Source organism: Streptomyces sp. NPDC030893 (assembly GCF_055571535.1).
The window spans coordinates 187,574-245,244 of sequence record NZ_JBVIFC010000001.1; the positions used below are offsets into that span (position 1 = coordinate 187,574).

Below are 57,671 nucleotides of genomic sequence, written 5' to 3' on the forward strand. Positions count from 1 at the left end.
TGTGGCTGGGCGGGGGGTGGTGTGCAGCCCGGCGTTGGCGGGGTGCCGTCGCGCCCACCCGTGCCGCCCTGCGGCACGACTGCCCGCGGTTGCGGCGGCGCGGGTGCCCGGGGTTGCGGCGGTGCGGGTGCCCGGGGTTGTGGCGGTGCGGGTGCCCGGGGTTGTGGCTGGGCGGGGGGTGGTGTGCAGCCCGGCGTTGGCGGGGTGCCGTCGCGCCCACCCGTGCCGCCCTGCGGCACGACTGCCCGCGGTTGCGGCGGTGCGGGTGCCCGGGGTTGCGGCGGTGCGGGTGCTCGGGGCTGCGTGGCTGGGTCACACCGCGTGGGGGAGGGACGCGTGGCGGTCGAGGAAGGTGGAGACTTCCGTGGCGTGGCGGTGGGGGAGGAGGACTCGGGAGGTGCCGGCGAGCATCGTGCGGACGCGGGAGGACTGCACCTCGTTCAGCAGGTCCAGGACCCGCATGCCCGCCGCCGCTGCCTCGTCCGGGCGCCCGCCGCGGGCCAGGTCGTCCGCCAGTTCCGCCGTGTACAGCGCGATGTTGCGGGTGAAGTGCGGGTCCTGGAGGTCCGCGGCCCTCCGCGCGTGGCGTGCCGCGCGCGGCCAGTCGCCCAGGGTCGACCAGCACTGGGCCTCCAGCCCCTCCAGCTCGGCCTCCCCGTAGAAGCTCATCCACTCCGGGTCCGCCTCCGACGAGCCGCGCTCGAAGTACGCCCCGGCCCGGGCCAGCGCCTGCTCGCACCCCGTGCGGTCGGCGAGCCCCGCCCAGCCGCCCGCTTCGCGCAGGGCGAGCAGCGACATCAGCCGGGGCGACCCCAGCGACCGTGCCACCCGCTGCGCCGCCTGCGCCGCCCGTACCGCCTCACGGGGTCGGCCCGCGTCCCGCGCGAGGAACGCCGTATTGCAGAAGGCGTGCGCCTCAAGCCCCGGATCGCCGGTCACCCGCGCGGTCGCCAGCGCCTCCGCGTAGTGCGAGCGGGCGTCGTCGTAGCGGCCCGAGTCGTGCGCCAGCCAGCCCACCGAGATGGCCAGTTCGCCGGCGCCCGAGTACAGCCGGTCCGCCGTCCGCTGCCGGGTCGTCCCGGCGTCCAGCAGCGCGTACGCGGCCCGCAGCGGTGCCGCCGCGCGGCGGTAGAGCCCGTCCGCCCCGTGCCGGTCGTCCAGCAGCCGGATCCGGCGGACGGCTTCCTCCAGCGCGCCCGCGTCGCTCGACCCCGCGCGGCGCACGGCGCGCTGCGCCGCCGAGGCGTCGGAGGCGAACCCGTAGGGGCTCAGCGAGGCGGCGGCCACCGTGGCGCCCCCTCCCGTCATGAATGCGCGACGCAGCACGTCGCTCTCCTCGTGGTCGTGCGGGTCGTACGTGTCGTACCGGTTCTGCGTCTCATACGGCTCGTACGCCCCGCTGTTCTCACTCGTGGCGTTCGCCGGGTTCTCGGTCCGGCCGTCGGGCAGGTCCCCGGCGGCCCGGGCCCGGCGCCCGCGGACCGACGAGCGGGGCGCGAAGCCCAGGTCGGTCAGCGTGCGGCCGGGGAACATGTGCAGGAACACCCGCTCGTAGGCGTAGTTGGGGCAGCGGATCTCTCCCGCCTCCACCCTGTGCACATACCGCGCGTCACAGCTGACCCGCTCGCCGATCTCGCGGGCGGCCCGCCGTACCGCCGCGGCGAACTCGGCCGGCGAACGCGCTCCGCGCAGTTGCCGGAAGACCGGGTTCGGCCGCGGTGGCCGATCGGGAGTGGACGAGGGCACCGTTGACGACGCCATGGCCGGGTCCTCTCTGCGAACCGTCGAACCATGCCGGAATCGGGCGGCTTGTCCGTGTGCCACCCTGTTTCCGGCGGGCATGAACGTACCTGCTGTGACGAAGCCGCCACGCGGAGTTTGGCCACAAAACGGATATGCCATCCGTGATCTGCCATGAACTGCCATCCTTTGCGGCGCACTTTCGCCGTAGCCGTTGACGGCCCGGCTCGTTGGGCTCTGTGGACCGGGAGCCCCCCGACTCCCGACCCGCTTGTCCGAGCAGGGATGTGTGGTGGAGGCCGGGATGATGATGACCAGCCGGAGCGGCGACGATCCGTTAGAACTGCCGAGTACGGACTGCGACGTGGTCACGGTGCCGGCCCGGCAGGGCCTGGAGGCGGTCGACATCCTGCGGCGCGGATCCGTCGACGCGATGGGCCCGGTGCTGCACGACGACGGCGGTGCCACGCTCGGCTTCCTGGTGCCGCCGGGGACGGCCGCCGCCTGGGACGTACCGGGCAGCGTCTGCACGGAGACCGAGGGCCGCGGACTGCGGCTGACTCCCGAGCCGCCGGTGGAGGGCTCCGACTGGCTGCTGCCGCCCGGCGACGCGGACCTGGCGACGGACCCCGCCGTGCTGCGGGAGGCGCTGGGCGAGGCGCAGCGGATGATCGAGGCGGCCGACAGCTGCTCCTGAGCACTTGGGCCGGCCCTCTCCCCCCGCACCCGCCGGCCGCGGCGCCTGGGACAATGAGGCAATGGGCAGGGCCAGGAGCGGAGGACGCGGGCAGGGTGACGGTGCGCAGGCCGTCGCCGAGGACGTCGACGGCGGACTCGCCCAGCTCCTCCCCGACCGGGACCGGCCCAGGGCCTGGACGCTGCTGATCGACGGGGCCCCGCAGTCGCATGTCGACCTGGACGACCCGTCGTACCTCTCCTTCGAGTACCAGCGCCGGTTCGGCCATGTCGCCGATCTCGTCGCGCCGCCCGGCAAACCCCTGCACGCCGTGCACCTCGGCGGCGGCGCGTTCACCCTCGCCCGGTACGTCGCGGCCACCCGCCCCCGCTCCACCCAGCAGGTCGTCGAACGCGACGCGGCGCTGGTGCGACTGGTCCGCCGGGAACTGCCGCTGGACGCCAGGGCCCGGATCCGGGTGCGTGCGGTGGACGCCCGCGAAGGGCTCGCGAAGGTGCCGGACGGCTGGGCCGGCCTCGTCGTCGCCGATGTCTTCAGCGGGACCCGGACCCCCGCCCACCTGACCTCCACCGAGTTCCTCGACGACGTCCGCAGGGCCCTCGCCCCCGGCGGGGTCTACACCGCCAACCTCGCCGACGGTCCGCCGCTCGCGCATCTGCGCGGCCAGATCGCCACCGCGGCCGCCCGGTTCGCCGAACTCGCGCTGATCGCGGACGCCGCCGTACTGCGCGGCAAACGGTTCGGCAACGCCGTCCTGGTCGCCGCCGACGCGCCCCTGCCGGTCGCCGAACTGACCCGCCGGGCCGCCTCCGACCCGCACCCGGGCCGGGTCCTGCACGGCAGGGAACTCCTGGACTTCACCGGCGGAGCCGTCCCCGTGACGGACCTCGCCGCCGTCGCGTCACCGGCGCCGCCCGCGTCCGTCTTCCGCTGAGCCGCCGGGCGCTCAGCCCAGTACGCGCCCCCGGCTCAGTACGGGTCCCGGCTCAGTACGAGCCGATCTCCACCCGTGGCGGGCCGTCGTGCCAGGTGCAGAACACCGACACCCGGTCCTCGCCCGAGGTGAACTCCACCCGGATCCACGACTCCGTCTTCCACACCTGCATCGACCAGCCGGCCCCCGGAGTCGCCGACACCAGCGACGCCGACGTCTCACCGAGGTCGAAGACCGCCCGGCCACCCTTGGTGTCATAGCCCTTGACCTCACCGGTCCCGGCCGCGGGAGGCGGGGCCGGGGGCGTCGCGGGCGCGGCGGTCCCGGACGGCTCCGACGCCGAATCCGGCTTGGGGTCCGGGGACGACGTGCCCGGCTTCTCCGACGGCCCGCGCGACTCCCCGGCGTCCCTCGACGGCTCCGCCGACGGCCGCCGGGTCGACGACGACACCACCTGCGACTCCCCGTCGTCACCGCCGTCCCCGTCGGCCGCCGCGATGGGCAGGGCACGGGGCGGGTCGTAGACGGTGCCCTCCATCACGGTGCTGACACCCCACCACGACAGCGTGACCGCCGCGCCCGTGGCGAGCAGCCAGGCCAGTACGTGTACGAGTCCTCTGCGCATGGTCGGCCCATGCTGCCCCACCACCCCCACGGGTGTCGCGCCCGCGGGGGTCTTCCGGAGTTGTCCACAGGCTCCACGGGCCTCGTACGGCATGGCGTACGGTGCCGCCCATGGCAAGTGTTCTCGTGGTCGAGGACGACCCGTTCGTCCGCTCGGCGCTGATCCGGCAGCTCACCGACGCCTCGCACACCGTGCGCAGCGTGGGCACGGCGCTGGAGGCGCTGCGCGAGGTCGCCCATTTCCGCTTCGACGTGGTCGTCCTGGACCTCGGACTGCCCGATCTCGACGGCTCCGAGGCCCTGAAGATGCTGCGCGGCATCACGGACGTCCCCGTGATCGTCGCCACCGCCAGGGACGACGAGACGGAGGTCGTACGGCTGTTGAACGCCGGCGCGGACGACTACCTGACCAAGCCCTTCTCCGTGGAGCACCTCTCCGCGCGGATGGCGGCCGTCCTGCGCCGCGCCCGCTCCGGCGGCGGCGAGGCGGCGCCCTCGCCGGTGATCCGGGTCGGCGGCCTCACCGTCGACCCGCTGCGCCGCCAGGCCGAACTGGACGGCGTACGCCTCGACCTGACGCGCCGCGAGTTCGACCTGCTCGCCTTCCTCGCCGGCCGGCCCGGTGTGGTCGTCGCCCGCAAGGAACTGCTCGCGGAGGTGTGGCAGCAGTCCTACGGCGACGACCAGACCATCGACGTCCATCTGTCCTGGCTGCGCCGCAAACTGGGGGAGACGGCCGCCCGGCCCCGCTATCTGCACACCCTGCGGGGCGTCGGCGTGAAGCTGGAGCCGCCCGCCGCGCACACGCCCGGAGCGGAGCCGCCACGATGAGGTGGGCCCTGGTGAAGGTGTCGCTGGCGGTGACCGCGATGGTCGTGGTCGCCTTCGCGGTACCGCTCGGCCTGGTCGTCCGGGAGATGGCCCGCGACCGCGCCTTCGCGGGCGCCGAACGGGAGGCGGCGGCCGTCGCCCCCGCCCTGTCCATCACCACCGACCGCGACCAGCTCGAACGCGTCGTCGCGTCCACCGGCTCCGACACCGACATGGCCGTGCACATCCCGGCCGGGGACGGGAGCGAGGCCCTCGAGATGGGCCGGCGGCGGGCCGCCCCCGAGGACATCGCGGCGGTGCGGAAACTGGGCCGCGCCTCCACCACCACCGTGACCGGCGGTTCGACGCTGCTCCAGCCGGTCGCGCTCAGCACCGGCGAGATCGCCGTGGTCGAGGTGTTCGTCCCCGAGTCCGAGGTCACCAACGGCGTGGGCACGGCCTGGGCGGTACTCGCCGGGGTCGGCGTCGCGCTGATCCTCGGCTCGGTCGCGGTGGCCGACCGGCTGGGCGTACGGATGGTGCGCCCCGCCCAGCGGCTGGTGGAGGGGGCGCACGAACTGGGGGAGGGCAAGCTGGGCGCCCGGGTCCGGGAGGAGGGGCCGACCGAACTGCGGCTGGCGGCGGTGGCGTTCAACTCCATGGCCGACCAGGTCGTCCAGCTCCTCGCCAACGAGCGGGAACTCGCCGCCGACCTGTCCCACCGGCTGCGTACGCCGCTGACCGTGCTGCGGCTCAACGCCGCGTCCCTCGGCGACGGACCGGCCGCCGAGCAGACCCGGGCCGCGGTCGAGCAGCTGGAGCGCGAGGTGGACACCATCATCCGCACCGCCCGCGACGCCAAACCGCAGACCGCCGCCGCGGGACCCGGCGCCGGGTGCGACGCGGCCGAAGTGATCCGCGAGCGGATGGAGTTCTGGTCGGCGCTCGCCGAGGACGAGGGCCGCAAATGGCGGATGGCCGGGGCCGACCGCCCGGTGCGCATACCCGTGGCCCGCGCCGACCTGGCCGCCGCCCTCGACGCGCTGCTCGGCAACGTCTTCCGGCACACCGCCGAGGGCACCGCCTTCGCGGTCGACGTGCACAACGGCGAGGACGCGGTGATCGTGCTGGTCTCCGACGCGGGCCCCGGCATATCCGACCCCGAGGCGGCGATGGCCCGCGGCCGGGGCTCGGGCAGCGACGGCTCCACCGGACTCGGCCTGGACATCGTGCGCCGGCTCGCGGAGGGCACCGGCGGGGACGTGCGGATCGGCTCGTCGGTGCTCGGCGGGACCGAGGTGCGCATCTGGATCCAGCTCGACGGACGCGAGCGGGCGCCCCGGCGGCGCGGGCACCGGGGAGCCGTGCGGCGGCGCAGACCGGGCCGCCCGGGCGCCACCTTTAACCGCCCCCGATCCCTCCCTTAAGCGCACCCTAAGACCACCGACCGCCTCCCGGAACGGGAACTTTGTCCGATTCCGGCTCGCTAGCGTGCTGCCGCACCCCCCACGAACGGCAACGAAGGCAGGCACGCGATGAGCACGCACCGGCGCAGGATCAGCGGCAGGAACAAGGCGATCGGCGCGGTGGTCGCCACGGCCGTGGCCGGCGGCGGCGCGTTCCTGTTCACCAGCACCGCCCAGGCGGCCGGTGTCGGCGCGGCGTACACGAGGACGAGCGAGTGGTCGACCGGCTACTCCGCCCAGTACGTGGTGACCAACAACAGCGGCGAGCGCGACCAGGACTGGAAGCTGGAGTTCGACCTGCCCGCCGGCACCGAGCTCGGCTCGCTGTGGAACGCCGAGTCCAGCGTGAGCGGCCGGCACGTCACCGTACGGCCCGCCAAGTGGGACACCGACGGCCTGGCCGCCGGTGAGTCCGTCACCGTCGGCTTCGTCGCCAAGGGCACCGGCGACCCCACCGGCTGCCTCGTCGACGGCGCCACCTGCGGCACGGACACCGCGCCCGTGCCCGAGCCCAGCGGCCGCCCCACCGACGCCCCGACCCCCACCCAGCAGCCGACCCCCACCCAGCAGCCGACCCCCACCGAGGAGCCGACGCCGACCGAGGAGCCGACCGCCGAACCCACCGAGAGCACCGGCACCGGCACCACCGCGGGCTTCGCGCCCTACGTCGACACCTCCCTCTTCCCCGCCTACGACCTCGTCGCGAGCGCCGAGGCGACCGGCGTGAAGAACTACAACCTCGCCTTCATCACCGACGGCGGCGGCTGCACCCCCAAGTGGGGCGGTGTGAGCGACCTCGGCAGCAACGCCGTGGCCGCACAGATCGGCGCGCTGCGCGCCATGGGCGGCGACGTCCGCGTCTCCTTCGGCGGCGCGGCCGGCTCCGAACTCGGCACCACCTGCGCCTCCGCGGACGCGCTCGCCGCCGCCTACACCGAGGTCGTCGACACCTACCGGCTCACCAAGGTCGACTTCGACGTCGAAGGCAGCGCCCTGCCCAACACGGCCGCCAACACCCGCCGCGCCCAGGCCATCGCCGAGCTCCAGCGGGCCAACCCGGACCTGGACGTCTCCTTCACCCTCCCGGTCATGCCCGAAGGGCTCACCCAGGACGGCGTCAGCCTGCTCGCCGACGCCAGGAAGAACGGCGTACGGATCGACGCCGTCAACATCATGGCGATGGACTACGGACCCGCGTACAGCGACGACATGGGCACCTACGCCGAACAGGCCGCCACCGCCACCCAGGCCCAGATCAAGGGCATCCTCGGGCTGAGCGACAGCGAGGCCTGGAAGACGGTCGCCGTCACCCCGATGATCGGCGTCAACGACGTCGTCACCGAGATCTTCAAGGTCGACGACGCCACCCAGCTGGTGAACTTCGCCAAGTCCAAGGGCCTGGGCTGGCTGTCGATGTGGTCCGGCACCCGCGACCAGCAGTGCCCCGGCGGCACCAAGCCGGCCGCCGACGCCACGTGCAGCTCGATCCTCCAGGACAAGTTCGCCTTCTCGAAGGCGTTCGCCGCCTACAACTGACCCGCCCGCAGCGAGCCTTCCCCGGACAACGGGGACCCACGTGCCCCGGCCGGCCCCACCCCCACCCGGCCGGGGCACCCACGCGTCCGGTGGCAGCCGGACACACGAACGGGACCTGAACTCCCCCGGGCGGCCCCGCACACGCGAACGGGCCGCGGCCCCCCGTGCGACCCCGCGCACGCGAACGGGGCGCGGTGCTCCCCTAGGGCACCGCGCCCCGCTCCGCCCCCGTTCCCCGCGTTCCCCCGTCCTCCGGACCCGGAGCAGGTCAGGTGCCCGGGTCCGGAGTGGTTCAGAGGGCCTCGGGCTCCGGGAGTTCACCCGACTCGGCTGCCCGCGCGTACCACAGGGCGCTGGACTTGGGGGTGCGCTGCTGGGTGACGTAGTCGACGTACACCGCGCCGAAGCGCTTGTCGTAGCCGTACGCCCACTCGAAGTTGTCCAGCAGCGACCACAGGTAGTACCCGCGCACGTCCGCGCCGTCCGCGATGGCCCGGCGCACCGCCGACAGGTGCCCGTGCAGGTAGGCGACCCGCTCCGGGTCGTGCACCGTGCCGTCGGCGGCCGGCTTGTCGTCGTAGGCCGCGCCGTTCTCGGTGACGTACAGCGGCAGCCCGGGCGCCTCGCGGTGGTAGCGCATGATCAGCTCGTGCAGGCCGGTCGGGTCGACGGACCAGCCCATCTCGGTCTGCTCGCCCGGCGACTGGTGGAAGGCGACGTCGTCCGCGGCGGGCCACGGCGAGTGCTCGCTCGCGCCGTGCCCGTCGGCCCGCGGGCCCTTGGCGTCCGGGTCGGCCGCCGACACCAGGGTGGGCGTGTAGTAGTTGAGGCCGAGGGCGTCGATCGGCTGGTGGATCAGGTCCAGGTCGCCGTCCTCGATGCACGACCAGTCGGTGAGCGACGAGGTCGCCTCCAGCAGCGTCTCCGGGTAGGCGCCGTGCAGGATCGGGCCGTGGAAGATGCCGCCGGACAGGTCGTCGATCTTGCGGGCCGCCACCTGGTCGGCCGGGTCGCCGGGCGAAAGGGGGCGCACCACCGAGGTGTTGAGGCTGAGCGAGATCTGGTTGCGGGCCGGCATCACCGAGCGCAGCGCCTTGGTGCCCAGGCCGTGCGCCAGGTTCAGGTGGTGCGCGGCCTTCAGCGCGGCCACCGGGTCCGTGCGGCCGGGCGCGTGCACCCCGGAGGCGTAGCCCAGGAAGGCGCTGCACCACGGCTCGTTGAGCGTGATCCAGTGCTCCACGCGGTCGCCGAGCGCCTCGCCCATGATCTGCGCGTACTCCGCGAAGCGGTACGCGGTGTCGCGCTCCGGCCAGCCGCCCGCGTCCTCCAGCTCCTGCGGCAGGTCCCAGTGGTAGAGGGTGACGGCCGGCTTGATGCCCTTGGCCAGCAGCTCGTCGACCAGCCGGCGGTAGAAGTCCAGACCGCGCTGCACGGCCGGGCCGCGGCCGGTGGGCTGCACCCGCGGCCAGGAGACGGAGAAGCGGTAGGCGCGCAGGTTCAGGTCCGCCATCAGGGCCACGTCATCGCGGTAGCGGTGGTAGTGGTCGACAGCGATGTCACCGGTGTCGCCGCCGACGGTCTTGCCCGGCGTGTGGCTGAAGGTGTCCCAGATGGAAGGGGTACGTCCGTCCTCCCGTACCGCCCCCTCGATCTGGTACGCGGAGGTCGCGGCGCCCCAGAGGAAGGCGGGAGGAAAGGTCACCGGGGTCGCCGGCGTTGCGGAGTCAGACATGGAAGCGCTCCCATAGGAGGTCGTGGAAGACCGACGAGTACGAAAAGACAAAGGGGAGTGAGAAGGGGCCGAGGCGGCGGTGACCCGGCCCCCGGGGGTACGGGGACGAGCGGCGTCAGCCCTTGACGGCGCCCTGCATGATGCCGCCCACGATCTGCTTGCCGAAGATCGCGAAGACCAGCAGCAGGGGCAGCGTACCCAGCAGCGCACCCGCCATGATCAAGGACTGGTCCGGGGTGAAACCGCGGCCCAGGCCCGCGACCGCGACCTGCACGGTGGGATTGCCGGTCTGGGTCAGCACCAGGAACGGCCACAGGAAGTCGTTCCAGGCCTGCACGAACATCAGCATGCCGAGCACGGCCATGGCCGGCCGCGCGGCCGGGAACACCACGTGCCAGATCACGCGCCAGCTGCCCGCGCCGTCCACCCTGGCCGCCTCGATCACCTCGTCCGGCAGCGCCTGGAGCAGGTACTGCCGCATGAAGAACACGCCGAACGCGCTCACCAGTGACGGGAAGATGACCGCCTGGAGCTGGTCGGTCCAGTCGAGCTTGGCGACCATCATGTACAGCGGGATGATGCTGAGCTGCGGCGGGATCATCATCGTGCCGATGACGATCAGCATCAGCGCGTTGCGGCCCTTGAAGCGCAGCTTGGCGAAGGCGAACCCGGCGACCGTCGACAGCACGACGATGGTCACCGCGGAGGTGCCCGCCACGATCGTGGTGTTGAGGAACGCCTCACCGAGGTTGGCCTCGGTCCAGGCGGTCTCCAGGTTCTTGAACAGGTTGGAACCGAACCAGAACGGCGGCGGGGTCTGCGCCAGGCGCTGGTTGTCCCGGGACGCGGCGATCGCCGTCCAGATCAGCGGGAACAGCGACACGAGCGTGAACACGATCAGGATCGCGTACGCGATCGGACCGCCGTGCAGCGTGCCGCCCGCCCGCGCGGACTTGGGCAGACGCGGACGCTTCTGCTTCTGCTTCTGGACGGGTGTGGTCTCGGGGGGCGTCACAGTCGTCGTCACGGCCACAACTCCTTAACTGCTGGCGCGCAGCCGGCGCGAGATGACGTGGTTGATGATGCCGATGACGATCAGGATCGCGAACATCGTCCAGGCGATCGCCGAGGCGCGGCCCAGGTGCTGGTTCACCCAGCCCTGCTCGTACAGGTACAGGCCGAGCGTCTGGAACTGGTGCTCGGCGCCGCCGGACGCCCCCTTGTTGGGGTCGAACAGCAGGGGCTCACCGAAGAGCTGGCTGGCACCGATCGTCGAGACGACCACCGTGAACAGGATCGTCGGGCGCAGCGACGGCAGCGTGACGTGGAGGAACTGCTTCCAGCGGCTGGCGCCGTCCAGCGCCGCCGACTCGTACAGGTCCTGCGGGATCGCCTGCATCGCGGCCAGGTAGATCAGCGCGTTGTAGCCGGTCCAGCGCCAGATGACGATGCTCGAGACGGCGAACTGTCCCGGCCACTTGTCGTCCTGCCAGGCGATCGGGTCGACCCCGACGAAGTCCAGCGCCCAGTTGATCATGCCGTAGTCACGCCCGTAGAGCAGCACGAACACCAGGGTGGCGGCGGCGATCGAGGTGGCGTACGGGGCGAGCATCGCGACCCGGTAGAAGGTCGAGGCGCGCAGCTTGTAGTTGAGGATGTGGGCGATGCCCATCGCCATCATCAGCTGCGGGACCGTCGAGATGAGCCCGATGGTCAGGGTGTTCTGCGCCGCGTTCCAGAAGAAGTCGTCGTCGAAGATCCGGGTGTAGTTCTTCAGCCCGACCCAGTCCATGTCGGTCGGGGCGGTCAGCTCCACCTGGTGCAGCGAGGCCCAGCCGGTCCAGACCAGCGGGAACAGGCCGAAGGCGGCGAACAGCAGGAAGAACGGCGAGACGAACGCGTACGGGCTCCAGCGCGCGTCGCGCTGCCAGCGGCGGGACAGCTTCGCCCGGCGCCTGGCTTCCTTGTCCGTGGCGGAGCCGCCGGGCGGACGGCCCGGGGCCGCGCCCCCCTTGACGGGGGACGCGGCGGTGTCGGAGCGGGTGGCCATGCGGGTCACTTGTCCAGGTTGTTGTCGATGGTCTTGGTGGCCGTCTCCCAGGCTTCCTCGGCGGACTTGCCCTTCGTCACCAGGATGACGCCGTTGTCCGTCAGGCCCTGCTGGATGATCTGGTCCTTGGCACCGATGACCTGGACCGGGATCTGCTTGGCGGCCGCGGAGAAGATCTGGCCGATCGGCGCGTCACCGGTCATCTCGTTCTTGCCGCTCTGCACCTCGGGCATGTCGTACGCGGCCGGGGTGCTCGGGACACCGCCCTGCACGGCGAACAGCTTGGCCTGCTGCTCCGGCGCGGTCAGCCAGGCGACCAGCTTCTGCGCCTCCTTCACGTTCTTGCCGCTCTTGGGCACGCCCAGGAAGGATCCGCCCCAGTTGCCGGACTTGGGAGCCGCGGCCACGTCCCACTTGCCGGCGGCGTCCGGCTGGGACTTCTCCTTGATGGTGCCGAGCATCCACGGCGGGCAGGCGACGGTGGCGAACTTGCTGTTCGCGATCGTCTGGTCCCAGGCCGGCTGGAACTGGGTCTGGGACTGGACCAGGCCCTTCTCGGCGGCCTCGGCGGTCAGGTCGAAGGCGGCCTTGACGGCGGGGTTGGTCTTGTAGATGACCTCGCCGGAGGCGTCGTAGAACCTCTCCTTCTCACTGGAGAGGATGGCGTTGATCAGACCGCCGGGGGAGTCCATGAAGAAGGTGTCCTTGCCGGCACCCTTCTTGTACTTCTCGCCGGCCTCGATGAACTTCTTCCAGTCGCCGGCCCACAGCTTGCCGACCTCCTCGCGGTCGGTGGGCATACCGGCCTTCTCGAAGAGGTCCTTGCGGTAGCAGATGGCCATCGGGCCGATGTCGGTGCCCAGGCCGATGGTCTGGCCGTCCTTGGTGGTGGCCTGCTTCCACTTCCAGTCCAGCCAGGTCTCGGGCTTGACCCCCTCGGTCTTGGACATGTCCGTGAACTTGTCGGCCTGGGTGGCGACGACCTCGGCGATGTTGCCGACTTCGATGGCCTGGATGTCCATCAGACCGCTGTTGGTGGTCAGGTGGTTCAGGAGAGCGGGGTAGTAGTTCTCGTTCCGCTCGATCACGTTCTCTTCGATGTTGATGTCGGGGTTGAGCTTCTCGTACTCGTCGTAGAGACCGGCCTGCTTGAAGCCCATGGTGCCGAAGAGACCCAGGGTGATCGTGGTCTTGCCCTCGCCGCCGCCCGACGAGGAATCGGAGTCGTCTCCGCCGTCGTCGGCACAGCCGGCCAGCAGCCCGGTGCCCAGCGACACCACGGCCGCAATGGCCAGTGCCTTGCGGGCGATGGGCTTCCCCCCGCCCGACCGCTGACGGGAGAGGGGGAGGGTACGTGCTCGCATTGCGTCCTCCTGGTTGCCCTGACGTGCCGACCCCCCGGCCAACGGCTCTGGCGAACCCTGTTTTTGCGCATGGCGGCTCGGGCGGGGAACGTGCGGGTTGTGTATGTGTCAGGTAGTGTGGGAGCGCTCCCACAAGTGATGTGTTGAAGAGTCGCGGGTCCGGGCGGGGGTGTCAAGGGAACAGACGCGGCAAAGTGCGTTCAGTTATCTGCCTGTTAACTTGACGCCGGGAGGCCGCCGGCGGAACCGCACCGTCCGTACGATGCCCTCGCCGCGGCCGTCACCGCCACTGCCGGGGCTGTTACATTCCAGGCCGGCGTGACACACGAAGGAAGGCGGAGCCGATGGCAAGCCACGGAGCGCGGGGCCGAAGCGGCGGCCGGCCCACCCTCGAAGAGGTGGCCGCGCGCGCCGGGGTGGGCCGGGGCACGGTGTCCCGGGTCATCAACGGCTCGCCCCGGGTGAGCGACGCCACGCGCGCGGTCGTGGAAGCGGCGGTCGCCGAGCTCGGCTACGTCCCGAACACGGCGGCCCGCGCGCTGGCCGCCAACCGCACGGACGCCATCGCGCTGGTCGTGCCCGAGCCGGAGACCCGCTTCTTCGCCGAGCCGTACTTCTCCGACATGCTGCGGGGCGTCGGCGCGGCGCTCTCGGACACCGAGATGCAGCTGCTGCTGATCTTCGCGGGCAGCGACCGGAAGCGGCAGCGGCTCGCCCAGTACCTGGCCGCCCACCGGGTGGACGGCGTGCTGCTGGTCTCGGTGCACGCCGACGACCCGCTGCCCGACATGCTGTCCCAGCTGGAGATCCCGGCGGTGATCAGCGGCCCCCGCTCGGCCGCGGAGACGCTCGCCTCGGTGGACTCCGACAACTACGGCGGCGCCCGGCAGGCCGTCGAGCACCTCATCGGCCGGGGGCGGCGCACCATCGCGCACATCACCGGCCGCCTCGACGTGTACGGCGCCGAGCGGCGCGTCGACGGCTACCGCGACGCCCTGCGCGACGCGGGCCACGAGGTGGACGACCTGCTGGTCGAGCCGGGTGACTTCTCCGAGGACGGCGGCCGGCGCGCGATGGCGGCCCTGCTGGAACGGCGCCCCGACCTGGACGCCGTCTTCGCGGCTTCGGACGTCACCGCGGCCGGTGCCCGGCAGGCGCTGCGCGAGGCGGGCCGCCGCATCCCCGACGACGTGGCGCTGGTCGGCTACGACGACTCCGCCATCGCCCGGCACATGGATCCGCCGCTGACCAGTGTGCGCCAGCCGATCGAGGAGATGGGCCGCGCGATGATCGACCTCCTGCTGACCGAGGTCGCCGACCGCCGCCCGTCCGTGTCCCGGGGCCTGGAGCGCCGCCAGATGGTGCTGGCGACGGAACTGGTGGGCCGCGCCTCGTCGTGACCCCCCGCGCGGGGCGCGGAGTCACGCGCGCCGTACGGGGCTCCGGTCCCGCGCACGGCTCCGGAACGAGATCAGCCGGTGACCTCCGTACGAGGTCACCGGCTGACTGGTGAGGGTGAGTGACGGGACTTGAACCCGCGACATCCTGGACCACAACCAGGTGCTCTACCAGCTGAGCTACACCCACCATGGCCTTGTCGGTCGAGGTCAGTGCCTTCTCCGACCGGCCGAGAAAAAGTGTACAGGGTCCGAAGGGGTGCTCGCGCCCACCTTTCCCCGGGCCCCTCCCGGGACCCCTCCCCGCCCTACTGAGCAGGCAGGACGTGCTTGGCGGCGATCTTCTTCGCGGTGTCCGAGTCGGGGCCCGGCTGCGGTACGAAGACGGCCTCGCGGTAGTAGCGCAGCTCCGCGATGGACTCGCGGATGTCGGCGAGGGCGCGGTGGTTGCCGTTCTTCTCGGGGCTGTTGAAGTACGCCCTCGGGTACCAGCGGCGGGCCAGCTCCTTGATGCTGGAGACGTCCACGATGCGGTAGTGCAGGTAGTCCTCCAGGGTCGGCATGTCCCGCAGCAGGAAACCGCGGTCGGTGCCGACCGAGTTGCCGCACAGGGGCGCCTTGCCGGGCTCCTTGACGTGCTCCCTCACATAGTCGAGGACCTGCCGCTCGGCCTCCTCCAGCGTCGTGCCGTCCGCCAGCTCGGCGAGCAGGCCGGACGCGGTGTGCATCTCCCGCACCACCTCCGGCATCGTCTCCAGGGCCCGCTCCGGCGGGCGGACGACGATGTCCACGCCCTCGCCGAGCACGTTCAGCTCGGAGTCGGTGACGAGGGCGGCCACTTCGATGAGTGCGTCGTCCGACAGCGAGAGGCCGGTCATCTCGCAGTCGATCCACACCATGCGATCGTTCATATGCCTAACCTTACGGGGCGTGGCGGTGTGGGGGAGCGGGTGGTGAAGCGCGAGTTTCTGTCATGTCCCGGTGCGGATGCGGGCGTCATGGGGGCTGCCGCCGGAACGCGGACGGGCCGGGAGCCACGGCCCCCGGCCCGTCGTTCGCCGCTGTCGGCTCACGGTGCGCTGCGCTGCCCCGGTACGCCGGATGCCGAGGCGGTCAGGGACGGGCCCAGGGCGCCGGCCGCCGCCGTGCGGCGGGACTGGTGCGGCAGGGGGCTGTCCTGGTGCGGGCCGGGCGGCAGCGGGTGCCCGGTGTGGCCCGGCTGCTGGCCGGCCGGGACGGTGCCCTGGCCGTGCGCGGCGGCCTCACTGTCCTGGTTCCGGTCGGCCTGGGGGCGCCGCGCGCGGTACGCGGCCCGGTAGGCCGCCGGGGACGAGCCCAGCTGGCGCCGGAAGTGGCCGCGCAGGGCGACCGGCGAGCGGAAGCCGCAGCGGCCGGCCACCTCGTCCACCGAGTAGTCCGACGTCTCCAGCAGCCGCTGCGCCTGGAGCACCCGCTGGGTGATCAGCCACTGCAGCGGCGCGCTGCCGGTCAGCGAGCGGAAGCGGCGGTCGAACGTGCGACGGCTCATGTACGCGCGTGCCGCCAGGGTCTCCACGTCGAACTGTTCGTGGAGGTGTTCCAGCGCCCAGGCGACGACCTCGGCGAGCGGGTCGGCGCCGATCTCCTCCGGTAAAGACCGGTCGAGGTAGCGCTCCTGACCGCCGCTGCGGCGCGGCGGGACCACCAGGCGGCGGGCGAGCGCGCCGGCCGCCTCGTTGCCGTGGTCCGTGCGCACGATGTGCAGGCACAGGTCGATGCCGGCCGCGGTGCCCGCGGACGTCAGCACGTCGCCGTCGTCCACGAAGAGCTCCCGCGGATCGACGTGCACCGACGGATAGCGTTTCGCCAGCGTCGGCGCGTACATCCAGTGGGTGGTCGCGGGCCGGCCGTCCAGCAGGCCCGCCGCCGCGAGGACGAAGGCGCCGGTGCACAGCCCGACGATGCGGGCGCCCTCCTCATGGGCCCGGCGCAGCGCGTCGAGCGAGTCCTCCGGTGGCGGTGAGGTGATGGAACGCCAGGCCGGCACCACGACGGTGCCCGCCCGGGATATCGCCTCCAGGCCATGCGGTGCGGTGAGTTCCAGGCCCCCTGTGGTCCGCAGCGGGCCGTCCTCGCCTCCGCACACCAGCAGTCGGTAGCGCGGCACGCCGGCGTCCTGGCGGTCAACCCCGAACACCGACAGCGGTATGGAACTCTCGAAGATGGGGCCGCCGCTGAACAGCAGCACCGCGACGATCTCCTTGCGGCGTCGCCCGGAGAGTTTCCGGGCCGCGGTTTCCGGCGCGGCAGTGGAGTCGTGGCTCATACTGCTAAGCCCCCCTCGGTGGTCGCGGCGCCCTGATCCTTTCGGGTCTGTCGCTCCAACACGTTTCCCCTCGGTCCTGCACGAGTCCCCCGCCGTACGACAGTCAAGATCGAATCTACTGCGTCCAGTTGCGCCCCGGTGGCCGGTTCGCCATCCGGCAGATTGTCGACTTGACAACTTGGCGTGAAGCATTCGATCACGAAGGGTTGCACTCGCGGGGCGTGCAGGGAAGTGCGCCTTGTCGCGGTGGCCAATCCCCGTAGGGTGCGCGGGGCTCGCGGGAGGCTTTTTACGCAGGTCGAACGGGGGTTGGGGGGTGGTCGCGGCAGGGGATGCGCACCGCCCGGAAGTTGGCTGAAAAGATACGTTCGCGAGCGCGGAAACCGGTCAGCCGACCGGTGTGTCCCCGCCATCCCGCGGCCGTCCCCCGCGCACCACGGTTCCGGCCCGGCGCCGTCCGCCCCGCCCGGATTCCGCTTCCCCGGCCGACGGCCGTGCGGCGACCCGCCGGGAGCGGCGCATCAGCAGCCGGCAGGCGCCCGTGACGGCCGCCAGGCCGGACGCCACACCGGTCGCCCCCGCCAGGGAGAAGCCTCACCACAGCAGGACCACCGGCACGAGCAGGCAGCTGAACGCCGCCCAGCGGACCACGTCGCCCGCCGGGCCCCGGGAGGGCGGCGTCGTACGGTCCCGCTCGGGGGTGGGGCCCGGTCCGGACATGAGGTGCTCCCTGTGGCGTGGCTCACCGGGTTCAACGCGGGGCCGGCCCGCCGGTCACCGCGGATGCCGCCCGGACGACCCGGAAGGCCCCACCCTCGCGGCCGGACGAACCCCGCGCAAACCAGCTGTACAGGGCAGCAACCGTTGCGTCACGGGCGGCCCCTCGTGCATGCTCCGGAGAACCCGCCTGCCGGAACGCGCGGGGTCTGGGCCAAGGAGGCGTGCCGCCGTACCCTTGGGGGTATGGGGTTGGGAAGACCATTCCCGGACACAGCTCCGCCGCACAGTGTTCGTCCCCCGAAGAAGGATCACAACTCCGAGACAGCCATGGCCGGTCACGAATTCTTCGAACCCGCGGACCGCAAGCGGTCGCTCGCCGATCCCACGGCGGCCGAACCCCTGGCGGCGGAGGAATCACGCCATCCCTGCGACCCCGCCTTCCGGCACGGAGTGGTCGTCGGCTTCGACGGCTCCACCTCCAGCGAACGGGCCCTCGCGTACGCCATCGGCATGGCGCGGCGCTTCGGCTCGGGCCTGATCATCGTCCATGTCGCCAACCGGCTGCCCACGACGGTCTGGGCGGGCTGCGAGCCGCCGGTCTTTGTGGACGTCCCGGACCACCGGACGGAGGTGCTGGGGCTGGAGCTCGCCTGTGCGGACTATCTGGCCGAGGTGCCGTGGATCCTGGTCGAGCGGGGTGGGGACATCTGCCATGAACTCGAAGAGGTGGGGCGGGAGTACGAAGCCGATGCGATCGTTGTGGGTTCCACCCACGGGCTCGTGGGGCGGCTGTTCGGTTCCGTTGCCGGGAGGCTGGCGAAGCGGGCGCAGCGGCCGGTTGTCGTTATTCCGTGAGTGGGGACGGGCCCCCGCGTGTTGTGTGGCAACACGCGGGGGCCCGTCCCGTGATTCGGCCCGTGCAGGCGCGTGAGGGCTGGTCGCGCCCACGTGGCGGAGCCGCACATCGACAGAGCCCCGCGCCCCTGAGGGGCGCTCCCTACTCGACCGTTACCGACTTGGCGAGGTTTCGCGGCTTGTCGATGTCCCGGCCGAGGGCCAGGGCCGTGTGGTAGGCGAGGAGTTGGAGGGGGATGCCCATCAGGATGGGGTCCAGTTCGTCCTCGTTCTTGGGGACGAGGATCGTGTGGTCGGCCTTCTCCTGGTGCTGGTGGGCGACGGCGAGGATCTGGCCGCTGCGGGCCTTGATCTCCTCCATGGCGGCGCGGTTCTTCTCCAGCAGGTCGTCGTCCGGGACGATCGCGACCGTGGGCAGCGCCGGCTCGATCAGGGCCAGCGGGCCGTGCTTCAGCTCGGAGGCCGGGTAGGCCTCGGCGTGGATGTAGGAGACCTCCTTGAGCTTCAGGGAGGCCTCGCGGGCCACCGGATAGCCCCGCACGCGGCCGATGAAGAGCATCGAGCGGGCCTCGGCGTACTCCAGGGCCAGCTTCCTGATCTCCTCCTCCTGCTCCATGATCTCGGCGATCTGGCCGGGGAGCCGGCGCAGGCCCTCGATGATCCGCTTGCCGTCGGTCACCGACAGGTCACGGGTGCGGCCGAGGTGCAGGGCGAGCAGGGCGAAGGCGACCGTGGTGTTGGTGAAGCACTTGGTGGACACCACGCACACCTCGGGCCCGGCGTGCACGTAGACGCCGCCGTCGGCCTCTCGGGCGATCGCGGAGCCGACGACGTTCACCACGCCCAGCACCCGCGCGCCCTTGCGCTTCAGCTCCTGCACGGCCGCCAGCACGTCGTACGTCTCACCGGACTGCGAGACCGCCACGTACAGGGTGTCGGGGTCCACGACCGCGTTGCGGTAGCGGAACTCCGAGGCCGGCTCGGCGTCGGCGGGGATGCGGGCCAGCTCCTCGATCATCTGCGCGCCGATCATGCCGGCGTGGTACGAGGTGCCGCAGCCGAGGATCTTCACGCGGCGGATCCGGCGCGCCTCGCGGGCGTCGAGGTTGAGGCCGCCGAGGCGCACGGTGGAGAAGCGGTCGTCGATCCGGCCGCGCAGCACGCGGTCCACGGCCTCGGCCTGCTCGTGGATCTCCTTGTGCATGTACGTGTCGTGGCCGCCCATGTCGTAGGAGGCCGCCTCCCACTCCACGGTGGTCGGCTCGGCGGTCGTACGGGTGCCCTCGGTGGTGTAGGTGCGGAAGTCGTCGGCCTTGAGGGTGGCCATCTCGCCGTCGTCGAGGGTGACGATCTGGCGGGTGTGGGCGACCAGGGCGGCTATGTCGGAGGCGACGAACATCTCCTTCTCGCCGATGCCCAGGACGACCGGGGAGCCGTTGCGGGCCACCACGATGCGGTCGGGGAAGTCGGCGTGCAGCACGGCGATGCCGTAGGTGCCCTCGATGAGGCGCACGGTCTCGCGGACCTTGTCCTCGAGCTTCTCGGCCGACGAGCGGGCGATGAGGTGGACGAGGACCTCGGTGTCCGTCTCGGAGAGGAACTCGACGCCGTCCGCCTCCAGCTTGCGGCGCAGGTCACCGGCGTTGTCGATGATGCCGTTGTGGACGACGGCGACCTTGCCCTCGGCGTCCAGGTGCGGGTGGGCGTTCACGTCGGAGGGGGCGCCGTGGGTGGCCCAGCGGGTGTGGGCGATGCCGGTGGTGCCCTTGAAGCGCGCCGGGACCTTGGCCTCGAGGTCGCGCACCCGGCCCTTGGCCTTGACCATCTTCAGGCCGGCCGTCTTCGGCGAGGTGACGGCGATGCCCGCCGAGTCGTAGCCGCGGTACTCCAGGCGCTGCAGGCCCTCGAGCAGCAGGGGAGCGACCTCACGCCTGCCGATGTATCCGACGATTCCGCACATATACGTAGGTTCCTAGCCGTAGACGATGCGGCGGAGCTGCCGGAGCGAGAGCTCGGGCGGTGCCACCGCTCGGTATCTGAGGTCCGCCTCGATCCGTTCGAAGATCGTCGCGTTCACCAGGCCCTGGGCCTGGAGTTCGCGGTGGCGGCGACGGACGTACTCCTCGGTCGTCTCGTCGAAGTAGGCGAGCACGTCCTGGACCACACGCAGCGCCTCGCCCCGGCTGAGGGGCGTGGACCGCGTCAGATGATCAACGAGTTCGTCGTGCACCCGATGATCCTGAGGTACCGACGGCCGAATCGCAAGAATCGTGCCCGATATCGGGCAGGCGGGAGGGGGTGGACGCTACATGCGCTTCAGGATGGCCTGTTTGGCGAGGGTGAACTCCTCGTCGGTGAGCACTCCCGAGCGGTGCAGTTCGCCCAGCTCCCGCAGTCTGCGCAGCAGGGCGTCGTGACCGTCCTCGGCGGGCACCGCGGGGGAGGGGGCCGGCTGCCGGTCGGCCCCGGGCTCCGGCGGGCCGGGGTCGGCGGGTGCGGCCGGGTGCGGCAGGCGGGCCTGGACGGCGGCGGCGACCAGCGCCATCAGCGGGTCCTTCTTGAAGCCCCACAGCTCCACCGAGTTGGGGTCGTACTTGGCCGGGGCCTCGGTGGCGGCGTTGCGCACGTGGAAGCGCAGGTGGCCGTTCTCCAGTCCGGCCGCGGGCTGCCACTCCACGGCGGTCAGGTCCGCCACCGTCAGGGTGCGGGTGCCGGCGGCGGCCTTGGCGTCCTCCGTCTTCCAGTTCCACTCCAGCCGGACGCGCTCGCCGTCGAAGCTCACCGTGCCGTCCCCGGCGGAGACGGACAGCGGCACGGACGGGCCGGGCAGCAGGTACTCGGTGACCGGGTCGGAGGGGACCTGCTCCAGGAGCAGGGCGGTGCGGACCTCCTCCGTGAAGTACTCGGCGACGCCGTAGCGGTCGGACTCCACGATCAGCTGGTAGGGGTCGTGCGGCTCGGTGAGCCGGCCCCCGGCCGCCTGGAGCAGCGGGTCCGCTCCCTCGCGCAGCCGCAGCCTGAGCCGGCCCGACTTCTTGCCCTGCTCGAACGATATTCCCGCCAACGCCCGCAGGGGCAGTTCCAGTTCACCCACGGTCCTGCGCAACAGGCCGACGTTCTTGTCCCGGCCGGGAGTCAGTCGCAGGGCCTCCCCGTCGAAGGTCCACGTACCGTCCTTCTGGATGATTTCCGCCATGGGGTGATTGTTTCACCGGACCGCGGGACTCGGGGCACGGAAAGCGGCGGGCGCCCCGGAGGACCGTACTCCGGGGCGCCCGCGCGTCCGTGGGTCAGAACTCCGCGAGGGGGTTCTTCAGGGTGCCGATCAGCTGGAGGGCGCCGGACGGGTCCGACAGGTCGACCATCTGCCTGTTGTTGCGCAGCTGGAGGCGGTTGAGGCAGGACAGGGCGAACTCGGGGGCGAACATGTCGTACCGGGCGAACTTGTCGGCCAGTTCGGGCACCGACGCCTGGTACTCCCGGGTGACCTCCGCGACCGTGCGCCAGAAGCCGTCCTCGTCCAGGACGCCCTCCTCGGCCAGGTTCGCGGCGAGGAAGCGGAAGAAGCAGTCGAAGACGTCCGTGAAGATCGACAGGAGCTTGGTGTCCTCCGGGACGTCCACCCGGATGCGGGTGACCTCCGGCGGCAGCACCGCGTCCGGGTCCATCACCGCTATCTCTTCGGCGATGTCCTTGTAGACCGCCCGCCGCACCACCCCGTCCGCCAGGACGAGGATCACGTTCTCGCCGTGCGGCATGTACACCAGGTCGTAGGCGTAGAAGCTGTGCAGCAGCGGCACGTAGTACGCCCGCAGGTAGTGGCGCAGCCACTCGGCCGGGGTGAGCCCCGAGCGGGCGATCAGCGCGGCCGCGACGGAGTTCCCCTCGTGGTCGACGTGGACCAGCGAGGCCATCGTGGCGAGCGACTCGCCGTCCTTCAGGGACGGCACCGGGCTCTCCCGCCAGAGCGCGGCCAGCATCTTGCGGTACGGCGAGTAGCGGTCCGTGGCCCGCTCGTACTCCAGGTGCCGGTAGCCCACGGCGGCCCGCTCGCGGATGATCGACAGTCCCGTGGCCCGCAGCACCGGGTCGCTGTCGATGAGCTGCGCCAGCCAGTCGTTGATCGCCGGGGTCGCCTCCATGTAGGCGGCGGACAGCCCGCGCATGAAGCCCATGTTGAGGACGGACAGGGCCGTCTTCACGTAGTGCTTCTCCGGGTGCGAGGTGTTGAAGAACGTACGGATCGACTGCTGGGCCAGGTACTCGTCGTCGCCCTCGCCCAGGCAGACCAGGTGCCGGCGGGCGACCTCGGCGGCGAAGGTGACGGACAGCTTGTTCCACCACTGCCAGGGGTGGACGGGTATCAGGAAGTAGTCGGCGGGGTCGAGCCCCTGCTCGCGCAGGATGCCGTGGAAACCGTCGACGGTCTCCCCGCCCAGTTCCTGCCGGACGAACGACTCGTACTCGATGCCGACGCCCGCCGTGAACGCGGCCCGTGAGCGGTGCGCGGCCAGCCACACCAGCCGCACGGGCTGCGCGGTCTCCGGCGCGTACGCGCGGTACTCGTGGATGCCGAAGCCGAGCCGCCCGTTGTTGGCGACGAAGCAGGGGTGGCCCTCGGTCATGCCGGTCTCGACGGCCTGGAAGCCGGCGTCGATCAGCTCACCGGCCGGGACCCGCGGCTTGGTCAGCTTGTAGCAGGTGCCGGAGAGGGTGGAGGAGATCTCCTCCAGGTACACCGGCAGGATCTCGTCGCTCAGGGCCAGGGACTTCTGCAGCTCGATGAAGAAGTCCAGGGCGGCGAGTTCGAGTTCGGCGTCGCCGCGGTGACGGGTGATCGAGTCGGCGTCGACCTGCCAGTGGTCCAGGGCGCGCAGTGTCGCCGTGAACGTGTACCGGGTCAGACCGTCGTCGCTGCGGACGGTGTAGCGGCCGTCGCCGGCCGCCTCCGGCGTGATGAGCCGCTCGTGGGCGAACTCGGCGAGTGCCTTGCGGATCAGCAGGCGGTTGGCCCGCGCCCAGCGGTGGGGGGACAGATGCGCCACGGCGTCGGACAGGGTCATGCGGATACTCCTCGGACGGCGGCCTCGAACTGCGCGCGCGTGCAGAAGCTCAGCAGCGCGCGCTTCTCCGGCTTGTCGATCTCACGTTCGGGCACGAAGCCCACGGCCTCGTTCAGGGCGTGCACGGCCTTGTTGTCCACGTCCGGCTCGACGACGACCCGCCGGGTGGCGGGGTCGGCGAACAGCTCCGCCATCACGGCGGTGATGACCGCCCGGGTGAAGCCGTGGATCGGGCGGTCGGTGGGGGCGACCAGGAAGTGCATGCCGACATCGCCGGGCTCGGGGTCGTACAGGCCGGTGAGTTCCACGTGGCGGGGGTCGTACCGTTCCATCAGGAACGCCGGTTCGCCGTCGTGCAGGCCCAGGTGGGCGTGGTGGTGCTCGTGGGCGGCGATGCGCATGTACTCGCGCTCGACGTCCTGGAGTCTCGCGTCCTGCATCATCCAGAACGCCGCCTTGGGGTCGGTGACCCAGCGGTGCAGCAGTTCGGCGTCCTTCAGCGGGTCCAGGGGACGGACGGTGAACGTACCGATGCCGGCACCGCCCGTGCTGCTGGTGCTGCCCGTGCTGCCCGTGCTGCCCGTGCTGCTCGTACTGCTCATACGGCGAACTCCTGGAACGCGATGGACTTCTCGACCGGGTAGTACTCGGTGCCGAGCAGCTCACGGATGATGGACGCGTTCCGGTACGGGCCCATGCCCAGGTCGGGGCTGGTGATGCTGTGCGTGTGGACGCCCGCGTTCTGCAGGAAGACGCCCCGGCCGGTGACGTCGATGGCGTAGTTGCGGGCGACGTCGAAGCGGCCGTGGCCGTCGAAGCGGATCCGGTCGCGCACCGGGTCGAGGAAGGCCGGCGGCTCGTAGTGGTAGCCGGTGGCCAGCACCAGGCCCTCGGTGCGGATCTCGAAGTCCTTGCCCTGCTCGTCCTGGTGGAACCCGAGGGTGTAGGCGCCGCCCTCGTGACGGGCGGTGGTGAGGGAGGAGTTGGTGAGCAGCCGGGTGGGGACCGGACGGTCGCCGCTCTCGACGTTCTTCTGGTACAGCAGGTCGAAGATCGCGTCGATCAGATCCGAGTTGATGCCCTTGAACAGGCCCTTCTGCTGCTTCTCCAGCCGGTAGCGGGTCTCCTCGGGCAGCGCGCGGAAGTAGTCGATGTAGTCCGGGGACGTCATCTCCAGGGTCAGCTTGGTGTACTCCAGCGGGAAGAACCGCGGGGAGCGGGTGACCCAGTTGAGCTCGTAGCCGTGGACGTCGATCTCGGACAGCAGTTCGTAGTAGATCTCGGCGGCGCTCTGCCCGCTGCCGACGACCGTGACGGACTTCTTCGCCTGCAGCTCCGCCTTGCGCCGCATGTACGCGGACGTGTGGAACAGGCCGCCGTCCAGGCCGCGGCACGGCTCCGGGACGAAGGGCACGGTGCCGGTGCCGAGGACGAGGTGCCGGGCGCGGTACGTCGTGCCCGCCTCCGTGGCCACCGCGTACAGCCCGGCGCTCTCGTCGTACGTCACCTCGGTGACCGTGGTGCCGAAGCGGATGCTGCTCAGCTTGGCGGCGGCCCAGCGGCAGTAGTCGTCGTACTCGACGCGCAGCGGGTAGAAGTTCTCGCGTATGTAGAACGAGTACAGCCGGCCCTTCTCCTTCAGGTAGTTGAGGAAGGAGTACGGGGACGTCGGGTCGGCGAGGGTGACCAGGTCCGACATGAACGGCGTCTGGAGGTGGGCGCCGTCGAGGAACATCCCGGCGTGCCACTCGAAGTCCGGCTTGGACTCCAGGAAGACGCCGTTCAGTTCGGCTATCGGCTCGGTGAGGCAGGCGAGGCCGAGGTTGAAGGGGCCCAGCCCGATGCCCACGAAGTCGTAGGTGGTTTCCGGGGCTTCAGGAAGCGCGGTCAAGGGACTCTCCCAGGTACTGCTCGGCGTGGCCGGCGATCAGGTCGAGGACGGCGGAGATGTCGGCCGTCGTGGTCTCGGGGTTGAGCAGGGTGAACTTCAGGTAGTGGCGTCCCGCCACCTTGGTGCCCGCGACCACCGCGTCACCGGAGGCGAACAGGGCTTTGCGGGCGTAGAGGTTGGCGCGGTCGATCTCGGCGGGGTCGGTGACGGCCGCCGGGATCCAGCGGAAGACGAGGGTGGACAGGCTCGGCTCGACCACGACGTCGAAGCGGGGGTCGGCGGCCAGCAGCTGCCAGCCCTCCGCGGCCAAGTCGCACACCTCGTCGAAGAGGCGGCCGATGCCGTCGGCGCCCATCACGCGCAGCGTCATCCACAGCTTGAGCGCGTCGAAGCGGCGGGTGGTCTGCAGGGACTTGTCCACCTGGTTGGGGATGCGCTCGGTCACCATGCGGCGCGGGTTGAGGTACTCGGCGTGGTAGGTGGCGTGCCGCAGGGTGGCGGTGTCGCGGACCAGCACGGCCGACGAACTGACCGGCTGGAAGAAGGACTTGTGGTAGTCGACGGTGACGGAGTCGGCGCGCTCGATGCCGTCGATGCGGTGGCGGTACTTCAGCGAGGCGAGCAGTCCGCAGCCGTAGGCTGCGTCCACGTGCATCCAGGCGCCGTACCGCTCGCACAGTTCGGCGATCTCGGGCAGCGGGTCGATGGAGCCGAAGTCGGTGGTGCCGGCGGTGGCGACGACGGCCATGGGGACCAGGCCCGCCCCGGTGCAGCGCTCCAGTTCGCGGGCGAGGGCGACGGTCTGCAGCCGCTTGTCGTGGTCGACGGGAATCGCCACCACGGCGTCCGGTCCGAGGCCGAGGAGTTTCGCGGACTTCTTCACGCTGAAGTGGCTGACCTCGGAGGCGAAGATGCGCAGCTTCGCCAGGTCGTCGGTCTTGGCCTCCTCACGCGCCAGCAGCAGCGCCTGGAGGTTGGACTGGGTGCCGCCGGAGGTGAACACCCCGTCGGCGGCCGGTCCGAGGCCGATGCGGCGGGTCGTCCAGTCGACGATCTTGCGCTCGATGAGGGTGCCGCCGGCCGACTGGTCCCAGGTGTCCAGGGAGGAGTTGACGGCGGAGAGCACCGCCTCGCCGAGCACGGCCGGGATGACGACCGGGCAGTTGAGGTGGGCGAGGTAGCGGGGGTGGTGGAAGTAGATGGCGTCCCGGAGGTAGACGTCCTCCAGTTCGTCGAGCACCGCGGCGGTGTCGTGCAGCGGCTGGTCGAGGTCGATCGCGTCGATGCGCGGAGCGAGGTCGTCGACGGTGATTCCGGTGAACGGCCGGTCGGTGGTGGCGAGTTTCGCGGCCACCCGCTCGACTCCTGCGGTCACGGAGCGGCGGTAGTGCTCCGCGGTGGTGTCGTTGAGCAGGTGCGAACGCATGTGGGGGTCCTCCGGTGGGGACGGTCCGGGGCAGGGGTGCGGGGCCAGTGCCTTACTTAGGTTAGCCTAACCTAAGTAAGGCGATTCCATTCCTTGCTCGACCGTGACTGTGATCACTCCCAAAGGGGACTGATCGGGCGTCAACTCCCTTTCTGTTCAGCCTTGTTCGCGCAACTGTTCTTCCGTCAGGCCGCGCCGCCAGTAGCCGACGAACGTCACCCGCCGGCGGTCGACACCGCGCTCCCCGACGAAGTGCCGCCGCACCTGCTTCATGCAGCCGGCCTCGCCGGCGATCCACACGTACGGCCGCTCGGCAGGCGGCAGCTCGGCGGTGCGCAGGCCGTCCAGGGCCATCGGACCGGCCCCTTCGGCCGGGGCCGCCGTGCCGTCCCGGACGAACCAGGTGATCTCCGCGTCGGCGTCGGTCGGCAGGTCCAGGACGTCCCCGGAGTGCGGCACCTCCAGCCACACCCGGGTCCGCATGCCGGCGGGAAGGGTCTCCAGGACGGCCGCGACGGCGGGCAGGGCGGTCTCGTCGGCCCACAGGAGCATCAGGTCGGTGTCCTCGGTCGGACGGAAGCGGATCGCGCGGTTGTCGGCGATCGCGGGTCCGAGCAGCAGCACCCGGTCGCCGGCGGCGGCACGGGCGGCCCAGCGGGAGGCCGGGCCCGCCTCGTCGGACGCCTTGGCCTCCTCCGTGATGCCGTGCAGCACGAAGTCGATGTCGATCTCCGTGGTGCGCCCCCCGGCGTCCGCGCGCAGCGCCCGCAGCGTGTACGAGCGCATCACCGCCCGTACGTCGTCCGGCAGTTCGCGCCACCCCTGCCACCAGTCCTCGCCCATGTCGAGCGGGACGACGGGTGCGTCCTGCCCCGGGTGCGGCAGGAACAGCGACAGGGACTGGTCGCGTCCGTCGGAACGGAAGTCGCGCAGCTCCGGGCCGGTGAACGTGACCCGCACCAGGGACGGGCCGAGCCGCCTCGTCGCTGCGACCTGGAGGGAGAAGAAGCGGAACGGGGCGGCTACGGCAGTGGTCACCTATGGCTCCCGGGGAGGAGGATTCTGTCGGGGACGGTCAGCTGACCTTCTTGGCCTTCTCGATGGCCTCGGCGAGGCCGTCCACGATCGGCACGCACTTGTCGTAGGAGAGGATCGGCTCGGCGGAACGCGCGATGACCTGACCGGCCTTGACCGCGGGCAGCTGCTTCCACGTCGCCTCGGTGATGTCGGCGGGCTGGATGGCCGAGGTGCGGTCGTCCATCATGATGATGTCGGCCTTGTACTTGTCGACGTTCTCCCAGCTCAGGCCCTCGAACCAGCCGCCGCCCTGGGCCTTGGCCTCCTCCGGCGGCTCGATGAAGTCCACACCGAGGGCCTTGAAGTACTCCAGGTCGATGGAGAGGTTGGTGCCGGAGACGTAGAACAGCTCCGGGCTCGCCGAACCGGCCATGACCTTGATGCCGGGGTTGGCCTTGACGGCCTTGCGCAGCCGCTCCGAGGCATCCTCGAAGCGCTTCTTGGCGTCGGTGGCCTTGGCCGCCTTCATGTCGCCGCCCAGGGACTCGGCGAGCTCCCACATCCGCTGGAGGGGGGCGGTCAGCTGACGGTCGTAGACGGAGATGCCGACGCTCGGGGCGAGCTTGGCGATCTTGTCCTTGGACGCCTCGGGGACGTACCAGAGGGTGCCGGCGTCGTCGAACATCGTGGAGATCAGGACGTCGGGCGCGAGCGTCGCGTACTTCTCGACGTTGAACTGGTCCCACACGTTGCCGAGGACGGTCACCTTGCTGATGTCCATGTCGCCGGCCTGGACGTCGGCCTTGCCGTCCTTGGTCTCCGTCGGACCGAAGACGCCCTTGACCTCGACGCCGTAGTCGTACAGCGCGGCGGCCACGCCGGTGAACGCGACGATGTTCGCCGGGACCTTGTCGAGCTTCACCGTGGTGCCGCGGTCGTCCTTGAACGACCACGCACCGGACTCGGCGTCGCCGGAACCCTTCCCGTCCGAGCCGCCGTCCTCGTCCCCGCAGGCGGTGAGGAGCGCGCCGAGTCCGAGGGCACCGCCGGCGGCGAGCAGCCCCCGACGGGAGAAGCGGGCGGTTCTGGCGTTCGACATGGGAGGGTCGCTTTCGTGCGTACGGAGCCTGCCTCGGCTGGAATCAGGCTTAGGTTAGCCTAACCTCACGGTCTGTCCAGAGGGTGCTCGGAATGCATCCCCGTACGCGCGGGCGAAATGCCGGTCCTGCACCGTGATTCGGGTCACGTGAGCGGACCGGCGGCCCGCGTCGCCGTCGACGCGGGCCGGTTCGCGGGGTTACGGGCGATTCAGCCCGCCAGGCCCAACTCCCGCGCGATCAGCATGCGCTGCACCTCGCTCGTGCCCTCACCGATCTCCAGGATCTTGGAGTCCCGCCACATCCGGGCCACCGGATACTCGTTCATGAACCCGTAACCGCCGTGGATCTGGGTGGCGTCACGGGCGTTGTCCACGGCGACCGTGGACGAGTACAGCTTGGCCAGCGCCGCCTCCTTCTTGAAGGGCTCACCGGCCACCAGCCGGCTGGCCGCGTCGCGCCACGCGAGACGCGCCGTGTGCGCCTTCATCTCCATGTCGGCGATCTTGAACTGGATCGCCTGGTTGGCGCCGATCGGCCGCCCGAACGCGTGCCGCTCCTTCGCGTACTTCACCGACTCGTCCACACAGCCCTGCGCCAGCCCCGTGCCCAGCGCGGCGATGGCGATCCGGCCCTCGTCCAGGATGCGCAGGAACTGGGCGTAGCCGCGGCCCTCTTCGCCGAGGAGGTTGGCGGCGGGGACCCGGACGTCGGCGAAGGACAGCTCCCGGGTGTCCGAGGCGTTCCAGCCGACCTTCGAGTACGGCGCCGCCACCGTGAAGCCCGGCGTGCCCGACGGGACGATGATCGCCGAGATCAGCGGCTTGCCGTCGGGCTTGCGGCCGGTCACCGCCGTGACCGTGACCAGGCCCGTGACGTCCGTGCCCGAGTTGGTGATGAAGCACTTCGTGCCGTTGATGACCCACTCGTTCGTCGACTCGTCCAGCCGGGCCGTCGTACGGGTCGCGCCCGCGTCGCTGCCGCCGTCCGGCTCGGTCAGGCCGAACGCGCCGAGGATCTCGCCCGAGCACAGGCGGGGAAGCCACTCGCGCTTCTGCTCCTGCGTGCCGAACAGATGCAGCGGCATCGCACCGAGCGAGACGCCCGCCTCCAGGGTGATGGCCACCGAGGAGTCGACCCGCGCCAGTTCCTCCAGAGCCACACCGAGCGCGAAGTAGTCGCCGCCCATGCCGCCGTACTCCTCCGGGAACGGCAGGCCGAACAGGCCCATGCGGCCCATCTCCCGCACGATCTCGTACGGGAACTCGTGCCGCTCGTAGAAGTCGCCGATCTTCGGCGCCACCACGTCGTGCGCGAACTCCTCGACGGTGCGCCGGAGTTCTTCCAGTTCGGGGGAGAGCTTGTGGTCCATGGTCGTCACGACTCCTGGTGGGAGAGGGCTCGAACGGTGCGGGACGGGCTGGGCCGCCCCAGATGGGCGGCCATCCAGACGCTTGTGGCGACCAGACGGCCGAGATCGACGCCGGTGTCGATGCCGAGGCCGCGCAGCATCCACACGAGGTCCTCGGTGGCGAGGTTGCCGGTGGCGGACCTCGCGTACGGGCAGCCGCCGAGGCCGCCGGCGGAGGCGTCGACCGTGGTGACGCCCTGCCGGAGCGCGGCCAGCGTGTTGGACAGGGCCTGGCCGTAGGTGTCGTGGAAGTGCACACCCAGCACGGAGACGGGGACGTCCGCCGAGGTGAGCGCGGTGAGCAGGGCCGCGACATGGCCCGGCGTGGCCACCCCGATGGTGTCGCCCAGGCTCAGCTCGTCGCAGCCCATGTCCAGCAGCGCCCGGCACACCTTCACCACCTGGGCGACCGGGACCGGGCCCTCCCACGGGTCACCGAAGCACATGGACAGATAGCCGCGGACGTGCACGTCCGCCGCCTTCGCCCGGGACACCACCGGCTCGAACATCGCCAGCGCCTCGTCCACCGTGCGGTTGAGGTTGGCCTTGGCGAAGGACTCCGTGGCGCTCGCGAACACCGCGACCCGCCGGGCGCCCAGCGCCAGCGCGCGGTCCAGTCCGCGCTCGTTCGGCACCAGCACCGGCAGCTCCACCGGCAGGTCGGACACCGCCGGGTACAGCTCCTCCGCGTCGGCCAGCTGCGGCACCCACTTGGGGTGCACGAAGCTCGTCGCCTCGATCGTGGTCAGACCGGTCCCGGCCAGCCGGCGGACGAACTCCGCCTTCACGGCCGTCGGCACGGTCGCCTTCTCGTTCTGCAGCCCGTCGCGCGCGCCCACCTCGTGGATCCGCACCCGCGCGGGCAGTCCCTCGGCCGGTACGGCCATCGGCAGGCCCAGTTCCGGGGCGTTCATGCCGTCTCCTCCTCCACGGGCGCGATCACGGCCAGCACCTGGTCCATGGCGACCGTCGTGCCCGGCGCCACGTCCAGTTCGGTGACCGTGCCGGCGTGCGGGGCGGAGATGACGTGCTCCATCTTCATCGCCTCCACCACCAGCAGGCTCTGGCCGGCGGTCACCTCGTCGCCGACGGCGACCTTCACCACCGTCACCGTGCCCGGCATCGGCGCGGTCAGCGAGTCGGCGCCCGCCTGGCCCGCCCGGGTGAGGGACGCGGCGACCGGGTCGTGGTCCCGCACGTGCCAGGCGTCGCCGTCCCGGCCGAGCCAGGTGCCGTCCGGCAGGGCGGCGAAGGTGTGGGTGACGCCGTCGAGCGTGCAGGTGAACCGGTGCCCGCCCACCGGGCCCGCGGACCCCCGCACCGGGGTGCCGGCGCCCGGCAGCAGCAGTTCCGTCCCGCCGTCCGCCGTGCCGCGCACGCGCACGGTCACCGGGTCGTGGCCCGCCACCCGCAGGTGGTGCGCCGTCCATGCCCGCTCGCCGCCCATCCGCCAGCCGTCGGCGGTGGCGAACGGGTCGGCCCAGCCGGAGCCGTCGGAGGGCCGGCGGAGGGAGGCCTGGCGCAGCAGCGCCGCCGCCGCGTACGCCTCCGCCGGCACCTCGTCCGCCGTGAGCCCGGCCACCTCGCGCTCGACCAACCCGGTGTCCAGCTCTCCCGAGACCACCGCCGGATGCGCCAGCAGCCGCCGCAGGAACCCCGCGTTGGTCCGCACGCCGAGGGTCACCGTCTCCGCCAGCGCCGCCCGCAGCCTGCGCAGCGCACTCGCGCGGTCGGGGCCGTACGCGATCACCTTGGACAGCATCGGGTCGTAGAGGCTGCCGACCTCGGTGCCCTCGCTGAGCCCGGAGTCGGTGCGCACGCCGTCGCCCTGCGGTTCGCGCAGCTTCAGCACCGTGCCGCCGGAGGGCAGGAAGCCGCGCGCGGGGTCCTCCGCGCAGACGCGTGCCTCCACCGCGTGCCCGGTGAGCCGGACGTCGTCCTGCCCGAACCCCAGCCGCTCACCGGCCGCCACCCGCAGCTGCCACTCCACCAGGTCGAGCCCGGTGACGAGCTCGGTGACCGGGTGCTCCACCTGGAGGCGGGTGTTCATCTCCATGAAGTAGTACGACGACGGGTCGTTGCCCGGGACGATGAATTCCACCGTGCCCGCGCCCCGGTAGCCGCACGAACGGGCCGCCTGGACCGCCGCCTCACCCATCGCGGCCCGGGTCTCCTCGTCGAGGAGCACACTCGGCGCCTCCTCGATGATCTTCTGGTGCCGCCGCTGGAGCGAGCACTCCCGCTCGCCCAGGTGGACGACGCCCCCGTGCCCGTCGGCCAGCACCTGGATCTCGATGTGCCGGGGCCGGTCGATCCACCGCTCCACCAGCAGCGTGTCGTCACCGAAGGAGGCGCGGGCCTCACGCCGCGCGGCGGCGATCTCCTCGGCCAGCGCCGAGGCGTCCCGCACCAGCCGCATGCCCTTGCCGCCGCCGCCCGCCGACGGCTTCAGCAGCACCGGCACGCCGATCTCGCGGGCGGCCCCGGCGAGCTGCTCGTCGCTGAGCCCGCTGCCGCTGGAACCGGGCACCACCGGCACCCCGGCCGCCCTCACCGTCTCCTTCGCGCGGATCTTGTCGCCCATCAGGGCGATCGCGTCCGCCGGCGGCCCGATGAACACCAGCCCCGCCTCGGCGCACGCCCGCGCGAAGGCGGCGTTCTCGGCGAGGAACCCGTACCCCGGGTGGACCGCCCGCGCGCCGGTGCGGGCGGCGGCCTCCAGCAGCCGCTCCACCGACAGGTAGCTCTCCGAAGCCGCCGCCGGCCCGATCCGCACCGCCGTGTCGGCCTCCCGGACGTGCCGGGCGTCGGCGTCCGCGTCGGAGTACACGGCCACCGAGCGCACGCCCATCGACCGCAGCGTGCGGATGACGCGGACCGCGATCTCGCCCCGGTTGGCCACAAGCACTGTCTCGAACATCGTTGTCCGTCCCCTCACATCCGGAAGACGCCGAACTGAGGGTCGCTCAGTGGCGCGTTGGCGCACGCGGTCAGGGCCAGGCCCAGTACCTGCCGGGTGTCCATCGGGTCGATCACGCCGTCGTCCCAGAGGCGCGCCGTCGCGTAGTAGGCGTTCCCCTGACGCTCGTACTGGGCGCGGATCGGGGCCTTGAAGGCGTCCTCGTCCTCCGCCGGCCACTCCTCGCCGCGCCCCTCCATCTGGTCCCGCTTGACGGTCGCGAGGACGGAGGCCGCCTGCTCGCCGCCCATCACCGAGATCTTGGCGCCCGGCCACATCCACAGGAAGCGGGGCGAGTACGCCCTGCCGCACATCGAGTAGTTGCCCGCCCCGTACGACCCGCCGACCACCACCGTCAGCTTCGGCACACGCGTGCAGGCGACCGCGGTGACCATCTTGGCGCCGTGCTTGGCGATACCGCCCGCCTCGTAGTCCCGGCCCACCATGAAGCCCGAGATGTTCTGCAGGAACACCAGCGGGATGCCGCGCTGGTCGCACAGCTCGATGAAGTGCGCGCCCTTCTGGGCGGACTCGGAGAACAGGATGCCGTTGTTGGCGACGATGCCCACCGGGTGTCCGTGGATCCGGGCGAAGCCGGTGACCAGGGTCTGCCCGAACTCCGACTTGAACTCGGCGAAACGCGAACCGTCCACGACCCGGGCGATGATCTCCCGTACGTCGTAGGGCGTGCGGGAGTCGACCGGCACCGCCCCGTACAGCCCCGCCGGGTCCACCTTGGGCTCGACGGCCGGCTCGACCCCCCAGGGCAGGGCTCGCCGCGCGGGGAGCGTGGAGACGATGGTGCGCACGATCCGCAGCGCGTGCGCGTCGTCCTCCGCCAGGTGGTCGGTCACGCCCGACACCCGCGCGTGGACCTCGCCGCCGCCCAGCTCCTCCGCCGTGACCACCTCACCCGTGGCCGCCTTCACCAGCGGCGGGCCGCCGAGGAAGATCGTGCCCTGGCCGCGGACGATCACCGCCTCGTCGCTCATCGCCGGGACGTACGCCCCGCCCGCCGTGCAGGAGCCGAGGACCGCCGCGATCTGCGGGATGCCCGCGCCGGACATCCGGGCCTGGTTGTAGAAGATCCGCCCGAAGTGGTCCCGGTCGGGGAACACCTCGTCCTGCATCGGCAGAAACGCCCCGCCGGAGTCCACCAGGTAGACACAGGGCAGCCGGTTGTCGAGGGCCACCTCCTGCGCGCGCAGGTGCTTCTTCACCGTCATCGGGTAGTACGTACCGCCCTTGACGGTGGCGTCGTTGGCCACGACCACGCACTCCCGGCCGCTGACCCGCCCGATCCCGGCGATCACACCGGCCGCCGGGGCCTGCCCCTCGTACATCCCGTCGGCCGCGAGCGGGGCCAGCTCCAGGAACGGCGAGCCGGGGTCGAGGAGGGTGTCCACGCGCTCGCGCGGGAGCAGCTTCCCGCGCGCGGTGTGCCGGGCCCGCGCCCGCTCGCCGCCGCCGAGCGCCGCCGCGGCCAGCTTGCCGCGCAGCTCCCCGACGAGGGCGCGGTGCGACTCCTCGTTGGCCCGAAAGGCCTCCGACGCGGGATCGGCCGCGCTGTGAAGCTCCGGTGCCTCATGCATCCTGCGGGTCCCCTCACCTTGTTAATGAGCGTTAACGCATTTCCTCCAGGTTAACGACCGCTAACCTCCCTGTCTAGAATCGTCTCCATGGCCACCAGAACCGACGCCCCCACCCGCCGCGAGCAGATCCTCAAGGAGGCCGCCCGGCTCTTCGCCGAGCGCGGCTTCCACGGCGTCGGGGTCGACGAGATAGGCGCCGCGGTCGGCATCAGCGGCCCCGGGCTCTACCGGCACTTCGCGGGCAAGGACGCGATGCTCGCGGAGCTGCTGGTGGGGATCAGCGGCCAGCTGCTGACCGGCGCGAAGCAGCGCCTGAAGGAGGCGGACGGGGTGGCACCCGAGGCGGTCCTCGACTCGCTGATCGAGGGGCACATCGACTTCGCGCTCGACGACCGCCCGCTCATCACCCTGCACGACCGTGAGCTGGACCGCCTCCGGGACACCGACCGCAAGCTGGTCCGCCAGCTCCAGCGGCAGTACGTCGAGCTGTGGGTGGAGGTGGTGCGCGGCCTCTACCCGGACCTGGCCGAACCGGCCGCCCGCTCGGCCGTGCACTCGGTGTTCGGGCTCCTCAACTCCACCCCGCACCTGGCCCGCCCGGGTTCGCTCCCCGGCCGGGCGACGACGGCCGAACTGCTGCACCGGATGGCGCGGGGCGCGTTCGAGGCGGCGGGCGCGCGGTGACCCCGGGTGACGAGCGTTACGGGGTCTCCGCTCTGGACGGCTGTGGATACTCGCCGGTATCTTTGCTCTGAGCAAGCGCTTAGACACGTGGGACCGCAACCATCGATTGAGGAACCCCCACGGCGAGCAACCACGTACGCGAGAGCGGCGCCGGCTTAGGCGCAAGAAGGGGTGGCGGACAGTGCGCCGTACGATTTTCAACGAGGACCACGAAGCGTTCCGGGAGACCGTCCGCGCCTTCATCGAGGCCGAGGTCGTCCCCGTCTACGACGAGTGGTTCGCGGCGGGCCAGGCGCCCCGCGACTTCTACTACAAGCTCGGTGAGCTGGGCATCTTCGGCATCAGTGTGCCGGAGGAGTTCGGCGGCGCGGGCATGGACACCCACAAGTTCGAGGCCGTCCTCTACGAGGAGACCGCCCGCGCGGGCATCCAGTTCGGCGGCTCCGGCGTGCACGTGCTGCTCGCCCTGCCGTACATCAAGATGCTCGCCACCGACGAGCAGAAGAAGCGTTTCCTGCCGAAGTTCGTCACCGGCGAGGAGATGTGGGCCATCGCGATGACCGAGCCGGGCACCGGCTCCGACCTCGCGGGCATGAAGACCACCGCCAAGCTCAGCGAGGACGGCTCCCACTACGTCCTCAACGGCGCCAAGACCTTCATCACCGGCGGCGTCCACGCCGACAAGGTGATCGTCTGCGCCCGCACCGCCGCCCCGACGGCCGAGGACCGCCGCCACGGCATCTCCCTGTTCGCCGTGGACACCAAGTCCGAGGGCTACTCCGTCGGCCGCAAGCTCGACAAGCTGGGCCTGAAGACCTCCGACACCGCCGAGCTGGCGTTCGTCGACGTCAAGGTCCCCGCCGAGGACCTGCTCGGCGAGGAGAACAAGGGCTTCTCCTACCTCGGCCACAACCTGGCCTCCGAGCGCTGGGGCATCGCCTTCGGCGCCTACGCGCAGGCCGCCGCCGCCGTCCGCTTCGCCACGCAGTACGTGCAGGAGCGCACCGTCTTCGGCAAGCCGGTCGCCCACTTCCAGAACACCAAGTTCGAGCTGGCCGCCTGCCAGGCCGAGGTCGACGCCGCCCAGGCCGTCGTCGACCGCGCCACCGAGGCCCTCGACGCCGGCGAGCTCACCCCCGCCGAGGCCGCCAGCGCCAAGCTGTTCACCACCGAGGTGGCCCACCGCGTCATCGACCGCTGCCTCCAGCTCCACGGCGGCTACGGCTACATGAACGAGTACCCGATCGCCCGCCTGTACGCGGACAACCGCGTCAACCGCATCTACGGCGGCACCAGCGAGATCATGAAGTCGATCATCGCGAAGGACATGGGTCTGTAAGCACCCGGAAATCCCTGCCGTATACAACTGATTCCATGAATCAGGCACTTCAGGATCTCCTCGATCTGCTCGACCTCGAGCAGATCGAGGAGAACATCTTCCGCGGCCACTCCCGCCCCGCCGTCGTCCCCCGCGTCTTCGGCGGGCAGGTCGCGGCGCAGGCGCTCGTGGCCGCCGGACGGACCGTCCCCGAGGACCGGCCCGCCCACTCCCTGCACGCGTACTTCCTGCGCCCCGGCGACCCCGGCGCCCCGATCGTCTACACCGTCGACCGGATCCGCGACGGCCGCTCCTTCACCACCCGGCGCGTGGTCGCGGTCCAGCACGGAAAGCCGATCTTCCACCTCTCGGCGTCCTTCCAGACGTACGAGGAGGGCCTGGACCACCAGGAGCCGATGCCGCCGTCCGCCGACCCGGACGCGCTGCCCACCTCGGAGGAACGCCTGCGCGGCTACCCCCACCTCGCCCCCGAGGTCGTGGACCGCTACCTGGAGGCCCGCGCCGCCGTCGACCTGCGCTATGTCGAAGAGCCCCCGTACGGCCGCTTCGGCGAGCCGCGCGAACCCCACTCCCAGGTGTGGTTCCGCGCCAACGGCAAGCTCACGGACGACCCCCTGCTGCACGTCGTCCTCGCCACGTACGTCTCCGACATGACGCTCCTGGACTCCGTCCTCCTCGCCCACGGGCGCGGCGGCTGGGCCGTCGGCGACGTCGTCGGCGCGTCCCTGGACCACGCCATGTGGTTCCACCGCCCGTTCCGCGCCGACGAGTGGCTGCTGTACGACCAGCAGTCCCCCTCGGCCCACGGCGGCCGCGGCCTCGGCCAGGCCCGCATCTACACCCGGGACGGCCGCCTGGCGGTCTCGGTCATCCAGGAGGGTGTCGTCCGGGTTCCCCGGTGATCTACCGTTCCCGGGTGAGAAAACACCGGCGTCTGCGCCGCCTCGTCGTGGACGGAAACGTCTGGCACTGGACCGTCCGGCAACGGGTGCGGCCCGACTACGCCGACTGCCGCCTGACGCTCACCTTCTTCACGGACGGGTACCGGAGCGGCACCGGGCGCCGGCTGTCCCTGGTCTTCGCGCCGGGCCCGCACCGCGTCGTGTCGAACACGTACTTCGAGGCGGGCACCGTGATGCGCCTCCCGGACCGTGGCGACCTCAACCTCCACGAGCCCGGGCCGGCCCGGCGCCTGCTGGAGGCGGCGGCACCGGCCCTGGCCCTCCGGCCGGCCGAGCGGGACGTCGAGGTGGACGGCTGGCCCTGTTTCGACGCGGTCGTCGACGGGCGTCAGCCCAGCCCCGCCTCCGCCAGCAGGTACGCCGTCATCGGGTCGTAGTGGCGGGGGCTGGTGACGTGATCGTCCAGGGGGACCGTGACCTGGACGGTGCCCTCGGACTCGGCGAGGAAGAGGGCAGGGTCGTTGCAGTCGGCGTAGCCGACGGAGTCGACGCCGTACTGTCCGGCCGCGCCCGCCCAGCCGTGGTCGGCGACGACCAGGTCCGGCAGCGGGCGGCCCTCGCGCTCCAGGGCGCCCAGGATGGCCTTCATCGGCTCCCCGGAGTGGGTGTGCCACAGCGTGGCACCGTGCTCCAGCACCGCCACGTCCGCGAACTGCATCACATAGCCCTCGTCCGTGGTCAGCCCGTCCGGGATGACCACGATCCCGCAGCCGGCCGCCCGCAGCGCCGCGGCCGTCGCGCGGTGCACGTCGAGCAGCCCGCCCGGGTGACCGGTCGCGAACAGCACCCGCTGCCGCCCCTCCGCCGCCTTGCGCAGCCGCCCCGCCATGCGCTCCAGCGCGGACACGGTCAGCTCCGGGTCGATGGTGTCCTGTCCGTACCGGTATTCCGGGTCGTCGTTGACGCCGACCCGTTCCGCCATCACCGCGAGCACGTCCTGCTCGTCGGTCCAGCGGTCGCCGAGCTCCAGACCGAGCCAGTAGTGGCGGTCGCCGTTCGCCAGCTTCCGGTAGTGGGAGAGGTTGTTCTCGCGCGGTGTGGCGACCTCGCCCGCGATGCGGGTGGCGACCAGGTGTTCGACGAGTTCGGCACGGCTGGGTGTCCCGGGTATCGGCATGCCCCCCATTGTGGAGCAGCGGCCCGTGGGCGTCCCTGGCGCATCGCACGCTGGGACGTGCGTCACGTACTCAGCCGACTGCGTACGGCTACTCAGTCCGGGGCCCTCAGGTGCGGCGCAGCGCGAACCACAGCTCCATCCGTACGTCCGGATCGTCCAGGTCGGCCTCCAGCAGCGCCGCGCACCGCGCGATGCGCTGCCGCACGGTGTTGCGGTGCACGGACAGCGCCACCGCCGTACGGTCCCAGCTGCCGTGCAGGGACAGCCAGGTGCGCAGGGTGTCGGTGAGGGCCGGGGTGGCCGCTATCGGCGCGAGCAGCGCCCGCGCGTGGGCGTCCGCGTCCTGCGGCGGGACGAGGTCGGCGAGGGCGGGGCGGTCGCCGTGCCGGACCAGCGGGGCGCGGGTGGCGCGGGCCCGGGCCAGCGCGCGGGCGGCCCGGGTGTCCGCGGCGGGCCAGTCGGACGGGCCGGCCGCCGTACTCACCCCGAGCGTCCAGCCCGGCAGCGGCTCCACGGCCCGCCCGCCCGGCACGAGGACCCGTACGACCTCGCCGGTCGCGTCGACCAGCGTGGAACCGAGCGCCGTGCCCAGCGCGGAGGCGGCCAGGGCGTCCGGTGCCCGCCGGTCCCGCCGCGCGTGCACCACACGCCAGCCCTCACCGCCGAGCAGGGGCACGACGCTCTCGGGCGCCGCGCCCAGCAGCAGGCGGACCAGCGCGGCGGAGCGGGCGGCGCCGGTGCCGCTGTGCCGCTCGCCGGTGAGGAGGGAGAGCAGGACGGCGGCGACGGACGCGATGGTGTGGTCCGCCGGGTCCCGCTGCGGGGCGGCGACCCCGAGCACAGACCCCTGCCCGTTCCCCAGCCCGTAGGCGACCAGCCGGAGACCGGCCACGGTGTCGCTGGCGGAGGAGGGCCGGGCCCCGGTGTGCTCGGCGTGCGCCGGAGCGCGCACCACCTCGGCGAGAGCCGCCAGCGCCGTACGCACCGCCTCGCCCTGGTCCGGGCCCGCGCCCGCGAGCTCCGTCCCGTCCGGGCCGTACAGGACCGCCCGCCCGTCCATGCGGCGGGCCAGCTGCTGCAGCACGGACGGGACCGGGTCGGGGCGGGCGGCGGCGCCCGCGAGGCTCTGCTGGGCCTCGGTGACCCGGCGCAGCTCCGCCGTGCGGGCCTGCGCCATCAGCTGCCACACCGCCCGCGCCACCCCCGAGAACGTGGTCCTGGGCGGCACCTCCAGCAGCGGCAGCCCGCGCATCTCGCACGCCTCGACGAGCGCCCCCGGCACCTTCTCGTGGACCGGCGCCAGACCGAAACCGAGCGCCGCCCCGCCCGCCGCCACGATCCGGGAGACGTAGGCGTCGAAGTACCCGGCGCCCGCCCCGTGCGGGATGTGCACGCCCGCGGACAGCAGCAGCTCCCCGCCCAGCAGGTACGGGTAGGGGTCCGCCATCTCCGAGGCCTGCGCCCAGTGCACGACGATCCCGGGGCCGTCCGGTCCCGCGATCCGGCGCAGTCCGAGGTCCTCGCGGGCCAGCAGGGCGTCCAGGCGCACGGGCGGCGTGGGCGGAACCACCGGGTCCGACATCGACATGCTGGACACTTCCTCCACTCCTCGTGACGGGAATGGAGGAAACGTACACTTCGCAGATGCTTTCCGCCCTCTTATGGTCGGGAGAGACCAGCGGCCCGCGCGTCCGGGCGGACGCATGTGCACGGCGAAGACCAGGAAAGTAGGCATGACCTCATGAGCAGCAGCGAGACGCCCCGCGGCCCCGTCGACTCCTCCCGCGTCCCGCGGTACGCCGGGCCCGCGACCTTCGCCCGGCTGCCCCGCCTCGACGAGGTCGGCCGCGCCGACGTGGCCGTGGTGGGCGTGCCGTTCGACTCGGGCGTCTCCTACCGGCCGGGCGCCCGCTTCGGCGGCAACGCCATCCGTGAGGCGTCCCGGCTGCTGCGCCCCTACAACCCCGCGCAGGACGCCTCCCCCTTCGCCCTCGCCCAGGTCGCGGACGGCGGCGACATCGCCGTGAACCCGTTCAACATCAACGAGGCCGTGGAGACCGTCGAGGCCGCCGCCGACGACCTGCTCGGCACCGGCGCCCGCCTGATGACCCTCGGCGGCGACCACACCATCGCCCTGCCGCTGCTGCGCTCCGTCGCCAAGAAGCACGGCCCCGTCGCCCTGCTCCACTTCGACGCCCACCTCGACACCTGGGACACCTACTTCGGCGCCGAGTACACCCACGGCACCCCGTTCCGCCGGGCCGTGGAGGAGGGCATCCTCGACACCTCCGCCCTCTCCCACGTCGGCACCCGCGGCCCGCTGTACGGCAAGCAGGACCTCACCGACGACGAGAAGATGGGCTTCGGCATCGTCACCTCCGCGGACGTCTACCGCCGGGGCGCCGACGAGGTCGCCGACCAGCTCCGCCAGCGCATCGGCGACCGCCCGCTGTACATCTCCATCGACATCGACTGCCTCGACCCCGCCCACGCGCCCGGCACCGGCACCCCCGAGGCCGGCGGCATGACCTCCCGCGAGTTGCTCGAGATCCTGCGCGGGCTGGCCTCCTGCAACCTGGTCTCGGCGGACGTCGTCGAGGTGGCGCCCGCGTACGATCACGCGGAGATCACCTCGGTCGCCGCGTCCCACACCGCCTACGAGCTGACCACGATCATGTCCCGCCAGATTGCAGAGGCCCGCGCGAAGTGACTCACGACCACGACCTGGTGCTCCGCCCGACCGCCGCACAGACCGAGGCGGCCCTGAACCCGCCCCCCGGCCGCAACGGCGGAGACCTCGTCGTGGAGACCCTGGCCGGGCTCGGCGCGACCACCGTCTTCGGCCTGCCCGGCCAGCACGCCCTCGGCGTGTTCGACGCCCTGCGCCGCTCCGACCTGCGCTACATCGGCCTGCGCGTGGAGAACAACGCCGGGTTCGCGGCGGACGCGTACGGCCGGATCACCGGCGAGGCGGCCCCGCTGCTGCTCTCCACCGGCCCGGGCGCCCTGACCTCCCTGGCCGCCCTCCAGGAGGCGGCGGCCGCGTCCGCCCCCGTGCTGGCGATCAGCAGCCAGGTCCCGACGGCCGGGCTCGGCGGCGGCCGCCGCGGCTACCTCCACGAACTCCCCGACCAGTCGGCCTCGTTCCGCGGCGTGGTCAAGTCCGTCCACACCGTGCGTACGGCGTCCCAGATCCCGTCGGCGGTCGCGGAGGCGTGGAAGTCGGCGCTGACCGTCCCGCACGGGCCGGTGTGGGTGGAGATCCCGCAGGACGTCCTCCTCGCGGAGACCGTCCTGCCCGTGGTGACGGCGATGGACGCCACCCCGGACGAACTGCCCCCGCGCCCCGAACTCACCGCCCTCGCCGCGCACTTGCTGGCGAACGCGGAACGCCCGGCGATCATCGCGGGCGGGGGAGTGGTCCGCTCGGACGCCTCCGGCAAGCTCAAGCGGCTCGCCGAGCGCGTCCAGGCCCCGGTGGTCACCACGCCCGGCGGCAAGGGCGCCTTCCCCTGGACCCATCCCCTCTCACTCCAGTCCTGGCTGGAGGACCGCCACACCACCGACTTCCTGGAGGACGCCGACGTCCTCCTCGTCGTCGGTTCCGGCCTGGGCGAACTCTCCTCGAACTACCACACGTTCAAGCCCCGCGGCCGGGTGATCCAGATCGAGGCCGACCTCGGCAAACTGGAGTCCAACCACCCGGGAATCGGCATCCACGCGGACGCCCGCCTCGCCCTCCAGGCGCTCCTGGAGACGGTGGACCCCCGCGAGGACACGACGGCCCCGGAGCGCGTACGGGAGGTACTGGACCGCGTACGCGCACGCATCGCCGCCCAGGAACTCACCCTGGAACAGCGGGTGCTGACCTCCGTCCGCCGCGCCCTGCCCACGGACTCGCCGTCCTTCTGGGACATGACGATCCTGGCCTACTGGGCCTGGTCGGCGTTCGACGCCATGGGTCCCAACCACCTGCACTCCGCCCAGGGCGCCGGCGGCCTCGGCTACGGCTTCCCGGCCGCCCTCGGCGCCGCCGTCGCCGACCCCACCCGCCCGGTCCTCGCGGTCTCCGGCGACGGCGGCGCCCTGTACTCGGTCGCCGAGCTGGCCACGGCCCGCCAGTACGACCTGGACGTCACCTGGCTGATCGTCGACGACGGCGGCTACGGCATCCTGCGCGAGTACATGACCGACACCTTCGGCGCACCCACGGCGACGGAACTGACCCGCCCCGACTACGTGGCCCTGGCGGAGTCCTTCGGCGTCCCGGCCCTGCGCACCACCCCGGAATCCCTGGAACAGGACCTCACGAAGGCCCTGACCACCCCCGGGCCGTCGGTCGTCGTCCTCCCGGCCGTCCTGCGGATGTTCGCCCCGACGCACCTGGACCGGTCCGGGCCCCCTGACTGAACGGCCCCCTGCAAGACGGCCCGGAGCCCGCCGTGCCCCGCCCGCCCGCTCGCGCGGCCGGCCGACGGCGAGGGCCGTCTCCCTCGTCAGCTACGGTGGCGCGTCCGGCCGGTCGGCAGCCGCCCGGCCCCACCCCGTCGACGACACCTGTGCCTGTCCTCCGGAGCGCTCTTCCCGATCCGCGGGAGCGGGGTGCGCACGATGTCGATCACTCGATCGGCTGCGGAAGTGATCCGGCCAACGGTATGTTCCGTGAGGTCGCGGGCTTCCCGGCCGGGCCGTCGTCCTGCGCGGCGACTACCCTGACCACGGTGAGGAGGACGGCTTGCTCCTGAGATTCCGCGTCGCGAACGTACGGTCCCTGCGAGACGAGCAGGAGCTGTCCTTCGTCGCGCCCGGCGACGGACGGGACGCGTCGGTGAACCCGGTGGATCTCGCCGGCGGCGGTTCCCTCTCCGTGCTCCCCCTGGTCGGCATTTTCGGGGCCAACGCCTCCGGCAAGTCCAACGTGCTGACCGCGATGACTGACATGCGCAACGCGGTCCTCAACTCCTACGCGCACTGGGCCTCTTACGACGGCATCCCTCGCCAGGTATTCTCCCTGGACCCCAGGAGCGAGAGCGAACCCTCCTTCTTCGAGGTCGACGTCGTCATCGACGGGGTCCGCTGGACGTACGGCTTCGAGCTCGGTGCCAAGCGCGTCGAGTCCGAGTGGCTGCACAGCTACCCACGGGGCCGCCGTCAGGAATGGCTCGACCGTGACGCCTCACGGCCGGACGTCTTCAAATGGCCCGGTGGCCGGGTCAGGGACCGCGCCCAGCTCGTACGGCGTACGCGGCCGAACGCCCTGCTGCTCTCCACGGCCGGCACGGACAACCATCCGCAGCTCTCCCCGTTGTTCCACTGGTTCCGCCGCAACTTCTGGATGATCAGCCCGGAAGTCGAGCGGGACGAGCGCGCGCGGTACACCACGAAGGAACTGTCCGGGCCGAGGGCCACCAGGATCCAGGAACTGCTGAGGGTCGCCGACCTCGGCATCACCGGAGCGACGGTCGTCCAGGACGGCCCGGGCCAGGACACGGTGAAGCTGACGCACCACTCGGCCGCCGGAGACGTGCCCTTCGACTGGCAGGAGGAGTCCTACGGCACCCGCTCCTGGTTCGCCCTCCTCGGCCCTCTCCTCCTCGCCCTCGACGAAGGCGCGGTCCTGCTCGTCGACGAACTCGACGCCAGCCTGCACTCCCGCTTCGCGGCCGAGGTCGTCCGGCTCTTCCACGACCCGTACGCGAACCCCAAGGGCGCCCAGCTGGTCTTCACGTCGCACGACGCGACGGTGCTCACCACCCCCAGCGGAGAGCGGCTCCTCGACCCGGCGCAGGTGTGGCTGACCGAGAAGGACAAGGACGGGGCGACCGGGCTGTATCCGCTCACCGATGCGGAGCCGGGCGACGACGAGGACCTCACGCAGTCCTATCTCGCGGGGGCCTTCGGCGGGGTTCCGGCTCTCCTGGAGGGGCAGATCGCGCGGCGGCTGCTGGTGGCGCGTGAAGCAGGCACGTACGACGGGACAGGCGAGCGAGCGGACGGGACAGGCGAGCGAGCGGACGGGGCGGGGCGCGACTGATGGGGCGGGCGCAGAAGGGCAGGGACTCGTGGGAGCGTCCGGCCCGACGGGGCGGGCAGCGCAAGCGTCAGGTCTTCGTCTTCACCGAGGGCAAGGTGACGGAGCCCTCGTACTTAGACATCCTCAAGGACCAGGGCGTCCCACTCGCCGACGAGGTCCCGGTGGAGATGCACATCGCCAACCGCAGAGCGGACAGCGGGCGCAAGCCACTCGACCTCGTCGAGCAGGCGGTCAGGCTGAAGCGCGAAGAGGACCGCAAGGCGAAGCGGGCCAAGCTGGAGGAGAAGTACCTGCCCCAGGTCTGGTGCCTCTTCGACCACGACAACTACAAGTACGTCCGCGACGCACTGGACGAGGCGAAGGCGGCGGGCATCGGAGTCGCCTTCTCGCATCCGTGCTTCGAGGTGTGGCGCCTCGCGCACTACAAGCCGGTCAGCGGCTCGTTCGCCGGGGTGTGCGGAGGGGCGGCCGGCCGGCTCCCGTTCCAGCGGGGCTCCCAGGACGCCAAGACCCCCAAGGTCGTCCTGCCGGGCCAGATCCTGGGCCACTACAAGACGGCGCGCGAGAACGCCGAGCGGATGAACGGCCAGCACCCGGCGCATGTGGGCAAGTGGGACAGGGACCCTTACACGGACGTACACGAGTTCGTGGAGAAGGCGCTGCACATCGGCAGCTACTGACCCCTCTCGGCCATGATCACGCGCTGATTTCGGTATGACCCCGGCCTGGTCATAAGGTCTCTCCGTCATTTCAGGTCGGGTCGTAGGGAGTCGTACGTGGCCAAGCTCACGCTAGCCCAGCTGGAACGGCATCTGTGGGCCGCCGCGGACATCCTGCGCGGCACGATGGACGCCTCCGAGTACAAGGACTACATCTTCGGGCTGCTCTTCCTGAAGCGGGCCAACGACGAGTTCGAGGCGGCCAGGGAACGGATCAGGCGGTACGCCGTCGAGGAGCTCAAGCTCGCCGACGAGGACGTTCCCGGCTATCTGGAGCGGCCGGGTCCCTACGGCAAGCGCGATGTGCTGTACGTGCCGAAGGCGGCTCGCTGGGCCGCGGTCTCCGCCGCCACCCACAACATCAACGAGATGACCCTGCGGCCCGCGCTGCAAGCGCTTGAGGCGCAGAACAGCAAGCTCAAGGGCCTCTTCGACCACCTGGACTTCAACCGCATCGGCGGGTCGGGCGCCGCGTCCGGCGCGGCCAAGCTCGCCGACCAGCGCCTGAAGCTCCTCATCGCGCACTTCGGGCGGATCCGGCTGCGCACGGAGGACTTTGAGTTCCCCGACCTGATTGGTGCCGCCTACGAGTACCTGATCAAGGAGTTCGCGGATTCGGCAGGACGCAAGGGCGGCGAGTTCTACACCCCGCGCGCCGTGGTCCGCATGATGGTCGAGCTCCTCGCCCCCACCGAGGACATGAGGATCTACGACCCGTGCGTCGGCTCGGGCGGCATGCTCATCCATGCGGCGGAGTACGTGGAGGAGCACGGCGGCGACACGTCGTCGATGTTCTTCGCCGGCCAGGACGCCAACTCCGGCTCCTGGATCATGTCGACGATGAACATGGTCCTGCACGGGGTGCGCCGCTTCGACCTGGCCACCGGGGACACGCTCTCGCAGCCGGCACACGTTCCGCGCTCGGACGAGGACCGGTTCGACGGGGTGCTCAGCAACCCGCCGTTCTCCCTGGACTACACCCTCGCGGATCTGGCGCACCCGGCGGAGCGCGCCAAGTACGGGGCGACGAGCGAGCGCGGCAAGGCCGACCTGATGTTCCTCCAGCACATGCTGTGGGAGGCCAAGCGGGAGGGCTCCCGCGGCGGCATGGTGATCACGGTCATGCCGCACGGGGTGCTGTTCCGGGGTGGCGGTGAGCAGGCCATCCGTACGGAGCTGCTGGAGAAGGACGCCATCGAGGCGGTCATCGGCCTCGCGCCGAACCTCTTCTACGGGACCGGCATCCCGGCCTGCATCCTGGTGCTCCGCCCGCCGGGCCGGAAGGACCGGGCGCGGGAGGGGAAGGTGCTGTTCATCAACGCCGACCGTGAGTTCCACGCGGAGCGGGCGCAGAACATCCTGCTCCCCGAGCACGCCGAGAAGATCGTCTCGACGTTCCACGCGTACGAGGAGGTACCCGGCTTCTCGCGGATCGTGACCCGCGAGGAACTCGCCGCCAACGACGACAACCTCAACATCCGCCGGTACGTGGACAACACGCCGCCGCCCGAGCCGCAGGACGTGCGGGCCCACCTGGTGGGCGGGGTGCCGCGCGCGGAGATCGAGGCGAAGAAGCCGCTGCTCGACTCGTACGGGATCGGGGTGACCGACCTGTTCGTGGAGCGGGAGCCGGCGGACCCGGCGTACGTCGACTTCCGGGACGAGGCGGCGGGAGGCCGTCCCGAGCTGGGCGAGCTGGCCCGGCCCCGGGAGGAGGCGCTGCGGGCGGAGTTCGGCAAGTGGTGGGAGGAGGAGGCCGCCCGCCGTCTGGAGGCGGTGGCGGCTACACCGGAAGCCCTCGCCTCGTCCACGTCCTCCGGGCGCAAGGCCGCGTTGATGGCGGTGCGGGGGCAGCTGATGAAGTCGTTCGGGGAACGGCTGGGACGGGTCGGGCTGCTGGACCGGTACGCGCTCGCGGGAGCGGTCGCGGGGTGGTGGTACGACGCCAAGTACGACCTGCTCGCGCTGTCGGAGAACGGGTTCGGGGGCGTCGTCGACGGATGGGTCGAGAACGTCGACACGCTGCTCTCGCCCGAACAGGACGCACGGACGAAGAAGCTGCGGACGCGGACGGCGGCGGAGCGGCGACAGGCCTACGACCACAAGGTGGTCGCCGCGATCGCTCCGCGGTTCCTGGAAGAGCTGGCGGAGGCGGACGCGCGCAAGGCGGAGGCGGACGCACGGTTCAAGGAGCTGAGCGCGCGGCTGTCGGGGGGCGGGGAGGAGCCGGAGGCCGACGGCGACCCGGCCGACGGTGAGGTCGAATCGGAGGACGTCGCCCTGAGTGCCGAGGAGTTGGCCGAGCTCACGGCTGAGCTGGCGCGGGTGAAGAAGGCGCGCACGAGGGCGGGCGCGGACATCAAACGCCTTGAGGCGGACTTTCATCGGCATCCGTACCCGAGCGACCCGCCCACATTGGGGGAGGAGCCGCCACGGTTGTTCCGGGCGCGGGAGGAGCTGGATGCGGAAGGGGAGCGCCGGGTGGTGCTCGACCTGCTGCGGGACGACCTAGCGGCGAAGCTGAACGGCCATGTGGTGCGGTGGCAGCGGGAGTTGGCGGCTTCTTATGAGACGTGGGAGCAGAAGTACGCCGTTTCGTTGAAGGAGATTCGGGCGGGGCGGGATCGTTCAGTCAACCGGCTGGATGATTTTTTGAAGGAGCTTGGATATGCCGAATAGAGGCTGGGAGTCGGTTCGGCTGGAGGATGTCCTTGAGTCGGTATTTGCGGGGGCATGGGGTGAGAGTCCGACGGACGTTCGGAGAGCAAATGTTTGTGTTCTGAGGGCCACGAACATTGATTCGGAAGGGCGGGTGGACTATAGCAGTCCCGCCCTCAGAGTTCTGGAGGCGCGTGAGATCTCACGCAAGCGACTCCGTCCGGGCGATCTCCTGGTGGAGGCATCTGGCGGCGGCCCGGGAACTCCGGTTGGCAGAGTGGCACTTCATGACATCGAATCCGACGGATTGGATTATATCTGTTCGAATTTCTTTCGCGCGCTGCGACCGAAGGGGAATCTAGTACATCCCGGGTACCTGGCTCATGTTCTAGTTGCGGCCTACCACTCGCCTTTGATCTGGCGCTATCAGCAGCAGACCACAGGTCTTGTAAACCTGAAGCTCGGGGACTATTTGAAGCAGTCGCTATGGCTTCCTCCTATTCCTGAGCAGGTGAGAATCGTCGAGATTCTCGCTGGCTTCTGGGAGGCTGAGCAGGGGATCAGGGCATCAATTGCCAAGCTCCGCAGCGTTCGGCAGGGAATAGTGACGTCGTTGCTCTCTCCCGCTGCGGTAAGACAAGCGGCGTGGGCTGTGACGTCTTTGGATTCAGTTGCTGAGGTGGGTGGTGGTCTCGCTCTCGGAGGAATCTCGGCGACTGGTGACTCGGTTGAGCTTCCTTATTTGCGTGTTGCCAATGTTCAGGATGGATTCATTTCGACAGCTGAGATGAAGATGGTTCGTGTTACGCCGGTTGACGCACGGAGATTTCGGCTAAGGCCCCGTGATGTGCTAGTTACGGAGGGAGGGGATTTTGACAAGGTTGGTCGGGGGGCGGTTTGGGATGGGCGTATTGAACCATGCCTGCATCAGAATCACGTCTTTCGGGTCCGCTGTCATGAGCGTGTTATGGTTCCTGAATTCCTTGCTGCCTACATGGCTTCACAGGCAGGGCGGGCATATTTTCTAAGCGTGGCCAAGCAGACGACCAACCTTGCATCGATTAACTCTACGCAACTCAAGGCAATGCCGGTGCCCTGCCCACCGTTGTCTGACCAGGAGCGAGTGGTTGAAATAATCGCTGACTGTGACAAGCAGATCAGCCGCGAAACCGGTGAACTCGGCAAGTTGCGCAAACTAAAGCAGGGGCTCATGGGTGACCTGCTGTCGGGGCGGGTTGAGGTTTCTGCTGTGGTGGCCTGAGAGGGCGACGTCTGGCCCGCGCCACGTGGCGCGGGCCAGACGAGTCGTGGCGAGGGGTGGTCAGGCGGAGAGACTTCCGTCCTTGACTGCTGTGACGAACGACGTCCAGCCGGCCGACGGGAAGATCAGCGCAGGCCCTTGAAGGTCTTTGGAGTCGCGGACCGGGACGCCGGTCGGGTAGCCGTCCAGGACCTCGATGCAGCTGCCGCCTTCGTTGCCGCTGTACGTCGACTTGCGCCAGCCGTGCAGGGTGGAGGCGTTGGGAATGGTGGGTTCATTCACGGTGTTCGTAGTCCTTTGCTGTCGCCCTCATCAGGGTCAGTGACTCCTTGAGCGGCATTGCGTCGCCTAGCGCGAGATCGTAGGTGCCTTCAAGGCGGTCGACCATGGCGGGGGAGTCGTGAATCTTGCCCACCTGGATACCTTCGGAGTACGCCACCGGCGGCTGATCCTCGAATTTGAGTAGGGTGAGCATGCTCTGCATGAGGGCGTGGACCCCCAGTCCGAAGGGCAACACGTGGACGCGTACGCGTCCTGATTCCACCAGCTTCACGATGTGGCGGAGTTGTTCCGCCATGACCTCCGGCCCGCCCACCACCCGCCGCAGCACAGCCTCGTCAAGCAGCGCCCACACTACGGGTGTCACCGGGTCCTCAAGGATCTTCGCCCGCTCAAGGCGTGTGACAACGAGCCTGTCACATTCCGCTTCACCCACCGGAGGGAACGACGTGCTCAGAACCGCACGCGCGTACCTTTCCGTCTGGAGGATGCCGGGGATGAACGACAGGGCGAACTCCCGGATCATCGTTGCCTGCTGTTCGAGCTGAAGAGCCGCCTCGAAGTACCCCGCGACAGCGGTGTCGTCGTCCGGCAGGAAGCTGCTGAGCACATCGCCCGTGTTCAGCGCCCTGTCGAGGCGTCTCGCGTCCTCCTTGGACGGGGTGCGTCGGCCAGCCTCGATGTGCGCGATGTGCGAACGCGTCATGACGGCGGCCGTCGCCAGCTCCTGCTGCGTCAGCCCGGCCGCCTCGCGCTGCGCCTTCAACCACTCCCCATAGATGTTGCTCATCGTCAACTCCCATGTGACAGATGCGTTGTCACATCCGACCCTCTGGCGAGCCTAGCCCGGCCCGTCTCACTCTGTGAGTGGATCGCTACACAGCGATGTCCATGCACGTCGACCTGCCCTCGGGCACGGAAGACCCCCGCGACCGCTACCGACGGCCCGGGGGCATGGCCCTCAACCGCATCGGAGTTGAAGACGTGTTGCACCGTATCGCCCTCCTCGTCGAGCCGCTGCTGCGGCTCCTGTGGCCCGCCTCCGGGCGCCACCGGCACCGGAACCGGCACCGCGCCGGGGGAGCAGCCCGGCCCACCCCCGCGTCGGCCGCCCACGTCACACCCGGCCGCCGCCCCTCCCCGCACGAGGCCCTCCTCCACGGCGAGGACTCCCGGCTCGTCCGCCCCTATCTCCTCGCCCACGAACGACGCGTGCAGGCCAGGCAGCAGCGTGCCCGCCGCCGAACCCTCTGGCTCGCCGTGCACGGCATCGACGTAGGGCCACGGCACATCCACGGTGTCGATGTCGGCTCTCGCCGGACCCGGGGGAACGAGGTGGCCGCCGCATGATCTACAAGAGCCACGACGCCGCCGCCCCCACGGCCGGCCGGCCCCGCCTCCTCCCCTGGTCCAACCTCGACGGCAACCCCTGCTACCTCGTCACCGACGACACCGGCACCGGCCGTCTCGCCCGTCTCGCCGACGACATCGAAGCCGTCCAGCTCGGCATGGCCGACGACCTTCTCGGTCACGCCGTCGACCTCCTGGGTGATACCAAGGCCACCACGCCGCAACTCCGTTACCTTGCGGCTTGCCTGGCCGAGGCGCTCCACGACGTGCACCGCATCGCACGCAGCAGGGGAGCGCGTCTCCCCGCGCCCCACGGCGATGAGAAGAGCCGCGACTCCGTCCCGGAAGAGGGCCCCGGCGCCTGACTTGCCCGCCTCCCTAGTCGACCGTGCGGATGTACTGGCTTGAAACCCCCGTACATTCGCACGATCGGCTATGTCCTCTCCCCGTATCCCTTCCCTTCGCCCCGCCGCCCGGGCCCAGAATGGATCTCCGGGGAACAGCGGGATGTACGGAGAGGCGCGGGCTGTGGTGGTGCACGTCGAGCGGGACGAGGTGGAGCGGCCGCTGGTGGCCCAGTTGGAGGCCATGGGGTGGACGCGCATCCCGGGCGTGGAGCTGGACACGCTCGACGCGGCCGTGCCGCTGCTCGTCGACCAGCTCGGACCCGCGCTGCGGCGGATCAACCTCCGGGGCAGTGACGGCCGGCCCTGGATGGGCGAGGACGACATCCGGCGGGCGGTCAGCGAGTTGGCCTCCCTCTCGCTCGGCAAGGGTGTCGTGCAGGCAAACCTTGCCGCCACCGACATGTTGCTGCACGGCTGGACGCTACCCTCGCCCTCCGCCGCGCACGGTGGTCCGTCCGCCACCGTCCAGTACGTCGAGTGGCATCCGGACCGCGTCACGCGCAACACCTTCACCGTCGTCGACCAGCTCCGCGTGCGCAGCCGTTCCGGCGAGCTGTCCATACTCGACCTCGTCCTCTTCGTGAACGGCATCCCGCTCGTCGCCGTCGAGTGCAAGAGCCCGGATCTCGCCGAGCCCGTCCGCAGTGCCGTGCTCGATCTCCGGCACTACGCCGGGAACCCCGTTCTGGACCTCGACGCCACCGGTGCCCCGGTCCCCGCCGGAGTGCCGGAACTGTTCCGGACCGTGCAGCTCCTCGTCGCCGCGACCGGCGACACTGCCCACCTGGGTACCGTCACCTCCGAGCCCGAGCACTTCCACCCGTGGCGCAGCGTCGAGCCGGAAGAGGAGGGCACGCTGCGGCGAGAGCTGCGCACCGCCGGCCTACTCGCGGACGGCGCCGACCCGGCCGCGCCCGCGCCGCTCGGCGAGCAGCAGAAGCTCGTCGGTGTGGTCCTGCGGCCGGCCGCCCTGCTCAACGTCGTACGGCACTACGTGATCCCGATGGCCGTCGAGTCGGGGGCGGACGGCGGGGCCGTGCGGACCGTGAAGGCCGTCGCCCGGCACCAGCAGTACCGGGCCGCCGAGAAGGCCGTCCGCAGGCTGCTGACCGGGCGGGCGCGTACCGGGCGTGACACCGAGGATGAGCGCGGCGGTGTCATCTGGCACACCCAGGGCTCCGGCAAGTCGCTGACGATGACGTTCCTGGTGCGGCGGGTGCATCTGCACCCTCGGCTCAGTGAGTTCATGGTGGTCGTGGTCACCGACCGCACCCAGTTGCAGACCCAGCTCTCGCGGACGCTGAAACTCAGCGAGTCCGACGTCGAGACGGCGCAGACCCGGCCGCAGATGGAAGGGCTGCTGCGCGACGGCGGGCGGCGCGTCGTCTTCGGCATGATCCAGAAGTACGGGACCGGCTTCACCTTCGCCGGGGAGGCGGAAGGCAGCGGGGACGACCGGGATCTGACGGGAGAGGGAACGGGCCGGAGCGAGGACGAAAGCCCTGGCCCCGTACCGGACTTCCCCGAGTGCAACACCTCACCGGGCATCCTCGTCCTCGTCGACGAGGCACACCGCTCCCACACCAGCGTCCTGCACGCCGCCCTGCGCAAGGCGATCCCGAACGCCGCCAAGATCGGGTTCACGGGTACGCCGATCATCACCGGGCGCGAGGAGGACACACGCCGGATCTTCGGGCGGGGCGACTCGCCGCGGGGCTTCCTCGACGAGTACCGGATGGAGGACGCCGAGTACGACGGCGTCGTCGTCCGCATCCGCTACGAGGGGCGGACAGGGGAGGGCGAGGTCCGTGACGGGGAGGTCCTCGACAAGGGTTTCGACGACCTCGTCCGCGACCGCACCCCCGAGGAGCGGGCCGCGCTCCTCAAGAGGTGGCCCACCGAGCGGGACGTCGCCGAGTCCGTTCCCATGATCGAGGCGAAGGCCGAGGACATGCTGGAGCACTGGGTGACCACCGTGCTGCCTGGCGGCTTCAAGGCACAGGTCGCGGCCGTCAGCCGGAAGGCGGCCGTGCAGTACCACCACGCCCTGCGTAAGGCCCGCGATGAACTGCTCGGGCAATTGGCCCAGTTCGACCCGGAGTCGGTGACGGGGACACCGCTGGAGAAGCTGTCCGCCAGACAGCGCTACCTCCACCAGGCGTTCCAGTTCCGGGCACTGCTGCGGCGGATCGACTTCGTTCCCGTCATCTCCCCGGGCTCCGGCCACAAGCGCGGAGAATGGAGGGAGTGGACCGACGCCGGTCGCCAAGCGGCGTACATCGAGCGCTTCCAGAAGGCTTTTCCCGAGCCGGCGCCCGATTCGGAGTGGGGCGTGGTGACCCCCTTCGAACCACCGCGGGCCCCGGCCCCTTCCACCGGTCCCGCCAGCGGTCTGGACACCCCGTGGTCCGAGGCCGCGCACAGCGAGCCGCCGCCGCTCCCCACCTCGGTGCCCGACCCCGTGCACCCCGACAGCCCCATCGCGTTCCTGATCGTGAAGTCCATGCTGCTCACGGGATTCGACGCGCCGCGCGAACAGGTGCTCTACCTGGACCGGCCGATCCGGGACGCCGAGTTGCTCCAGGCCGTCGCGCGCGTCAACCGCACCTCACCCGGCAAGGAGGTCGGTTACGTCGTCGACTACTACGGCGTCTTCGAGCACCTCTCCAGCGCACTCGCCGGGTACCGGAACGTCGATGTCACCGACACCATGCGCGACCTGTCCGACGAGGTGGATGAACTCGGCCCCGCCGCCCGGAAGGTCCGCGACTTCCTGGGACGCAACGGCATCGACGACGCGCAGCTGGACCAGCTTGCCAAGCTGGGGCCCGCGGCCCTCGCCCTGGAGCCCGAAGACCGGCGGCTCGACTTCGACGAGGTGCTGCACGCGTTCCTCGCCACCCTCGAACGCGTTCTTCCGCACGAGGACGCCCTGGACTACGTCGCGGACGCCCGGCGCTGGAGCCTGCTCCAGAAGCGGGTGCGGCGGCTGTGCCGGGACGCCGAGGGCGGCACGTTCACCCTGCGCCGGTACGGGCGCAAGGTCCGGGCGATGATCGCCGACCACCTCGAAGGGCCGGAGATCGACCAGGTCATCCCGCCGGTCTCGCTCACGGCCCTCACCTTCGACGACGCCGTGCGGCGACTGCCGCCGCAGGAGGCCGCGGCCGAGATGGGCCACGCGCTCCGCTTCCACCTGGAGGAGCGGACGAAGCGGGAGGACCCCGCGAAGTACGAGCGGCTGTCCAAGCGCCTGGAGGAGATTTTGCGCACGATGCCGGGGCGCTTCGAGGAGCAGATCGAGGAGTTCGGCCCGCTGATCGAGGAGGCCAGGCAGGAGCAGGAGGAGTCTCCGGAACTCGCCGGTCTCACGCCGCTCGAACAGCGGGTGTACCGGCTGGTGGAGCAGATCCTGGAGGACACTCCCGGGATCAGGCTGGCAGACAGCGGCGACATCAGGCAGCTCACGGGCAAGGTGTGCGACGTGACCACCCGGACCATGGCCAGGGCGTCGTACCAGGGGCAGAGCCAGGACATCAGCAGTCTGGCCGGAGTCCTCCAGGACGTCCTGCTCAGCGGCGGTGTCCGGCCCGTCGGCGGGGACTGGGCATCGCTGGAGAACGCCGCTGAGAGCCTGGCGTCCTTCGCGCAGGACAACCTGCGGCAGTTCCGGAGCAGGGCGAGGGGAGAATAGGCGCGTGACCGCGCCGGCCGATCCCTCGATGTACCCCGCTCCCGGAGCACTCCTCACCGTGGACGGGCTGTCCCTGCGGGTGCGGGCCAGTGCCCGCAGGAAACGGTTCGCGCTGACCGTCGAGACCGACGCGACCCTCACCCTGCACACCCCGGCCGGGCGTTCGACGGCCGAGGCGGAACAGTTCGTCCGGGCACACCGGGACTGGCTGCTGACCAAGCGGCGGGAGCGGGAGCGCACGCGCCCGCTCAGCCCTGTCAAGCAGCTCGCCGACGGGGAGGTCTTCCGTTATCTGGGGAGGACGTACCGGCTGGCCGTGTCCGGTGAGGAGGGGACGGGTGGAGGAGTCCGGCTGATCGCGGGGCGCCTCGTCATGGGCCCGGACCTGGCGGCGGAGCCCCGGGTGGGTCGGGCGGCGCTGGTCGACTGGTACTGCCGGGCCGGCCGGAACTGGACGGGACAGCGGCTTCAGCCCTGGGCGGCCCGCATGGGGGTGACCGAGCCGGAACTCGACGTGCGGGACCTGGGGGACCGATGGGGTTCGTACCGGCCGCCGCAGGCCGGGGCGGGCGCCAAGGGCCTGATGAGTCTCGGGTGGCCGCTCTTCCAGCTGCCCATGCATCTGATCGACTACGTCATCGCCCACGAACTGGCCCACGTGAAGGTGTCCGGGCACCGGGAGGACTTCTGGCGGCTGCTGCGGACCGCGCTGCCCGAGTACGAGGAGCGGCGCGCGGACCTCGACGAGCTGGGGCGGCGGCTCTGGATGGGGGATGTCCGGTAATCCGGGCTGAACCCCCTCCATGTGAAGGAGGGAGCTCAGCCACGGTGAGGCCTACCAGATCGACTCGACCCACTCCGGGTGGTCGATGAACGGGTTGCGGTTGTGCTGGTAGGAGTCGTGGATGAGGTCGTTGCGGCGTTGCTCGAAGGCGTCCGGCGGGTCCTCCTGGTGCCAGGCCTTGAGGACGGCGAGCTTGCCCATGTAGGGGTTGCTGCCGTTGTTCACGCTGCCGTTGACCTCCAGGTCGGCCCAGCCGTCGCCGCCCTCGTAGCGGACCGCCATGTAGAAGATCATGCGGGCCACGTCGCCCTTGACGGCGTCGCGCGGCTCGAAGGAGTCGGAGTCGGTGAGGCTGCCGCCGCTGTCGGTGAAGCCGCTGCCGCCGTTGTCGAAGTCCTTGTTGCCCCGGATCGAGTTGACCCGGACGTCCTCGGGACGCAGGTGGTGGATGTCGGTGCCGGGGCCGGTGGAGGTGCCGAAGTCGCCGTGGGACTTGGCCCACACGTGCTCGCGGTTCCAGTCGCCGCTGTTGCCGCCGTTGGCCGACTTGCTGCGGGAGATGCCCGAGTACAGCAGGATCACGTTGCCGCTGTTCGCGGGGTCTTCGTCGGTGTCCTTCAGGGCGTTCCAGACGGCCGAGTAGGACAGCTTGGTCTGGTCGCTGATGATCGTGTGGAGGGCGTCCTTGAGGGCCTGGCCGGACTTGCCGGCGGCGTCCTCGTAGTACGCGGGGTCGTAGGTCGCCGTGGTGGCCGTGGCCGTAGTGGTGGTCAGGGCGGGGGCGGCGAGTCCGGCGAGGACCGCGGCCGTGGCGAGCGCCACCGCCTTCCGGCGGCGTATGCGTATCGCGAGCATGTGGGGTGTCCGATCTACGCGGGTTGCACGAGGGTGATACCCGAGAGAGTGGCATGCACATGCGGCCCGGCGAGTGGAGGGAACGTGGCGATTGCGTGACGAGAACACGTCACCCCGCCCCGCGCGGACTCCCCCGGACACCGCGGCGGGATGAAATCCGCCCCCGGTCGTGTTGGGCCTTGCGGCAGATCAGGACGATCGGAGGGCACCCGCGTGACACCGCAACGGGGATGGGCACGGCGACTGACCGGATACGCCTGGCGTCATCCCAAGGACGTGGTCCTCGCCCTGGGCGCCTCCCTCGGCGGCATGGCCGTGATGGCGCTGGTCCCGCTGATCACCAAGGTGATCATCGACGACGTCATCGGCGACAAGAGCAGGTCCATGACCACCTGGGCCGGGCTGCTCGTCGGCGCCGCCCTCGTCGTCTACGTCCTCACCTACGTCCGCCGCTACTACGGCGGCCGGCTCGCCCTCGACGTCCAGCACGACCTGCGGACCGAGATGTACGACACGATCACCCGGCTCGACGGCAGACGCCAGGACGAGCTGTCCACCGGGCAGGTCGTCGGACGCGCCACCAGCGACCTCCAGCTGATCCAGGGCCTGCTCTTCATGCTGCCGATGACCATCGGCAACCTGCTGCTGTTCCTGATCTCCCTCGTCATCATGGCGTGGCTGTCCCTGCCGCTCACCGCCGTCGCCCTCGCCGTCGCCCCCGCCCTGTGGTGGATCGCCAAGCGCAGCCGCACCCGGCTGCACCCCTCCACCTGGTACGCGCAGGCGCAGGCGGGCGCCGTCGCCTCGGTGGTCGACGGAGCGGTCAGCGGCGTACGCGTGGT

49 protein-coding genes and 1 tRNA gene (1 of these 50 cut by a window edge) are annotated in these 57,671 nt (G+C 71.0%); 22 read left to right on the top strand and 28 right to left on the bottom strand.

Annotated features, from left to right (window positions below):
- Positions 1–312 precede the first annotated feature (312 nt).
- Positions 313–1,761, bottom strand: coding sequence for a tetratricopeptide repeat protein (locus ACZ434_RS00845; protein WP_468450351.1), 1,449 nt, complete (start codon positions 1,759–1,761; stop codon positions 313–315).
- A 286-nt stretch (positions 1,762–2,047) separates the two neighbouring features.
- On the opposite strand from ACZ434_RS00845, the gene ACZ434_RS00850 reads away from it, so the two are divergent.
- On the top strand, positions 2,048–2,437 hold the full coding sequence (locus ACZ434_RS00850) for a hypothetical protein (protein ID WP_468451753.1): 390 nt from the start codon (positions 2,048–2,050) through the stop codon (positions 2,435–2,437).
- Positions 2,438–2,498: 61 nt separating this feature from the next.
- A complete protein-coding gene (locus ACZ434_RS00855) occupies positions 2,499–3,371 on the top strand; it encodes a spermidine synthase (RefSeq protein WP_468450353.1) in 873 nt (290 codons plus the stop codon).
- Between the two features lie 52 nt (positions 3,372–3,423).
- Here ACZ434_RS00855 and ACZ434_RS00860 read toward each other — a convergent pair whose 3' ends face one another.
- Positions 3,424–3,996, bottom strand: coding sequence for a hypothetical protein (locus ACZ434_RS00860; protein WP_468450358.1), 573 nt, complete (start codon positions 3,994–3,996; stop codon positions 3,424–3,426).
- Positions 3,997–4,106: 110 nt separating this feature from the next.
- Here ACZ434_RS00860 and ACZ434_RS00865 point away from each other — a divergent pair, with 110 nt between their 5' ends.
- From ACZ434_RS00865 to ACZ434_RS00875, 3 genes are all read left to right on the top strand, one after another.
- Positions 4,107–4,826 (top strand): response regulator transcription factor, encoded by a 720-nt coding sequence (locus tag ACZ434_RS00865; protein ID WP_468450360.1) that lies wholly within the window; start codon positions 4,107–4,109, stop codon positions 4,824–4,826.
- A complete protein-coding gene (locus ACZ434_RS00870) occupies positions 4,823–6,232 on the top strand; it encodes a sensor histidine kinase (RefSeq protein ID WP_468450361.1) in 1,410 nt (469 codons plus the stop codon). The genes ACZ434_RS00865 and ACZ434_RS00870 overlap by 4 nt, the downstream gene beginning before the upstream one ends.
- A gap of 108 nt (positions 6,233–6,340) precedes the next feature.
- Positions 6,341–7,807, top strand: a complete 1,467-nt coding sequence (locus ACZ434_RS00875; RefSeq protein ID WP_468450363.1) for a glycoside hydrolase family 18 protein — start codon at positions 6,341–6,343, stop codon at positions 7,805–7,807.
- Between the two features lie 292 nt (positions 7,808–8,099).
- Here the strand turns inward: ACZ434_RS00875 and ACZ434_RS00880 are convergent, their stop codons facing one another.
- From ACZ434_RS00880 to ACZ434_RS00895, 4 genes are all read right to left on the bottom strand, one after another.
- On the bottom strand, positions 8,100–9,539 hold the full coding sequence (locus ACZ434_RS00880) for a GH1 family beta-glucosidase (protein WP_468450365.1): 1,440 nt from the start codon (positions 9,537–9,539) through the stop codon (positions 8,100–8,102).
- A gap of 115 nt (positions 9,540–9,654) precedes the next feature.
- Complete coding sequence (locus ACZ434_RS00885) at positions 9,655–10,566, bottom strand: carbohydrate ABC transporter permease (protein ID WP_468450367.1); 912 nt, start codon at positions 10,564–10,566, stop codon at positions 9,655–9,657.
- A 12-nt stretch (positions 10,567–10,578) separates the two neighbouring features.
- Entirely contained in the window at positions 10,579–11,589 is a 1,011-nt protein-coding gene (locus ACZ434_RS00890; protein WP_468451754.1) for a carbohydrate ABC transporter permease, read from the bottom strand.
- 5 nt (positions 11,590–11,594) lie between these two features.
- Positions 11,595–12,953, bottom strand: coding sequence for an ABC transporter substrate-binding protein (locus ACZ434_RS00895; protein ID WP_468450369.1), 1,359 nt, complete (start codon positions 12,951–12,953; stop codon positions 11,595–11,597).
- A gap of 344 nt (positions 12,954–13,297) precedes the next feature.
- Here ACZ434_RS00895 and ACZ434_RS00900 point away from each other — a divergent pair, with 344 nt between their 5' ends.
- A complete protein-coding gene (locus ACZ434_RS00900; protein WP_468450372.1) occupies positions 13,298–14,353 on the top strand; it encodes a LacI family DNA-binding transcriptional regulator in 1,056 nt (351 codons plus the stop codon).
- A 114-nt stretch (positions 14,354–14,467) separates the two neighbouring features.
- Here the strand turns inward: ACZ434_RS00900 and ACZ434_RS00905 are convergent.
- From ACZ434_RS00905 to ACZ434_RS00920, 4 genes are all read right to left on the bottom strand, one after another.
- A tRNA-His gene (locus tag ACZ434_RS00905) sits at positions 14,468–14,540 on the bottom strand.
- 118 nt (positions 14,541–14,658) lie between these two features.
- Positions 14,659–15,261 (bottom strand): oligoribonuclease, encoded by a 603-nt coding sequence (orn, locus tag ACZ434_RS00910; RefSeq protein ID WP_468450374.1) that lies wholly within the window; start codon positions 15,259–15,261, stop codon positions 14,659–14,661.
- A 158-nt stretch (positions 15,262–15,419) separates the two neighbouring features.
- Positions 15,420–16,655 (bottom strand): helix-turn-helix domain-containing protein, encoded by a 1,236-nt coding sequence (locus tag ACZ434_RS00915; protein ID WP_468450376.1) that lies wholly within the window; start codon positions 16,653–16,655, stop codon positions 15,420–15,422.
- Between the two features lie 594 nt (positions 16,656–17,249).
- Complete coding sequence (locus ACZ434_RS00920; protein WP_468450378.1) at positions 17,250–17,375, bottom strand: hypothetical protein; 126 nt, start codon at positions 17,373–17,375, stop codon at positions 17,250–17,252.
- Between the two features lie 327 nt (positions 17,376–17,702).
- Between ACZ434_RS00920 and ACZ434_RS00925 the strand changes: the two genes are divergently transcribed.
- Entirely contained in the window at positions 17,703–18,230 is a 528-nt protein-coding gene (locus ACZ434_RS00925; protein WP_468450380.1) for a universal stress protein, read from the top strand.
- A gap of 142 nt (positions 18,231–18,372) precedes the next feature.
- On the opposite strand, the gene glmS is transcribed toward ACZ434_RS00925, so the two are convergent.
- From glmS to ACZ434_RS00990, 13 genes are all read right to left on the bottom strand, one after another.
- Positions 18,373–20,190, bottom strand: a complete 1,818-nt coding sequence (glmS, locus tag ACZ434_RS00930) for a glutamine--fructose-6-phosphate transaminase (isomerizing) (RefSeq protein WP_468450382.1) — start codon at positions 20,188–20,190, stop codon at positions 18,373–18,375.
- A gap of 12 nt (positions 20,191–20,202) precedes the next feature.
- On the bottom strand, positions 20,203–20,460 hold the full coding sequence (locus ACZ434_RS00935; protein ID WP_030217181.1) for a hypothetical protein: 258 nt from the start codon (positions 20,458–20,460) through the stop codon (positions 20,203–20,205).
- Positions 20,461–20,535: 75 nt separating this feature from the next.
- Positions 20,536–21,426 (bottom strand): DUF4429 domain-containing protein, encoded by an 891-nt coding sequence (locus tag ACZ434_RS00940; RefSeq protein ID WP_468450384.1) that lies wholly within the window; start codon positions 21,424–21,426, stop codon positions 20,536–20,538.
- 94 nt (positions 21,427–21,520) lie between these two features.
- Positions 21,521–23,293: an IucA/IucC family protein gene (locus tag ACZ434_RS00945; protein ID WP_468450386.1), complete on the bottom strand. Its 1,773-nt coding sequence runs from the start codon at positions 23,291–23,293 to the stop codon at positions 21,521–21,523.
- Entirely contained in the window at positions 23,290–23,895 is a 606-nt protein-coding gene (locus tag ACZ434_RS00950; RefSeq protein ID WP_468450388.1) for a GNAT family N-acetyltransferase, read from the bottom strand. The genes ACZ434_RS00945 and ACZ434_RS00950 overlap by 4 nt, the downstream gene beginning before the upstream one ends.
- Positions 23,892–25,184 carry a lysine N(6)-hydroxylase/L-ornithine N(5)-oxygenase family protein gene (locus ACZ434_RS00955; RefSeq protein ID WP_468450390.1) on the bottom strand — a complete coding sequence of 431 codons (1,293 nt, stop codon included), beginning with the start codon at positions 25,182–25,184 and terminating at the stop codon, positions 23,892–23,894. Before ACZ434_RS00955 ends, ACZ434_RS00950 begins: the two co-directional genes overlap by 4 nt.
- Positions 25,168–26,610, bottom strand: coding sequence for a lysine decarboxylase DesA (gene desA / locus ACZ434_RS00960; RefSeq protein ID WP_468450392.1), 1,443 nt, complete (start codon positions 26,608–26,610; stop codon positions 25,168–25,170). Before desA ends, ACZ434_RS00955 begins: the two co-directional genes overlap by 17 nt.
- Positions 26,611–26,766: 156 nt before the next feature.
- Positions 26,767–27,648 carry a siderophore-interacting protein gene (locus ACZ434_RS00965; protein WP_468450394.1) on the bottom strand — a complete coding sequence of 294 codons (882 nt, stop codon included), beginning with the start codon at positions 27,646–27,648 and terminating at the stop codon, positions 26,767–26,769.
- Positions 27,649–27,685: 37 nt separating this feature from the next.
- The gene (locus ACZ434_RS00970) at positions 27,686–28,726 is read right to left on the bottom strand and encodes an ABC transporter substrate-binding protein (RefSeq protein ID WP_468450396.1); all 1,041 of its coding nucleotides are present in this window, start codon (positions 28,724–28,726) and stop codon (positions 27,686–27,688) included.
- 209 nt (positions 28,727–28,935) lie between these two features.
- Positions 28,936–30,096, bottom strand: a complete 1,161-nt coding sequence (locus ACZ434_RS00975) for an acyl-CoA dehydrogenase family protein (protein WP_468451755.1) — start codon at positions 30,094–30,096, stop codon at positions 28,936–28,938.
- A 5-nt stretch (positions 30,097–30,101) separates the two neighbouring features.
- Positions 30,102–31,049, bottom strand: coding sequence for a hydroxymethylglutaryl-CoA lyase (locus tag ACZ434_RS00980; RefSeq protein WP_468450398.1), 948 nt, complete (start codon positions 31,047–31,049; stop codon positions 30,102–30,104).
- Positions 31,046–33,055, bottom strand: coding sequence for an acetyl/propionyl/methylcrotonyl-CoA carboxylase subunit alpha (locus ACZ434_RS00985; protein WP_468450400.1), 2,010 nt, complete (start codon positions 33,053–33,055; stop codon positions 31,046–31,048). Before ACZ434_RS00985 ends, ACZ434_RS00980 begins: the two co-directional genes overlap by 4 nt.
- A 14-nt stretch (positions 33,056–33,069) precedes the next feature.
- Complete coding sequence (locus tag ACZ434_RS00990; RefSeq protein WP_468450402.1) at positions 33,070–34,686, bottom strand: carboxyl transferase domain-containing protein; 1,617 nt, start codon at positions 34,684–34,686, stop codon at positions 33,070–33,072.
- 87 nt (positions 34,687–34,773) lie between these two features.
- Here ACZ434_RS00990 and ACZ434_RS00995 point away from each other — a divergent pair, with 87 nt between their 5' ends.
- From ACZ434_RS00995 to ACZ434_RS01010, 4 genes are all read left to right on the top strand, one after another.
- Positions 34,774–35,370 (top strand): SACE_7040 family transcriptional regulator, encoded by a 597-nt coding sequence (locus ACZ434_RS00995; RefSeq protein ID WP_468450404.1) that lies wholly within the window; start codon positions 34,774–34,776, stop codon positions 35,368–35,370.
- A gap of 181 nt (positions 35,371–35,551) precedes the next feature.
- Positions 35,552–36,709 (top strand): acyl-CoA dehydrogenase family protein, encoded by a 1,158-nt coding sequence (locus ACZ434_RS01000; RefSeq protein WP_468450407.1) that lies wholly within the window; start codon positions 35,552–35,554, stop codon positions 36,707–36,709.
- Between the two features lie 35 nt (positions 36,710–36,744).
- Positions 36,745–37,611, top strand: coding sequence for an acyl-CoA thioesterase (locus tag ACZ434_RS01005; RefSeq protein WP_468450409.1), 867 nt, complete (start codon positions 36,745–36,747; stop codon positions 37,609–37,611).
- 14 nt (positions 37,612–37,625) lie between these two features.
- A complete protein-coding gene (locus ACZ434_RS01010; protein ID WP_468450411.1) occupies positions 37,626–38,048 on the top strand; it encodes a hypothetical protein in 423 nt (140 codons plus the stop codon).
- Here ACZ434_RS01010 and ACZ434_RS01015 read toward each other — a convergent pair.
- Complete coding sequence (locus ACZ434_RS01015; protein WP_468450413.1) at positions 38,000–38,788, bottom strand: phosphatase; 789 nt, start codon at positions 38,786–38,788, stop codon at positions 38,000–38,002. The genes ACZ434_RS01010 and ACZ434_RS01015 overlap by 49 nt on opposite strands.
- A 106-nt stretch (positions 38,789–38,894) precedes the next feature.
- Positions 38,895–40,370, bottom strand: a complete 1,476-nt coding sequence (locus tag ACZ434_RS01020) for a helix-turn-helix domain-containing protein (RefSeq protein WP_468451756.1) — start codon at positions 40,368–40,370, stop codon at positions 38,895–38,897.
- Between the two features lie 159 nt (positions 40,371–40,529).
- Between ACZ434_RS01020 and speB the strand changes: the two genes are divergently transcribed.
- The 6 genes from speB (at position 40,530) to ACZ434_RS01050 (ending at position 49,460) form a co-directional block, all read left to right on the top strand.
- Complete coding sequence (gene speB, locus ACZ434_RS01025) at positions 40,530–41,498, top strand: agmatinase (protein WP_189555960.1); 969 nt, start codon at positions 40,530–40,532, stop codon at positions 41,496–41,498.
- Entirely contained in the window at positions 41,495–43,198 is a 1,704-nt protein-coding gene (locus ACZ434_RS01030; protein ID WP_468450416.1) for a thiamine pyrophosphate-binding protein, read from the top strand. Before speB ends, ACZ434_RS01030 begins: the two co-directional genes overlap by 4 nt.
- Positions 43,199–43,523: 325 nt before the next feature.
- On the top strand, positions 43,524–44,822 hold the full coding sequence (locus ACZ434_RS01035) for an AAA family ATPase (protein WP_468450418.1): 1,299 nt from the start codon (positions 43,524–43,526) through the stop codon (positions 44,820–44,822).
- On the top strand, positions 44,822–45,502 hold the full coding sequence (locus ACZ434_RS01040; protein WP_468450420.1) for an RloB family protein: 681 nt from the start codon (positions 44,822–44,824) through the stop codon (positions 45,500–45,502). Before ACZ434_RS01035 ends, ACZ434_RS01040 begins: the two co-directional genes overlap by 1 nt.
- 96 nt (positions 45,503–45,598) lie before the next feature.
- Complete coding sequence (locus tag ACZ434_RS01045; RefSeq protein ID WP_468450422.1) at positions 45,599–48,220, top strand: type I restriction-modification system subunit M; 2,622 nt, start codon at positions 45,599–45,601, stop codon at positions 48,218–48,220.
- Positions 48,210–49,460 carry a restriction endonuclease subunit S gene (locus tag ACZ434_RS01050; protein ID WP_468450425.1) on the top strand — a complete coding sequence of 417 codons (1,251 nt, stop codon included), beginning with the start codon at positions 48,210–48,212 and terminating at the stop codon, positions 49,458–49,460. Before ACZ434_RS01045 ends, ACZ434_RS01050 begins: the two co-directional genes overlap by 11 nt.
- A gap of 60 nt (positions 49,461–49,520) precedes the next feature.
- Here ACZ434_RS01050 and ACZ434_RS01055 read toward each other — a convergent pair whose 3' ends face one another.
- The gene (locus ACZ434_RS01055) at positions 49,521–49,742 is read right to left on the bottom strand and encodes a DUF397 domain-containing protein (RefSeq protein WP_468450427.1); all 222 of its coding nucleotides are present in this window, start codon (positions 49,740–49,742) and stop codon (positions 49,521–49,523) included.
- Positions 49,735–50,529, bottom strand: coding sequence for a helix-turn-helix domain-containing protein (locus tag ACZ434_RS01060; protein WP_468450429.1), 795 nt, complete (start codon positions 50,527–50,529; stop codon positions 49,735–49,737). Before ACZ434_RS01060 ends, ACZ434_RS01055 begins: the two co-directional genes overlap by 8 nt.
- Before the next feature lie 77 nt (positions 50,530–50,606).
- Between ACZ434_RS01060 and ACZ434_RS01065 the strand changes: the two genes are divergently transcribed.
- The 4 genes from ACZ434_RS01065 (at position 50,607) to ACZ434_RS01080 (ending at position 55,974) form a co-directional block, all read left to right on the top strand.
- Entirely contained in the window at positions 50,607–51,089 is a 483-nt protein-coding gene (locus ACZ434_RS01065) for a hypothetical protein (protein ID WP_468450431.1), read from the top strand.
- The gene (locus tag ACZ434_RS01070; RefSeq protein ID WP_468450433.1) at positions 51,086–51,454 is read left to right on the top strand and encodes a hypothetical protein; all 369 of its coding nucleotides are present in this window, start codon (positions 51,086–51,088) and stop codon (positions 51,452–51,454) included. Before ACZ434_RS01065 ends, ACZ434_RS01070 begins: the two co-directional genes overlap by 4 nt.
- Before the next feature lie 142 nt (positions 51,455–51,596).
- Positions 51,597–55,190 (top strand): type I restriction endonuclease subunit R, encoded by a 3,594-nt coding sequence (locus ACZ434_RS01075; RefSeq protein WP_468450435.1) that lies wholly within the window; start codon positions 51,597–51,599, stop codon positions 55,188–55,190.
- Between the two features lie 4 nt (positions 55,191–55,194).
- Entirely contained in the window at positions 55,195–55,974 is a 780-nt protein-coding gene (locus ACZ434_RS01080; RefSeq protein ID WP_468450437.1) for a M48 family metallopeptidase, read from the top strand.
- A gap of 51 nt (positions 55,975–56,025) precedes the next feature.
- Here the strand turns inward: ACZ434_RS01080 and ACZ434_RS01085 are convergent, their stop codons facing one another.
- Positions 56,026–56,829 (bottom strand): endonuclease I family protein, encoded by an 804-nt coding sequence (locus ACZ434_RS01085; protein WP_468450439.1) that lies wholly within the window; start codon positions 56,827–56,829, stop codon positions 56,026–56,028.
- A gap of 213 nt (positions 56,830–57,042) precedes the next feature.
- On the opposite strand from ACZ434_RS01085, the gene ACZ434_RS01090 reads away from it, so the two are divergent.
- A protein-coding gene (locus ACZ434_RS01090) for an ABC transporter ATP-binding protein (RefSeq protein ID WP_468450441.1) crosses the window boundary here: on the top strand, positions 57,043–57,671 show its beginning. The gene runs 3,079 nt beyond the window's last position; only the first 629 of its 3,708 coding nucleotides appear in the window; the start codon lies at positions 57,043–57,045; its stop codon lies off the right edge, out of view.

Coding starts and splice junctions, on each gene's coding strand:
- ACZ434_RS00850 (WP_468451753.1), top strand. CDS start 2,048: ATGATGACCAGCCGGAGCGGCGACGATCCGTTAGAACTGCCGAGTACG.
- ACZ434_RS00895 (WP_468450369.1), bottom strand. CDS start 12,953: ATGCGAGCACGTACCCTCCCCCTCTCCCGTCAGCGGTCGGGCGGGGGG.
- ACZ434_RS01005 (WP_468450409.1), top strand. CDS start 36,745: ATGAATCAGGCACTTCAGGATCTCCTCGATCTGCTCGACCTCGAGCAG.
- ACZ434_RS00985 (WP_468450400.1), bottom strand. CDS start 33,055: ATGTTCGAGACAGTGCTTGTGGCCAACCGGGGCGAGATCGCGGTCCGC.
- ACZ434_RS01040 (WP_468450420.1), top strand. CDS start 44,822: ATGGGGCGGGCGCAGAAGGGCAGGGACTCGTGGGAGCGTCCGGCCCGA.
- desA (WP_468450392.1), bottom strand. CDS start 26,610: ATGCGTTCGCACCTGCTCAACGACACCACCGCGGAGCACTACCGCCGC.
- ACZ434_RS00900 (WP_468450372.1), top strand. CDS start 13,298: ATGGCAAGCCACGGAGCGCGGGGCCGAAGCGGCGGCCGGCCCACCCTC.
- ACZ434_RS00995 (WP_468450404.1), top strand. CDS start 34,774: ATGGCCACCAGAACCGACGCCCCCACCCGCCGCGAGCAGATCCTCAAG.
- ACZ434_RS00870 (WP_468450361.1), top strand. CDS start 4,823: ATGAGGTGGGCCCTGGTGAAGGTGTCGCTGGCGGTGACCGCGATGGTC.
- ACZ434_RS00970 (WP_468450396.1), bottom strand. CDS start 28,726: ATGTCGAACGCCAGAACCGCCCGCTTCTCCCGTCGGGGGCTGCTCGCC.
- ACZ434_RS01050 (WP_468450425.1), top strand. CDS start 48,210: ATGCCGAATAGAGGCTGGGAGTCGGTTCGGCTGGAGGATGTCCTTGAG.
- orn (WP_468450374.1), bottom strand. CDS start 15,261: ATGAACGATCGCATGGTGTGGATCGACTGCGAGATGACCGGCCTCTCG.
- ACZ434_RS00925 (WP_468450380.1), top strand. CDS start 17,703: ATGGCCGGTCACGAATTCTTCGAACCCGCGGACCGCAAGCGGTCGCTC.
- ACZ434_RS01085 (WP_468450439.1), bottom strand. CDS start 56,829: ATGCTCGCGATACGCATACGCCGCCGGAAGGCGGTGGCGCTCGCCACG.
- ACZ434_RS00975 (WP_468451755.1), bottom strand. CDS start 30,096: ATGGACCACAAGCTCTCCCCCGAACTGGAAGAACTCCGGCGCACCGTC.
- ACZ434_RS01060 (WP_468450429.1), bottom strand. CDS start 50,529: ATGAGCAACATCTATGGGGAGTGGTTGAAGGCGCAGCGCGAGGCGGCC.
- ACZ434_RS01075 (WP_468450435.1), top strand. CDS start 51,597: ATGTACGGAGAGGCGCGGGCTGTGGTGGTGCACGTCGAGCGGGACGAG.
- ACZ434_RS00945 (WP_468450386.1), bottom strand. CDS start 23,293: ATGACCCTGTCCGACGCCGTGGCGCATCTGTCCCCCCACCGCTGGGCG.
- ACZ434_RS00860 (WP_468450358.1), bottom strand. CDS start 3,996: ATGCGCAGAGGACTCGTACACGTACTGGCCTGGCTGCTCGCCACGGGC.
- glmS (WP_468450382.1), bottom strand. CDS start 20,190: ATGTGCGGAATCGTCGGATACATCGGCAGGCGTGAGGTCGCTCCCCTG.
- ACZ434_RS00875 (WP_468450363.1), top strand. CDS start 6,341: ATGAGCACGCACCGGCGCAGGATCAGCGGCAGGAACAAGGCGATCGGC.
- ACZ434_RS00990 (WP_468450402.1), bottom strand. CDS start 34,686: ATGCATGAGGCACCGGAGCTTCACAGCGCGGCCGATCCCGCGTCGGAG.
- ACZ434_RS01070 (WP_468450433.1), top strand. CDS start 51,086: ATGATCTACAAGAGCCACGACGCCGCCGCCCCCACGGCCGGCCGGCCC.
- ACZ434_RS00845 (WP_468450351.1), bottom strand. CDS start 1,761: ATGGCGTCGTCAACGGTGCCCTCGTCCACTCCCGATCGGCCACCGCGG.
- speB (WP_189555960.1), top strand. CDS start 40,530: ATGAGCAGCAGCGAGACGCCCCGCGGCCCCGTCGACTCCTCCCGCGTC.
- ACZ434_RS00890 (WP_468451754.1), bottom strand. CDS start 11,589: ATGGCCACCCGCTCCGACACCGCCGCGTCCCCCGTCAAGGGGGGCGCG.
- ACZ434_RS00940 (WP_468450384.1), bottom strand. CDS start 21,426: ATGGCGGAAATCATCCAGAAGGACGGTACGTGGACCTTCGACGGGGAG.
- ACZ434_RS00950 (WP_468450388.1), bottom strand. CDS start 23,895: ATGAGCAGTACGAGCAGCACGGGCAGCACGGGCAGCACGGGCAGCACC.
- ACZ434_RS00855 (WP_468450353.1), top strand. CDS start 2,499: ATGGGCAGGGCCAGGAGCGGAGGACGCGGGCAGGGTGACGGTGCGCAG.
- ACZ434_RS00920 (WP_468450378.1), bottom strand. CDS start 17,375: ATGTCCGGACCGGGCCCCACCCCCGAGCGGGACCGTACGACGCCGCCC.
- ACZ434_RS00880 (WP_468450365.1), bottom strand. CDS start 9,539: ATGTCTGACTCCGCAACGCCGGCGACCCCGGTGACCTTTCCTCCCGCC.
- ACZ434_RS01015 (WP_468450413.1), bottom strand. CDS start 38,788: ATGCCGATACCCGGGACACCCAGCCGTGCCGAACTCGTCGAACACCTG.
- ACZ434_RS00865 (WP_468450360.1), top strand. CDS start 4,107: ATGGCAAGTGTTCTCGTGGTCGAGGACGACCCGTTCGTCCGCTCGGCG.
- ACZ434_RS00980 (WP_468450398.1), bottom strand. CDS start 31,049: ATGAACGCCCCGGAACTGGGCCTGCCGATGGCCGTACCGGCCGAGGGA.
- ACZ434_RS01020 (WP_468451756.1), bottom strand. CDS start 40,370: ATGTCGGACCCGGTGGTTCCGCCCACGCCGCCCGTGCGCCTGGACGCC.
- ACZ434_RS00915 (WP_468450376.1), bottom strand. CDS start 16,655: ATGAGCCACGACTCCACTGCCGCGCCGGAAACCGCGGCCCGGAAACTC.